We start from the raw sequence: 56,878 nt of genomic DNA on the forward strand, positions 1-56,878 counted from the left end.
GCCGAGCCAGGCGTTGATGACGACGGTCGTCCCCTCGGCGATGTCGAGGTTGACGTCGCGGACGCCGCCGTCCGCGCTGAGCCGGTTCCAGTAGAAGTAGTGACCGTCGCCGTAGATCTCGATGCCGCCGACGGCGGAGTTTCCGTCGGCGAAGATGTCGTCGATCAGGAGATGCTCGCCGTACGCCTTGAACTGGGACTTGGCGCCGCCGTTGTCGGAGTAGTCGGTGCAGTCCGTCTCGGCCTGGGCGGTCGAGGTCATGCCGACGCAGAGCGCGGCGACGATCGGGAGTACGGCGGCGGCGCGTGCGATCTTGCGCATGGGATTACCTCGTCATTCTCTGGTGGTGGATCCGTCGGTTGCCGGGTCAGTCCTGGGCGCAGGAGGCCGAGATCACCAGCCGTGGCTCCAGGTCCGCCGAGAAGGGGGTGCCGGCCGCGGGGCTCTGCCGGCAGACCTCGTACGACCAGCTGCGTGCCTCGGACACGGGTTCGCCGTCGACGTCCACGTGGATGTGCTTCGGCGGGTATCCCGTCAGTACGAGCTGGTCGGTGGCCTTGCGGAGCCGTGTGCCCACGACGTCCGGCGTTCCGTCGGCCTTGCCTTCGGTGCCGACCTTGTGCGGGCATGTCTCGGAATTCCGGACCGCGTAGAGGACCACTGCTTTGAGGTCCGGTTTCTCCTTCTCGAAACAGACCTTGAATTTCTTCGCGTGAGCCGGACTCACATGCCGGTCCAGGCCCGTCGCGTCGCGGAGCGAGAACCCCTTGCCCTCGTCCGCCATTTCCGTCATGGCGGTGTAGAGCGGGCCCTCGGCCGGGCGGGTGGGGGATTCACTGGCGTCGGATGCCGCGACAGGTTCCTTGTGCGCTTCATCGGCTGTGCCCGAGCCGCACGCGGTGATACCGGTCAGAACGGTCAGAGTGACCGCCGTGCTTGTCAGAAAGCCGGGTATTCGCCTCTCGCGGATGTTCCGGAAACCCATGAATCACTGTCCTCCCCTCATGCACATGATGATCAAAGGAACACCAGGGAAATGGGGGAGTCAAGGGTTCCGGTGCTGCCCGAATTGGGTGCTTGTTGAGTGCTTCTGCGACTTCGTGTCCGTCTCATGTGGTGACCTTCGCGGGCCCGGAGCGGTCCCGGTCCGCTGTCCGGCCCGCAGTGTCGCGGCTTTCACGATCACGGCGGCCCAGTCGGCCTCGCCCGTGCTCGCGAGCCCGTCACGCACCGCGGTGCGGTGCAGCCGGCGCCACACGCCGGCCTTGGTCCAGCCGGTGAAGCGGCGGTGCGCGGTCGCCGGTGAGATCTCGAGCCAGGGTGGCAGCGACCGCCAGGCGCATCCGCTGGTCAGCACGTAGACCACCGCGGTGAACACCATGCGCTCGTCGACGGGAGCCGTGCCCCCGCCCTGCCGGCGGGGCGCGAACGCCGGCAGCAGCGGCTCCGTCAGCGTCCACAACTCGTCGGTGACCAGCCGTCGGGAAAGATCGCCAGTCATGTCCACCATCGTCGTCGGCACCACATGAGACGGCGACGGGGCGAGGAAAGGTTGTCGCAATTACGCCAGGCGGTGTTACGCCAGCGTGGCGTCACGCCAGGGTGTGACCTCCCCCGGCCGTCCGCGGGAAGGTCACGACGACACCGGGTGCGGAACGGAAGCAGGGCCCGCCGGTTGGCCGGCGGGCCCTGCTTCCGTCGCCGTACGGGCGCGGCTCGGCCGAGTCGTTACCCGCGTCCGCCGCCGTTGTCGTTGCCCCGGAAGAAGCCCTCGGGGAACGTCGGCTCGGTGCCGCCGCCTCCGTCGTTCCCGCCGTTGTTGCCGCCGTCGGTCAGGCCGCCGAGGAGCCCTTCGCCCCCGTTGCCGTTGCCCTCGTTGTCGCCGTTGCCGCCGTCGTCATGGCCGCGGCCCGGCTTGTCGCGGTCCTCGCGCTCCTTGTCCGGGTCGGGGATGTTGACCGGCACGAAGGACTCGGCCCCCTTGCCGACCAGGGCGCCGGTCATGGCGTCCTTCCAGATCGGGCCCGGGGTGTCGGAGCCGTAGACCAGGTCGTGGTAGACACCGCCGATGGTGATGTTCCGCATCTTGACCTGCTGGGTGGCGCTGCCGACCCAGACGGCGCCCGAGAGGTTCGGCGTGTAGCCGACGAACCAGGCGTTGCGGCGCTCGTCGGTCGTACCGGTCTTGCCCGCGTTGTCCCGGTCGCCGAGGCCGGCCTGCTGGCCGGTACCGGAGTCGACCACGCCCTTGAGCAGGGCGTTGATGGTGTCGGCCGTGCCCTCCGACATCGCCCGCGAGCAGGTGGACTTCGGCACCTCGAGGCTCTTCTTCGTCTCGCCCACCCGCTGCGTGACCGCCTCGATGGCGATGGGCGTGCAGTACATGCCGCGGTTGGCGAAGGCGGCGTACGCGGACGCCATGGTCAGCGGGGAGACGGACTCGGTGCCGAGGGCGATCGAGGGGACCTGCGGGAGGTTCTTGCCGGTGCCCTGCTTGATGTGGAGCTTGTCGGTCATCTTGGTGACCGGGCAGAGGCCGATGTCCGCGACCATCTCGATGAAGTAGGTGTTGACCGAGAGGGCCATCGCCTTCTTCAGCCGGTAGGGGCCCTTCTCCGACTCGTTCTCGTTCGGGATCTTGGTGCCGTCCTCGTTGGTGTACGGCTTGTCGCACGTCTGGATCGGGCTCGGCACCGTCAGTTCGTACGGCGAGGGGTACTCCTGGGTCGCCGGGCGGCCCGCCTCGAGAGCGGCGGCGGCCACGAACGGCTTGAACGTGGAGCCCGTCGGGAAGCCGTTGCTCGTCCCCATCGCGTAGTCGACCGAGTAGTTGATCACGGTCTCGTTCTGCTTGGCGTTGGTGCCGTACGGCTTCGACTGCCCCATCGCCACGATCTTGCCGGTGCCGGGCTCGACCAGGGTGGTCGCGGCGGAGACCTCGTCGCTCGCGTCGACGTGGTCCTTCAGCGACTGCCGCACCGAGCTCTGCGCCTGCGGGTCCAGCGTCGTACGGACCGTCAGACCGCCCTGGTTCCAGATCTTGGCCCGGTCCTCCTTGGTCTTGCCGAAGACCGGGTCGTTGAGGAACACGTTGCGCACGTAGTCGCAGAAGAAGCCGGCGTCGTCGACCGCGGTGATGCAGCCGTTCTTCGGCTTGCTGATCTTCAGGCCCAGCGGGGCCTTCGCCGCCTTGTCGGCCTGCGCCTGCGAGACGTCGCCGACCTGGGCCATCCGCGCGATGACGACATTGCGCCGCTTCTTCGCCTCCGCCTCGTCGTTGACCGGGTCGTACCGGCTCGGCGACTGGACGATGCCGGCGAGGAGGGCGGACTCCTGGAGGTTGAGGTCCTTGGCGGACTTGGAGAAGTAGCGATGGGAGGCGGCCTCGACGCCGTACGCCTGCTGGCCGAAGAAGGTGATGTTCAGATAGTTCTCGAGGATCTTCTTCTTGCCCAGCTCCTCCTCGACCTGGATCGCGTACTTCAGTTCCGCGATCTTGCGGCCGATGGTCTGCTGGGTGGCCTGCGCGACCTTCGTCGGATCGTCGCCCGCCTCCTCGACGAAGACGTTCTTCACATACTGCTGGGTGAGCGTGGACGCGCCCTCGGAGACCTCACCGCTGCGCGCGTTCTTGTTGAGCGCGCGCAGGACGCCCTTCAGGTCGACCGCGCCGTGCTCGTAGAAGCGCGAGTCCTCGATCGCGACGATCGCCTTCTGCAGATACGGCGAGACGTTCTTGAGGGGGACCACCGTGCGGTCGCGCGAGTAGACGGTGGCGATCTGGCCGCCGTTCGCGTCGAGGATGGTGGTGCGCTGGCTCAGCGGCGGCGTCTTGAGGTTGGCCGGGAGCTCGTCGAAGCTCTCGACCGATCCCTTGGCCGCCAGGCCGAGCGCGCCGACGGCGGGCAGCGCGATGCCGGCCATGACGGCACCCGCGAGGACACTGACACCGAGGAACTTGGCGGCCTGCTGCGTGGAGGACAGACCACCGCCCGAGCGCTTCTTTGGCATGGGAGCAGCCTACGTTCTCATTCGCCGGACAAGCGTATATGCCTTGGCCTAAGCTGCTCTCAACTGTCACAGCAGTGAGGCCACGTATCAATACGTCCGGCGACCCCGAATCGTTCCGGATCTCCTCGACTTTTTTCGTACGGGTTTGCGTCGAGGGATGTTGAGTGCGTGTCCGGATCCGCCTTGTGTGTCATACGGTGCCCGTTGTGACGCAACTGAATTGACCAGGATTGCCGGTTTCGTCCCGCATGTCGCCCCCTCACTCCCCCGGGTGATCTGCCGCTTACCCATAGTCCGTTCGGGCCATTCAAGATTGGGCCCGCTGGGGGTGTTGCGCCGTGCCCACCTTCCGTAACGTCCTCAACTGGCGGCGGTGAATATGCCGCTGCCGCCGTGGGGGAGCCTCGATTCGGGAGAGGACGGCGCCGGTATGGGCTGGGTTACCGACTGGAGTGCGCAGGCTGCCTGCCGCACTACCGATCCGGATGAACTGTTCGTGCAGGGAGCAGCGCAGAACAGGGCCAAGGCGGTGTGCACCGGATGTCCGGTGCGCACCGAATGCCTGGCCGACGCGCTCGACAACCGCGTCGAGTTCGGCGTATGGGGAGGCATGACGGAGCGTGAGCGCCGCGCGTTGCTGCGCCGGCGGCCGACCGTGACCTCCTGGCGCAGGCTGCTGGAGACCGCGCGCTCGGAGTACGAGCGGGGGTCGGGTGTCGTGCCGCTCGACGACGAGGTGTACGAGAACCTCGCAGCGGTGGGCTGAGGGCCCTCGGAGGGTTCTCGGGCGGGGCCGGGGGTTCCTCGGCTCCGGGGCCGGACGTACGCCCGTCCGGTTCAGGGCGTTTCGGGCAGCTCCGGCCGGTCGGTCGCGAGCCGGTCGCCGATGTCCCGCAGCCCCGCGAGGTCGTGCACATCGCCGGGCAGCGCGGCCACCTCGGTCACCGCCACCTCGGGGTGGAGCGCGGTGAAGCGGTCGCGTGTGCGCTGCTCGCGTGAGAGCAGCCGCATCCGCTCGGCGTGCAGCCTCAGCAGGCCCGCGGTGAGCCGGTCGACGGACCGGTCCGCGTCCGTGCCGTCTGTGTCGTCGAGGCCGGTGTCGTCGACGTCCGTGCCGTCGGTGTCCGTGTCTGTGGCGTCGGTGTCCGTGGGGGCGGGGGAGCCTCCGTCGGGGACGTCCGATGACGCCGGGGGTCCTGAACTGCCGTACGTTTCGGGAGAGTTACGAAGTCCAGCTTTCCCGTCCTCCTGATCCACAATGCGGGAGTCCTCAAGATTTTCCGCGGCGGCCAGCGCCCGCTCGGCCGACAGCCAATCCGCGCCGCTGCCATGGACCCGGTTGAGCACGAGGCCGGCCAGTGGCATGTCCTCCGCCGCCAGCCGCTCCACGAAGTACGCGGCCTCGCGCAGCGCGTCCCGCTCCGGGGCCGCCACCACCAGGAACGCCGTCCCGGGCGCCTGCAGCAGCTTGTACGTGGCGTCCGCGCGCGTACGGAACCCGCCGAACATCGAGTCCATCGCCGCCACGAACGTCTGCACGTCCTTCAGCAGCTGCCCGCCCAGCACCTTGCCGAGGGCGCCGGTCATCATCGACATCCCGACGTTCAGGAACTTCATCCCCGCGCGGCCGCCCACCTTCGCCGGGGCCAGCAGGACACGGATCAGCTTGCCGTCGAGGAAGGACCCGAGCCGCTTGGGCGCGTCCAGGAAGTCCAGCGCGGAACGCGAGGGAGGGGTGTCGACCACGATGAGGTCCCACTCGTCCCTGGACCGCAGCTGGCCCAGCTTCTCCATCGCCATGTACTCCTGCGTGCCCGCGAAGCCCGCCGAGAGCGACTGGTAGAAGGGGTTGCCCAGGATCGCGGAGGCCCGCTCGGAGTCCGCGTGCGCCTCGACGATCTCGTCGAAGGTGCGCTTCATGTCGAGCATCATCGCGTGCAGTTCACCGCCCGCGGAGTCGTCGATGCCCTTCACCCGGCGCGGGGTGTTGTCCAGCGAGTCGATGCCCATGGACTGGGCGAGCCGGCGGGCCGGGTCGATGGTGAGGACCACCACCTTGCGTCCCCGCTCGGCCGCGCGCAGACCCAGCGCCGCCGCGGTGGTCGTCTTGCCGACCCCGCCCGAGCCGCAGCACACCACGATCCGGGTGGCGGGGTCCTCGATCAGCGGGTCGACGTCGAGCGTACGGGTGGGGGAGAGGCGGTGACGGGCCGGGTCCTGGGACCGCGCCGGCTGTGGACTCATGACATCCCCTGCTTCCGGTGCTTGCGGCTCGTGACGGGGCCGGTACGGCGATGGCCGCGGCCCGGGTGGCGGTGGTGCCGGACGACACCGCGGGCCGTGCGGGCGTGGCCGGTCATGACACGCCCTGGCCGCGCAGGTTCCTCGCCAGTTGGTACAGGCCGGCCAGGTCCATGCCCTCCGCGAACAGCGGCAGTTCGTGCAACGGCACGCCGAGGTCCGTCAGTACGGCGCGCTGCTCGGTCTCCAGCGCGTACCGCTCGGCGTACTCCCGCGCCTGCGCGAGCAACGGGTCCACCAGCCGCTCGGCGTGTCCTCCGCGCCGCGCGCCACCGAGGCCGGCGGACGACAGTGCCCGCGCGATGGAGGAACGAGGGACCGACTCCGTGAGTTCCAGGCCGTCCCCGTCCAGTATTTCGGGCCGGACCATGTTCACGACGACGCGCCCCACCGGCAGCCGCGCGGTGCGCAGTTCCGCGATGCCGTCGGCGGTCTCCTGGACCGGCATCTCCTCCAGCAGCGTCACCAGGTGCACGGCCGTCTCCGGCGATTTCAGCACCCGCATGACGGCCTGCGCCTGATTGTGTATCGGGCCGATCCTGGCGAGCCCGGCGACCTCGTCGTTGACGTTGAGGAAGCGGGTGATGCGGCCGGTCGGCGGGGCGTCCATCACGACGTAGTCGTAGACGAACCGCCCGTCGCGGTCCTTGCGCCGTACCGCCTCGCACGCCTTGCCGGTGAGCAGGACGTCCCGCACACCGGGTGCGACGGTGGTGGCGAAGTCGATCGCGCCGAGCTTTCGGAGGGCACGGCCCGCGCCGCCCAGTTTGTAGAACATCTGAAGGTAGTCCAGAAGGGCCAGCTCGGCGTCGATGGCGAGGGCATACACCTCGCCGCCGTCCGGAGCGACCGCGATCTTGCGTTCCTCGTAGGGCAGTGCCTCCGTCTCGAAGAGCTGTGCGATGCCCTGCCGGCCCTCGACCTCGACGAGAAGCGTCCGCTTCCCCTCCGTGGCCAGGGCCAGCGCGAGGGCGGCGGCCACCGTGGTCTTGCCGGTTCCGCCCTTGCCACTGACGACCTGGAGCCTGCTCACGCCTTCGAGCCTAAATGCTCCCCGCGCGCCCCGGCGGCTCCGGGTGGCGGTTCCCGCGCGGACGGCGGCTAGAGTCGGCCGCATGACCAAGTGGGAATACGCGACTGTGCCGCTGCTCGTCCACGCGACCAAGCAGATTCTGGACACCTGGGGCGAGGACGGCTGGGAGCTCGTCCAGGTCGTGCCCGGGCCGAACCCCGAGCAGCTGGTGGCCTATCTGAAGCGTGAGAAGCAGGGATGAGCGCCGTCGAGGCGAAACTGGCCGAGCTGGGCCTGAGCCTGCCGGAGGTCGTCCCGCCGCTGGCCGCGTACCAGCCGGCCGTGCGGTCGGGGCGGTACGTCTTCACCGCGGGCCAGCTGCCCATGGTGGACGGCAAGCTTCCGCTGACCGGCAAGGTCGGCGCGGAGGTCACCGCCGAGGAGGCGAAGGAGCTGGCGCGCACCTGCGCGCTGAACGCCCTCGCCGCGGTCAAGTCCGTCGCCGGGGACCTGGACCGCGTGGCACGCGTGGTGAAGGTCGTCGGCTTCGTGGCGTCCGCCGCGGACTTCACCGGCCAGCCGGGCGTCCTCAACGGCGCGAGCGAACTCCTCGGCGAGGTCCTCGGCGACAAGGGAGTCCACGCCCGCAGCGCGGTGGGCGTCGCGGTCCTCCCGCTGGACGCGCCGGTGGAGGTCGAGATCCAGGTGGAACTCACGGAGGCGTAGGCCTCGACGGGCGGGGGTCCGTCCTGCGGCAGCGGTTGTCCTGCCGACATACGCCCGCCCGGCTGCGGGCCCCGTCCTGTCGGTGGGCCCGGCCGTGCCGACGGCCCGGGGCTGCCTCAGCGGCCTGGCCGGCTGTCACGGCGCGGTGTGCCGCCGGTTCGCCACGGTGGGCGGTCCAGCCTCCGCGCGTGCGACGGGCAGGTGCGCCTCGTGCGCGGTTCCGCCTCCGCGCGTGAGACAGGCGCGGACCGCGCTGCGGAGGCCGGACCCGCCTCAGGTGGTGCGGGACGGCGACGTGTCCCCGCCTTCGAGACCGGCCGGGTCGTGGCCGCGCGGTGTGCGGTTTCCGCCGCCGGTCCACAGGTCCCCGGCGACGGCCCGGAAACGGGTGCCGGCGAGCGCGGTCGGCCGGATCGGAGAGGGTGCGCGGTCCCCCTGCCGGGACGCCGTGCCGGCGTACGCCGCGTGCGGTGGTGTCGGTGTCTCCGGGCCTGGGCGGCCGCCGCCCCGCGCGGGAGGCGCCGTCGGGGGCGGCAGTTCCTCGCGCGCGGCGCGCGCTCAACGGCCGTGAGCCGGCCCGGCGGTCCTGGCGCCCCCATGGGTACGCGAGCCCCGTGCGGGAGGGCGTTCCGTGCCGGGTGCCGAGCGCGCGGTCCGGGGCCGTGTACGGAGTGGCGGTCCGTCGTCGAGGCGGGACACTCGAACATCCGCGCGTCACGGGATAGCCTCCGGCCATGGTGAATGCGCAGGCCGGCGGGCAGTGGTACCCGCCCGAGTGGCCGGAGCGGATCCGTGCGCTGGCGGACGGCGGCCTCACGCCGGCCGTGCCGAGGCGCGCGGCCACCGTCATGCTGCTCAAGGACACCGGCGACGGACCCGCCGTACACATGCTGCGCCGGCGTACGTCCATGGCGTTCGCCGGCGGTGCGTACGCCTACCCCGGTGGCGGAGTCGACCCTCGCGACGACGACCTGCACGTCCGCTGGGCGGGCCCCACGCGCGCGTGGTGGGCCGACAGGCTCGGCGTCGACGGGACGGACGCCCAGGCGATCGTCTGCGCGGCCGTACGGGAGACGTACGAGGAAGCGGGCGTCCTGCTCGCCGGGCCCACCCCCGATTCGGTGGTCGGCGACACCACGGGCGAGGACTGGGAGGCGGACCGTGCGGCGCTCGTCGCGCGGGAGACGTCGTTCGCGGAGTTCCTCGACCGCAGGGGGCTGGTCCTGCGCTCGGACCTGCTCGGCGCGTGGACGCGCTGGATCACCCCGGAGTTCGAGCCGCGCCGCTACGACACGTGGTTCTTCGTCGCCGCGCTCCCCGAGGGACAGCGCACCCGCAACGCCTCCACGGAGGCCGACCGCACGGTGTGGATCACCCCGCGCGGGGCGGCCGCCGCGTACGACCGGGGCGAGCTGCTGATGATGCCCCCGACCATCGCCACCCTGCGCCAGCTCACGGCGTACGGGGCGGCCGCGGAGGCGCTCGACGCGGCTCCCGCGCGGGACCTCACGCCGGTACTGGCCACCGCGCGCCTGGTGGAGGGCGAGATCGTGCTCTCCTGGCCGGGGCACGACGAGTTCACCAAGCACATCCCGACCGGGGGAGCCCCCGCATGACGGACGCACGCACCCTTCCCGGCCAACCGCGGGGCGGAGTCCTCTCCGGTCCCGCCACCGCGCGTGCCGTCAACGTGCTGGCCCCCAACCCGTCGGCGATGACCCTGGACGGCACCAACACGTGGATCCTGTCGGAACCGGACTCCGACCTGGCGGTCGTGGTCGACCCGGGCCCGCTGGACGACGGGCATCTGCGGCACGTCGTAGCGACCGCGGAGCAGGCCGGAAAGCGCGTCGCCCTCACCCTGCTGACGCACGGTCACCCCGACCACGCCGAGGGCGCCGCCCGCTTCGCCGAGCTGACCGGCACGAAGGTACGGGCACTGGACCCGGCGCTGCGGCTCGGCGACGAGGGGCTGGCCGCCGGGGACGCCGTCACCGTCGGCGGCCTGGAGCTGAGGGTCGTACCGGCGCCCGGCCACACGGCCGACTCCCTGTGCTTCCATCTCCCGGCCGACCGGGCGGTCCTGACGGGCGACACCGTCCTGGGCCGCGGTACGACCGTCGTGGCCCACCCCGACGGCCGTCTCGGCGACTACCTGGACACGCTGCGCCGGCTCAGGTCGCTCACGGTCGACGACGGCGTCCACACGGTCCTGCCCGGCCACGGTCCCGTCCTGGAGGACGCGCAGGGCGCCGTCGAGTTCTACCTCGCCCACCGCGCCCACCGCCTCGCCCAGGTCGAGACGGCCGTCGAGAACGGCCACCGCACCCCGTCCGAGGTCGTCGCCCACGTCTACGCCGACGTCGACCGCTCCCTGTGGCCGGCCGCGGAACTCTCGGTCCGCGCCCAGCTGGAGTACCTGCACGAGCACGGGCTCATCTAGAGCCCGGACGCGGGCACGGCGGAGCCCCGCCTTCCGGGAAGACGGGGCTCCGAGGGGTCAGCGGGAGCGCTTGGCCAGGCGTTCGACGTCCAGGAGGATCACCGCGCGGGCCTCCAGGCGGAGCCAGCCGCGCTGGGCGAAGTCCGCCAGGGCCTTGTTGACCGTCTCGCGGGACGCGCCGACCAGCTGGGCCAGCTCCTCCTGCGTGAGGTCGTGCACGACGTGGATGCCCTCCTCGGACTGCACGCCGAAGCGGCGCGAGAGGTCGAGCAGGGCGCGCGCGACACGGCCCGGGACGTCCGAGAAGACCAGGTCCGACATGGCGTCGTTGGTCTTGCGCAGCCGGCGCGCGACGGCCCGCAGCAGCGCCGTGGCCACCTCGGGGCGGGCGCTCAGCCAGGGCGTCAGGTCGCCGTGGCCGAGGGCCAGCAGCTTGACCTCCGTGAGCGCCGTGGCGGTCGCGGTGCGCGGGCCGGGGTCGAACAGTGACAGCTCACCGATCAACTCGCCCGGGCCGACCACGGCCAGCATGTTCTCGCGGCCGTCGGGGGACGTGCGGTGCAGCTTGACCTTGCCCTCGGTGACCACGTACAGGCGGTCGCCGGGGTCGCCCTCGTGGAACAGGGAGTCGCCCCGTGCGAGGGTCACCTCACTCATGGAGGCGCGAAGCTCGGCGGCCTGCTCGTCGTCGAGCGCCGCGAAGAGCGGATTCCGCCGCAGAACGTCGTCCACGAGTTCTCTCCTTGTCGACCTGCTCAGGGGATCTTGTACCCCCACGTACCAGGGGACCGTGGTTCCCATTTTGCCGGACGGTCCAAACAGTGTGATCTGTCACAAGGATGCCGTACGGGCCGGTCGGGGTGAGCGGCAGGGGTCCAATTGGACGCCGGTCCTCCGGGTCCGGGGCGGATGTCGGTGCCGGGCCGTAGGCTGGCCGGGTGTCCAAATCGCCGGTGAGAGCACAGGCCGAGGGGGCTGCGCGGGTGGCAGTACGTCGCGATTCCGCTGTGGGCGAACAGGGCTCCGATGGTGGTAGGGAACCGGCGAAAACGGCAAAGAGGTCGCCGTTGAAGAAGGAACGACCGACGGCCCGCGCGAGCGGGACGGCCGAGGAGGCGAGCACACCGGTGGAGAAGCCGGGGAAGACACCCGCCGGGAAGAACGCGGCGCGGGCGGGGAAGAGTCCCGCGGTGGCCAAGAAGGCGACCGCGGTGGCCAAGAAGGCGACCGCGGCGGCGAAGAAGGCGGCACCCGCGGCGGTGAAGAAGACCGCCGCAGCGGCGAAGAAGACGGCCGGCGCCGGGAAGTCCGCCGCCGTCAAGAAGGCCCCGCCGCCCAAGAAGCAGCTCGTCGCCCCCAAGAAGGCCACCGCGGCCGTGCGGGCCGCCCCGGTGAAGACCGTCGTCAAGCCGGTCGAGGGCGAGTCGCGGACCGCGCTGGTCCGCCGCGCGCGCCGGATCAACCGTGAACTCGCCGAGGTGTTCCCGTACGCGCACCCGGAGCTGGACTTCGAGAACCCCTTCCAACTCGTCGTCGCCACCGTGCTGTCCGCCCAGACCACCGACCTGCGCGTCAACCAGACGACCCCCGCCCTTTTCGCGAGGTACCCCACCCCCGAGGACCTGGCCGCCGCCAACCCCGAGGAGGTGGAGGAGATCCTGCGCCCCACCGGTTTCTTCCGCGCCAAGACCAAGTCGGTCATAGGGCTGTCGAAGGCACTGACGGAGGACTTCGGCGGTGAGGTGCCGGGCCGGCTCGAGGACCTCGTCAAACTCCCCGGCGTCGGCCGCAAGACCGCGTTCGTCGTGCTCGGCAACGCGTTCGGGCGACCCGGCATCACCGTGGACACCCACTTCCAGCGCCTCGTGCGCCGCTGGCGCTGGACCGCGGAGACCGACCCCGACAAGATCGAGGCGGCCGTCGGCGCGCTCTTCCCCAAGAGCGACTGGACCGACCTCTCCCACCACGTGATCTGGCACGGCCGTCGCATCTGCCACGCCCGCAAGCCCGCCTGCGGCGCCTGCCCCATCGCCCCGCTCTGCCCGGCGTACGGCGAGGGCGAGACGGACCCGGAGAAGGCGAGGAAGCTGCTCAAGTACGAGAAGGGCGGCCTCCCCGGCCAGCGTCTGAAGCCCCCGCAGGCCTATCTGGACGCCGGCGGCAGGCCCGCCCCGCCCCTGGGCGCCGGATGACGCGGTGGTACCCGCGGCGGCCCGCGGAACGATCTCGGGGCCGCCGGGCGTTGAACCCGTGGGACGCGGCCGGACGACGGGGGTGGCGATGACGCGGACAAGCGGTGCCCAGGGCGGTCCGGTGACGGTCAGCAGGGCCGGGCTGCCCGGCTGGCTGGACCCGGTGGCCGGCGCGGTGGAGACGATACGGCCGCGACAGCTCAGCCGCTTCCTGCCCCCGGAGAACGGCTCGGGACGTCAGTCCGCCGTCCTCATCCTCTTCGGCGAAGGTGACGGCGGACGCGGCCCGGAGCTGCTGCTCATGGAGCGCGCGAGCTCCCTGCGATCGCACGCGGGGCAGCCGTCCTTCCCCGGCGGCGCCCTCGACCCCGAGGACGGCGACCCGCACGGTGACGGCCCGCTGCGGGCCGCCCTGCGCGAGGCCGAGGAGGAGACCGGACTCGACCCGACGGGCGTTCAGCTCTTCGGCGTACTGCCGAAGCTGTACATCCCCGTCAGCGGCTTCGTCGTCACGCCCGTCCTGGGCTGGTGGCGGGTCCCCAGCCCGGTCGGCGTCGTCGACCCGAACGAGACCGCGCGGGTGTTCACCGTCCCCGTGGCGGATCTCACCCACCCGGACAACCGGGCGACCACGGTTCACCCCAGCGGCTTCCAGGGCCCGGCGTTCCTGGTCGAATCGGCCCTCGTATGGGGCTTCACCGCCGGTGTCATCGACCGGTTGCTGCACTTCGCCGGGTGGGAGCGCCCCTGGGACCGCGACAAGCGGGTCCCGCTGGACTGGGGGTCATGACAGGGTGGGCGCCGTGCTGGGTAGGACGAGGCGAGGCTTGAAGCGGTGAACGTGCTGGACATCCTGTTGCTCGTCGCCGCCGTGTGGTTCGCCGTCGTCGGCTACCGCCAGGGCTTCGTCGTCGGCATCCTGTCGGTGATCGGCTTCCTCGGCGGCGGTCTCGTCGCCGTGTACACGCTGCCCGTCATCTGGGACGCCCTGACGGACAACTCGGAGGTCGGTACGACGGCCGCCGTCGTCGCGGTCGTCGTCGTCATAGTCTGCGCCTCCGTCGGGCAGGCCCTGACGACCCATCTGGGCAACAAACTGCGCCGCTACATCACCTGGTCCCCCGCCCGCGCGCTCGACGCCACCGGCGGCGCGCTGGTCAACGTCGTCGCGATGCTCCTGGTCGCCTGGCTGATCGGCTCCGCCCTCGCCGGTACGACGCTGCCGACGCTCGGCAAGGAGGTCCGCGGCTCCAAGGTGCTGCTCGGGGTGTCCCGGGCGCTGCCCGACCAGGCCGACACCTGGTTCGCCGACTTCTCCTCCGTCCTCGCACAGAACGGCTTCCCGCAGGTCTTCAGCCCGTTCTCCAGCGAGCCGATCACCGACGTCCGGCCCCCCGACCCGGCTCTGGCGGGCAGCCCCGTCGCTTTGCGCGCACAGCGCTCCATCGTCAAGGTGATGGGCACCGCCCCGAGTTGCGGCAAGGTCCTGGAGGGCACCGGCTTCGTCTTCGGCGAACGTCGCGTCATGACCAACGCGCATGTCGTGGGCGGCGTCGACGAGCCGACCGTGCAGATAGGCGGCGAGGGCAGGAAGTACGACGCCACGGTCGTCCTCTACGACTGGAAGCGCGACATCGCCGTCCTCGACGTACCCGATCTGGAGGCGCCCGCGCTGCGGTTCACGACCGAGGACGCGAGCAGCGGCGACAGCGCCATCGTCGCCGGCTTCCCGGAGAACGGGGCGTACGACGTCCGCCCGGCGCGCCTGCGCGGACGCATCACGGCCAACGGCCCCGACATCTACCACCGGGGCACCGTCCGCCGTGATGTGTACTCCCTGTACGCGACGGTCCGGCAGGGGAACTCCGGCGGCCCGCTGCTCACGCCCGACGGCGAGGTCTACGGCGTGGTCTTCGCGAAGTCGCTCGACGACGCCGAGACGGGGTACGCCCTCACCGCGGACGAGATCCAGGACGACATCACCAAGGGCCGTACCGCGAACCAGCAGGTGGACAGCGACAACTGCGCTCTCTAGAGCGCGGGGTGTGCCGGCCTGCGGTCGTACGAACCGTCAGCCGCGCGGATGGCGCAGACGGACGGAGACCCAGCGGGCCCTGCGACGGAGGATGCGCGGAATTCCCACCCTGAGATCCGTACCCGCCATCCGTGGTGCACCGCCTCGCTGGTGGGAACCCACACCGCCCGCCGAGCGGCGGTCGCGGCTTGCGTCACTGTAATCGTGCGTCCAGCCCATACCCGGACGTCTGCCCCCGCCCCAAGGTCCATAACCACCTCACGTGCCCCCAATTGGCTTATGCGCCCGGCAATTGGCCGATCGTCAGACAAGTGCTCGGCCGGCCTATCGATCGGGTTCCGGATCCTTCAGCCAATTGATCAGTTCGGTGGAGAAAGCGACCGGATCCTCTTCGTGCGGGAAGTGCCCCAGCCCGTCGAACAGCCGCCAGCGGTACGGCGCTTCGACGTACTCCCCGGACCCCGCGGCACTGCGCGTGCGTACGACCGGGTCCAGCGAGCCGTGCAGATGCAGCGTCGGCACCCGCACCGGCCGCTTCATCCTGCGGTTGAACTGGATGCCGTCCGGGCGGGCCAGGGAGCGCACCATCCAGCGGTACGGCTCGATCGAGCAGTGCGCCGTGGACGGGATGCACATGGCCCGCCGGTAGTTCTCCAGCGCCTTGTCGTCCGGCAGGCGCGGCCCGGACCAGTCCCGGATCAGCTCGGCCACCAGCGCCCCGTCGTCCGCGGTGAGCCGGCGCTCCGGGATCCAGGGCCGCTGGAACCCCCAGATGTGGGACAGGGCGGCCGACTGCCGGGCGTCGGAGACCAGCGCCGAGCGCCAGCGCCGCGGGTGCGGCATGGACGCGACCGCGAGCCGCCGTACCAGCTTGGGGCGCATCGCCGCCGCCGTCCACGCCAGATATCCGCCCAGGTCATGGCCGACCAGCGCGGCGTCCGGTTCGCCCAGGGAGCGGATCACGCCGGTGATGTCCAGCGCGAGGTTGGCCGGGTCGTAACCGCGCGGCGTGCGGTCGCTGCCGCCGACGCCCCGCAGGTCCATGGCGACGGCCCGGAAACCGGCGTCCGCGAGCGCCGTCAGCTGGTGACGCCAGGTCCACCAGAACTGCGGGAAGCCGTGCAGCAGCAGCACCAGGGGACCGTCGCCCAGCTCCGCGATGTGGAAGCGGGCGCCGTTGGCCGCGACGTCGCGGTGGATCAGCCCGGCGCCGCCGGGGATGTCGAGTCGTACGACCGAAGCGGGTTGCGCCGCAGGAGTGGCGGGATCCGTCATGAGGACGAGCGTGCCACAGCCTCGACGGCCTGGGGGACCCGGTCACCGGGCAGTTCGGGGCGTGGGTGCGGCTTGGCCTTCTGCAGTACGCCCGCCGTCTCCTTCACCGAGGCGGCCACCTTCTGCGGGCCGCGGCCCTTCTTCGCCTTCTTCGCGAAGACGATGCCGATGAGCGCGAGGACCGCCGCGATCAGCACGTTCGCGGCGAAGGACAGCAGGAAGCAGAGCGCGAGGTTCCAGTCGCTCCAGGTGCGGATGCCGTAGGCGAGGGCGAAGTTCAGCATCGGCAGGGAGAACAGCAGCAGCACTCCGGCCGCCGTGAACGCGCCACCGCTGGTCGCACCCCGCTTGACGTCCTGCTTGAGCTGCGCCTTCGCCAGCGCGATCTCGTCGTGCACCAGCGTCGACATGTCAGCCGTCGCCGAGGCGAACAACTGGCCGATGCTGCGTTCGGCGCCGACCGGGCTGCCGTCGGGTGCGCTCATCGCGGTCTCCCTCTCCTGCGTACGTTCCCCGTACGTTCCTCATGCCTGCACATACGGTTCCGTCTTTTGTACCGTCTCGTCAGATCATGCCGGACCGTGGTGCTCCTCGCCTGCCCCGCCCGTCACTTCGGCAAGCGCGTCACGCTCAGCGGCCTTCTCCCGGGCGAGTCGCCGGTGCTCCGCGGCCTTCCGCTCGTGGATCTCCGCCATACGCAGGTGGTACGCCGGGTCGTCCTGCTCGTAGACGTCCGGGACGCCGCTGAGGTCCTCGTCGCGCTCCTCCTCCTCGGTCAGCCTGCGGTACTTGGCGTTCCGTATCCGCAGCAGCACCGTCGCGACGACGGTGGCGATCAGCGAACCGCTGAGGACGGCGGCCTTCACGCTGTCCGTCATCGCCGCGTCACCCTCGAAGGCGAGTTCCCCGATGAGCAGCGAGACGGTGAAGCCGATGCCGGCGAGCGTCGCCACCGCGAACACGTCCGGCCACGCGAGGTCGTCGCTGAGCGACGCCCTGGTGAAGCGTGCCGTCAGCCAGGTACCGCCGAAGATGCCGAGCGTCTTGCCGACGACGAGTCCGAGGACGACGCCCAGCGTCTCCGGCTGCGCGAACACGTCCGCGAGCGCCCCGCCCGAGATCGCCACACCCGCGCTGAACAGTGCGAACAGCGGGACGGCGAGGCCCGCCGAGAGCGGCCGGACGAGGTGCTCGACACGCTCGCCCGGGGAGCGCTCCTCGCCCTCGTGGCGGTGGCAGCGCAGCATCAGGCCCATCGCGACACCGGCGATGGTGGCGTGGATGCCGCTGTTGTACATCAGCGCCCATACGACCAGCGCGAGCGGCACGTACACGTACCAGCCGCGTACGCCCTTGCGCAGCAGCAGCCAGAAGAGGGCCAGGCCCGCGAACGCGCCGCCGAGCGCCGCGAAGTTCAGGCCGTCGGTGAAGAAGACCGCGATGATCAGGATGGCGAACAGGTCGTCGACGACGGCGAGGGTGAGCAGGAAGGCGCGCAGCGCGCTCGGCAGGGAGGTGCCGATGACGGCCAGTACCGCGAGCGCGAAGGCGATGTCGGTGGCGGTGGGTACGGCCCACCCGGCCAGGGAACCGCCGCCCGCCCCGCTGGTCAGCGTGTAGACCAGCGCCGGTACGGCCATGCCGCACAGGGCGGCGACGACGGGCAGCATGGCCGCCTTGGGGTCGCGCAGATCACCGGCGACGAGTTCGCGCTTGAGCTCGACGCCCGCGACGAAGAAGAAGACGGCGAGCAGTCCGTCGGCGGCCCAGTGCGCCACGGAGAGATTGAGGCCGAGGGCGTCGACACCGAAGTGGAAGTGGCTGACGGTCTCGTAGCTGCCGTGCGGACCGGAGACGTTCGCCCAGATCAGCGCGGCGACGGCGGCGAGGAGCAGCAGAACGCCGCCGACCGTCTCGGTGCGCAGCGCGTCGGCGACGAACGTCCGCTCGGGCAGCGAGAGACGTCCGAGGGCCTTGCGGGGGGTGGGGGTGCGGGGCGCGGTCACTGCGGGTGAGTCCTCTGGTCGGCGGGCAGCACGAATCGTGTGCCGACCAGACTTCCCGGCGCCCCATGAGACAGCTTTTCATTCAGCTTATCCAAGGTGCTCCCGAGGCGCACCGGGGTGCGCCTCGGGAGCGGTCCGGGGCGCACCCGCGCGTGGCCGCGTGGGTGCGCCCCGGTCGGTCTCCGACCGCTCAGTCCTCGCCGGGCGCCTGGGGCAGCTTGGCCTGGATGAGGTCCATGACCGTGGAGTCCGTCAGCGTGGTGACGTCACCGAGCTGGCGGTTCTCGGCGACGTCCCGCAGCAGACGGCGCATGATCTTGCCCGAGCGGGTCTTCGGCAGCTCGGCCACCGGCAGGATCCGCTTGGGCTTGGCGATCGGGCCGAGCGTGGCGCCCACGTGATTGCGGAGTTCGCCGACGAGGTTCTCGCTCTCCGCCGCCGTGCCGCGCAGGATGACGAAGGCGACGATGGCCTGGCCGGTCGTCTCGTCCGCCGCGCCGACGACGGCCGCCTCGGCGACCGACGGGTGCGAGACCAGCGCGGACTCGACCTCCGTGGTGGAGATGTTGTGCCCGGACACCAGCATCACGTCGTCGACCCGGCCGAGCAGCCAGATGTCGCCGTCGTCGTCCCTCTTGGCGCCGTCACCGGCGAAGTACTTGCCCTCGAACCGCGACCAGTACGTGTCGATGAACCGCTGGTCGTCGCCCCAGATGGTGCGCAGCATCGACGGCCACGGCTCGGTGAGCACCAGGTAGCCGCCGCCGCCGTCCGGAACCTCGGCCGCCTCGTCGTCGACGACGGTCGCCGCGATGCCGGGCAGCGGGGTCTGGGCGGAGCCCGGCTTGGCGTCGGTCACGCCCGGCAGCGGGGAGATCATGATGCCGCCGGTCTCGGTCTGCCACCAGGTGTCCACCACGGGGGTACGGTCCCCGCCGATGTTCTTCCGGTACCAGATCCAGGCCTCCGGGTTGATCGGCTCACCGACCGAGCCGAGCACCCGCAGCGAGGACAGGTCGAACTTCGCGGGGATGTCGTCGCCCCACTTCATGAACGTACGGATCGCGGTGGGCGCCGTGTAGAGGATCGTGACGCCGTACTTCTGCACGATCTCCCAGAAACGGCCCTGGTGCGGGGTGTCCGGCGTGCCTTCGTACATGACCTGGGTGGCGCCGTTGGCGAGCGGGCCGTAGACGATGTACGAGTGCCCGGTGACCCAGCCGACGTCGGCCGTGCACCAGTACACGTCGGTCTCCGGCTTGAGGTCGAAGACCGACCAGTGCGTGTACGCCGTCTGGGTCAGATAGCCGCCGGAGGTGTGCAGGATGCCCTTGGGCTTACCCGTGGTCCCCGAGGTGTAGAGGATGAACAGCGGGTGCTCGGCCCCGAACGCCTCCGGGGTGTGCTCGGCGCTCTGGCCCGCGACCAGGTCGTGCCACCACACGTCGCGGCCCTCGGTCCAGGCGACGTCCTGGCCGGTGCGGCGGACGACGAGGACGTGCTCCACGGTGCCCGCCTTGGCGATCGCCTCGTCCACGGCCGGCTTGAGTGCGGACGGCTTGCCGCGCCGGTACCCGCCGTCGGCCGTGATGACGACCCGCGCGTCGGCGTCCTGGATCCGGGTGGCGAGCGCGTCCGCCGAGAAGCCGCCGAAGACGACGGAGTGCGCGGCGCCGATGCGGGCGCAGGCCAGCATCGCGACCGCGGTCTCCGGGATCATCGGCATGTAGACGGCGACCCGGTCACCCTTCTGGACACCCAGCTCCAGCAGGGCGTTGGCCGCCTGGGAGACCTCGTCCTTGAGCTGGGCGTAGGTGATGGCGCGGCTGTCGCCCGGCTCGCCCTCGAAGTGGATCGCGACCCGGTCGCCGTGCCCGGCCTCCACATGCCGGTCCACACAGTTGTAGGCGACGTTGAGCTCGCCGTCCTTGAACCACTTGGCGAACGGCGGGTTCGACCAGTCCAGGGTCTCCGTGGGCTCGGTGGCCCAGGTCAGCCGGCGGGCCTGCTCGGCCCAGAAGCCGAGCCTGTCAGCCTTGGCCTGTTCATACGCCTCCGCCGTGACATTGGCGTTCGCGGCCAGGTCGGCGGGGGGCGAGAAGCGACGCTCCTCCTTCAGAAGGTTGGCCAGGCTTTCATTGCTCACGGCATCTGCCTTTCCCAGGGTGTCCGTTGTGTCCCAGGCCACAGCTCATCAGACCCGGGGGTGCGCTGACAAGGGCCGACGGCAAATTGGTTTAGACCTATCGAGGGGTGCGGGTGCGGCCTGCGACACCCTTTCCCACGGGGCCCGGAGCAACCCGGTTCAAGGTGTGTAACGCCTCTCACACTCGGACGGGCCACCTCACCTCGTCGGGTCCGCCGACCGGACTCGGTCGAACACCCATTCCTCGCCCCGCTCGGTGAGGAGATACGCCTGGGCCTCACCCACGTGGAAGTACATGCCGTGGAGTTCCAGAGCACCGTCCTTCAGGGCACGGGCCACCACTTCATGGGCGCGCAGATGCTCCAGCTGTTGCACCACGTTCGTCAGACAGAGCCGCTCGGCCGCGTCGGCGGGTGCCCGCCCGGCCAGCCGCGACGGAGGGCCGCCGTCATCGTCCATGCGCTCCAGGCTCGGCCGGCCGTGCCGCAGCCACCGTCTCAGCGGCGTACGGGCGCCGTCCGGATCGGTGTCGAGCAGCGCCTGCATGGCACCGCACCCCGAGTGCCCGCATACGGTGATGGACCGGATCGCCAGCACGTCCACGGCGTACTCGATCGCGGCCGCCACCGAGTCGTCGCCGCTCTCCACGCCGGGGGGCGGTACGAGATTGCCGACGTTGCGGACCACGAACAGGTCGCCCGGGCCACTGGCCGTGATCATCGAGGTCACCACGCGCGAGTCGGCGCAGGTCAGGAACAGCTGGGCGGGCTGCTGTCCTTCGCGGGCCAGCCGGGCCAGCTCACCGCGGACCAGGGGAGCGGTGTTGCGCTGGAACGTGCTGATACCGCGCACCAGTTCGTGGCCGCCGGTGCCGACCGGCTTCGGCTCGCCGTCCTTGTCTCTCGCCGCTCCTCTCTCGGCGGCGGTCTCGCCGGGCCGCGGGTCGTCGGCCGGCAGGGGGCGCGGGCGTTCGCACTGGTGGTTGCGCCAGGCCGTCCAGGGCCGGCAGCGGCAGTCGGCGTCGGATGCGCCGGCCTCGTCGCTCCCGTCGGGCGCGTGCCCGGAGAGGAGGGCGGCGGGCTCGGCGATCCGGACTCCCGCGTGGCGACCGGTGATCTTCACGGTGCCGCCCCGCGCGGTGTGCGTGCCCTGCCAGTCCTGCAGCGTCTCGTAGGCGGCGTGGTCCATGAAGGAGCCGTCCAACGCCAGGACGACGCCGGCCCCTTGAGGGACGAGGTGCAGGGCCCGGCTGAGCCGTGGCACCGCGAGGAACGTCAACTGCCCCCGGACGTGTACGTGATGGACCCCTTCCTCCTCGTGGTGCGTGATGCGGGTGCGGGTGAGCCGGTGCAGGGCCACACCGACGGCCACGGCGATGCCCAGCGCCACGCCCTCCAGGACGCCGAGGGAGACGACGCCGAGGGTGGTCACGGCGTAGACCAGGACTTCGCGGTGGCGGGTCACCGTGCGGATGTGGTGCAGGGACACCATCTGGATGCCGACGGCCATCACCAGGGCGGCGAGCGAGGCGAGCGGGATGAACTCGAGGAGCGGGACCATCAGCAGCGCGGCGATCACTACGAGAACGCCGTGCAGCATCGTGGAGTTCCGGCTCACGGCACCCGCTTTGACGTTCGCGGAACTGCGGACCGCGACTCCGGCGACCGGCAGTCCGCCGAGTGAGCCGGAGACGATGTTGGCCGCGCCCTGTCCGAGCAGTTCCCGGTCCAGGTCGGAGCGTGAGACGGGGGCGGTGCCCGGGCGGCCGGACACCAGCTTGTCCACGGCTACGGCGCCGAGCAGCGACTGCACACTGCACACCAGTGTCGTGGTGAGCACGGCGGCCGCGAGGCCGAGCAAGGGGCCGTCGGGCAGCCCGGCCAGGGCGTGATTGCGCCACGACGGCAGATCCACCTTGGGCAGGACGAGGCCGGCCGCGGCGGCGGTCGCGGTGGCTCCGGTGACGGCGACGAGCGCCGCCGGAACCGTACGGAACACGCGCCCGGCGCGGCCGGGCAGCCGCGGCCAGAGCAGCAGCAGGACCAGGGTCAGCAGGCTCACCGCCAGGGCCTCGGGCTGCAGGTTCGCCAACTGGGCGGGAAGCGCGAGGAGGTTGTCGGGGACGGAGCTCTGCGGGGTGCCGCCCAGGACGATGTGCAGCTGGGCGACCGCGATGGTGATGCCGATGCCGGCGAGCATGCCGTGCACGATCGCGGGGCTGACGGCGAGCGCGCCGCGTGCCACGCGCAGGCAGCCGAGGCCGAGTTGGGCGAGTCCGGCGAGGACGGTGATGGCGCAGGTCGTCCGCCAGCCGTAGCGCAGGATCAGGTCGGCCGTGACGACGGTGAGTCCGGCGGCCGGGCCGCTCACCTGGAGCGGGGAGCCGCCGATCCGTCCGGCGACGACGCCGCCCACGGCGGCGGCGACCAGCCCGGCCTGGAGCGGCGCGCCGGTGGCGAGGGCGATACCGAGGGACAGCGGAAGGGCGATCAGGAAGACCGCGACGGCGGCCGACAGATCGGCCCCCGCGACGCGTAGGCGCGGAGGCCCGGCCGGCGGCGGGCTGTGGGGTGGGTGGGCGCGCTCGGTCCGATCCGAGTCGGCGGCCTTCGCGGGAACGCAGGCTGACACGGTTTCCCCTCTCTCGAGTATCAACAATCAGTAAACGGATCGTAATTGAGAGTAAAGAGCCGGCATAGGCTTTCCGAGCAAATGGTCGAATCAATCACTCCAGCGGGTGAAGTAGCCATTTCATCGGCTTGTCGTATTAATTCATTTCTTCCTTCGTGCGACTTTGACGGCGCTGTCGCCGTGCACCGGAACAGCACCAGACAAAGCCCTCATCGAGCTCGGCCCGAGACAAGGAAGAAGGTGGGCGGATGGCCGCCACCCACAGGATCGCCACGGGCACCGTGATCGCCGCGGTCTGCGTCACATCGCTCGCCGGCTGCGGCACCGGAACCGACGGGCAGGCGCCGGACAGGGAGAAGGCCAAGCCGGCCCCCGCACCGAAGAACGTCGTCCGGCTGATCGGAGACGGCTCCACCGCCTACACCGGGGCGCAGCCGCACCTTTTCCGGCCCGGACGGCTGAAGCCCGGCGAGAAGCCCCCGCAGTTCGTGGTCTTCTCCTGGGACGGCGCGGGCGAGGACAGCCAGCGACTCTTCTCCCATTTCCGCAAGGTCGCCAAGGAGAACAACGCGACCATGACGTACTTCCTCAGCGGGGTGTACATGCTGCCGGAGGAGAAGCGTGATCTGTACCGCCCGCCACAGCACTCACCGGGCCGCTCCGACATCGGCTTCAACGACGCGGAGGGCATCGCCGACACCGTGAAGCAGCTGCGCCTCGCCTGGCTCGAGGGCAATGAGATCGGCACCCATTTCAACGGGCACTTCTGCGGCAGCGACGGCGGGGTCGGCGAATGGTCGGTGGATGACTGGAAGGACGAGATCGCCCAGGCCAAAAGCTTCGTGAAGACCTGGAAGACCAACACGGGCATGAGGAACTCGGCCCCGCTGCCCTTCGACTACGACAAGGAGCTGATCGGCGCCCGCACCCCCTGCCTCGAGGGGCAGAAGAACTTCATGAAGGCCGCCCGCGACCTCGGTTTCCGCTATGACACCAGCGGCGTCAACAACCAGGTGTGGCCGAAGAAGAAGGAAGGGCTGTGGGACCTTTCGATGCAGCTCGTACCCTTCCCCGGGCACTCGTTCGAGCAGCTGACCATGGACTACAACTTCATGGTCAACCAGTCCGGCACCACCACCCAGGGCGACCCCGCCAAGCGCGAGATGTGGGGCGACCAGATGCGGGACAGCCTCATCCAGGGTTTCGAGCGGGCCTACGACGGCAACAGGGCACCCCTGATCATCGGCAACCACTTCGAGTCCTGGAACGGCGGCACCTACATGCGGGCCGTCGAGGAGGTCGTCGAGGAGGTGTGCACCAAGTCCGACGTGCGCTGTGTCTCCTTCCGTGGCCTCGCGGACTGGCTGGACGCCCAGGACCCCGAGACACTGGCGAAACTGCGCACGCTGAACGTCGGCGAGGCACCGAAGAAGGGCTGGAAGTCCTTCCTGGCCGGCGGACCCGCTCCGGCCCCCAAGGGGGTGCCCGGCGCTCCCGCGGAGAAGCGGTGAGCGTCAGGCGGACACCGTGACGTCCTCGCCGAGCACGAAGCCGGGGTCGATCTGGGCCGACAGATCGGCCCCGGTGCGCTCGTCGCCCCACGACCGGGCGTTCTTCAGATGGAAGTGCGCCATCTGGCGGGTGTACCGCTCACGGTCGCGCGACGCGTACGTCGCGTCGGCCGCCGAACGCAGCAGGCGCAGTGCGTGCCGGTTGGGCTCCTCGAGGAGGCCGAACCGGGGCGGCCGGCCCTTCTCCATGGCCCGGACCCAGTCCGAGTGACCCACCGTCACCAGCAGGTCCTCCCCGACCTCCGTACGCAGGAAGTCGAGGTCGTCGGGCCCCTGCACCTTGTTGCCGACGACTTTCAGGGTGACGCCGAAGTCGCGGGCGTACTCCTTGTACTGGCGATAGACGGAGACCCCCTTCCGGGTCGGCTCGGCCACGAGGAACGTGATGTCGAAGCGGGTGAACATGCCGGAGGCGAACGAGTCCGATCCGGCCGTCATGTCGACCACGACGTACTCACCGGGGCCGTCCACCAGGTGGTTCAGACACAGCTCCACCGCTCCGGTCTTGGAGTGGTAGCAGGCGACCCCCAGGTCGGCGTCGGTGAAGGGGCCGGTGACCATCAGACGGACGGTCCCGCCGTCGAGTTCCACCGGCCGGGCGCAGGCGTCGTAGACCGGATTGTCCTCGCGCACCCGCAGCAGCCGGGAGCCCTCTCCGGGCGGCGTGGTCTTGATCATGGTCTCGGCGGACGCGATGCGCGCATTGGTGCCGCGCAGATAGTCCTTGATCAGCGGCAGGTGCTCGCCCATCGCGGGCAGCGCTGCCGCTTCCGCGTCGTCCAGGCCCAGCGCGGCCCCGAGATGCTGATTGATGTCGGCGTCGACCGCGACGACCGGGGCGCCGGTCGCCGCCAGGTGACGGATGAACAGGGAGGACAGGGTCGTCTTGCCGCTGCCGCCCTTCCCCACGAAAGCAATTTTCATGTTCACCAAGCGTAATGGAACCGTAGCTGTATGTGGCAGTCGGGCGTGAAGAAGACCACTCCATAGTGGGGCGGGCGGCGGGGGTGCGTAGGGTCGTACTCATGAGTACGACAGGCGCGTCCGCCGACCCCCTCGCGGCCCTGGGCTCCCTGCCCGCCGTGGCCGGCTCCGTGGAGTCCGTGCGCAAGGCCGTGGACCGCGTCTACGGACACCGGGTCATGCGGCGGCGCAGCAACGAGATCACCTCCGAGGCGGCGCTGCGCGGCGCCCGTGGCTCGGCGGCCCTGTCGGGGGCCGACTGGGCCCTGGAGGAGGTGCGCCGGCGCAGTGACTTCAGCGGCGACGACGAGGCACGCGCGGTGGGTGCGGCGCTGCGGCTGACCGCCGAGGCGGGCCAGTTGCTCTCCATCTGGCGGCAGTCGCCGCTGCGGGTGCTGGCGAGGCTGCACCTGGTCGCGGCGGCCGGCAAGGCCGAGCAGGTCGGGCGTCCCCGGCAGGAGGGCGAGCCGGTCGACGAGCCCCTGATCGGGCTCGGTCTGCCAAGTGCGGCGGAAGCGCACGGCCGACTGGAAGGGCTGTCCGGGCTGATCATCGCGGGCGGTTCCGCCCCGGCCCTGGTGACGGCCGCCGTCGTGCACGGCGAACTGCTCGTGCTCCGTCCCTTCACCTCGCACAACGGCCTGGTGGCGCGGACGGCCGAACGTATCGTCCTGATCGGCAGCGGCCTCGACCCCAAGTCGGTCTGCCCCGCCGAGGTCGGACACGCCGAACTGGGCCGGGAGGCGTACGCGGAGGCGCTGGAGGGCTATGTCTCCGGCACCCCCGAGGGCGTGGCCGCCTGGATCACCCACTGCGGGCGCGCGATCGAACTCGGCGCGCGTGAGTCGACGGCGGTGTGCGAGGCGCTTCAGCGCGGAGCGGCATAGAGAAGCGCGGCAAGGGCCGCGCAGAAATGCGGCGGTACGAATGCTCGTACCGCCGCTGGCATGTCCACCGCGTTACCAAGCGTCCTCGAGATATACCCATCAGGCCGGGAACTTCGCCCGTGGCCTGGTGCGGCTGGCCCGTAATCGACGGGTCGACGTCGCGTGGGTGCCCGGTGTGCATGCTCGGTCCGTGGGGCCAAATGCGTTGCGAAGGTGATCCTCTCGGATGTCCCTTGGTCTCGCGGGCCGTCAAGTCCTTTGTACTCCGGGTTTTGGGGAAGCGGAAGTCCCGGCCCCCGTTCTTTACTTTTGCCTTCAAACACGCCCCAAACGGGCGTCGATGCGGCGTGCGCGCCCCGCGATCGCCGGTGCGCCCGCGCGGGAGGCGGTCAGGCGGCCGTCGCGCGGCGCCGGCTCGCGTACCAGACGAGTCCCGCGGTGGCCGCCGCGGCGCCCAGGGCGGCCGCCGCGACCAGGGCGGGACGCGGCGGTACGGAGAACGCGGGGAAGCGCTGCTTGAGCCGCACCGGCCGGTGGAAGTCGAGGATCGGCCACTCCCGCGCGACGGCCTCCCGGCGCAGCGCGCGATCGGGGTTCACGGCATGCGGGTGACCCACGGACTCCAGCATCGGGACGTCGGTCACCGAGTCGCTGTAGGCGTAGCAGCGGGCCAGGTCGTAGCCCTCCGACTCGGCGAGCTCCCGGACCGCCTCGGCCTTGGTCGGGCCGTACGCGTAGTACTCCACCTCGCCGGTGAAGCACCCGTCGTCGCCCACGACCATACGGGTGGCCACGACCCGGTCCGCGCCGAGCAGTTCGCCGATCGGCTCGACCACCTCGGCGCCCGAGGTGGACACGATCACGACATCGCGTCCCGCGGTGTGGTGCTGCTCGATGAGGGTGGCGGCCTCGTCGTAGATGATCGGGTCGATCAGGTCGTGCAGGGTCTCCGCGACGATCTCCTTGACCTGCTGGACGTTCCAGCCGCGGCACAGTGCGGACAGGTACTTGCGCATCCGCTCCATCTGGTCGTGATCGGCGCCGCCGGCCAGGAACACGAACTGGGAGTACGCCGTCCGCAGGACCGCCCTGCGGTTGATCAGGCCGCCTTGATAGAACGACTTGGAGAACGTGAGCGTGCTCGACTTCGCAATGACCGTCTTGTCCAGGTCAAAGAAGGCGGCTGTGCGGGGCATCGAGTGGTTTTCCACGTCCCTGAGCATAGGCGCAGCCCATTCGGCGTAAGGTGGGGCGTGTGGGTTTGCCTGAGAGGGCTCTCGGGTACACCATGGAAGTCACGGATCGTTCGCGACCGTGTCTAACCCGGTCCGGCTCCTCCCCCCCCCCCCGAGTCGGCCGTGGAGACGACCCCCGCTCTCCCCCCCGGCGGGGGTCGTCGCATGTCCGGACGCGTTTTGGTCGTCCTTCCCGCTCCTCGCACCTTCCGCCGGTGCCTTGTGAAGAACTGTTTGTCATGGGCATGACTAATTACCGTCGGTAGCTGTCGGACTGCTCTGCGGGAGTCGTACAGGAGGTGCGCGGGACTCACCGGTTTGGGTGACCGCGATATTCACAGCCGTCGAGGCGTCCACAGATATCGACCAAGATCCACATGTTTTTCCGGATCCCTGCACCGTGATTCCCGCGCACCCGCTCGCCGCGAGTTCACACCCGGTTCTGTTTGCGGGGCGCGTATGGCCGGTTTTCGTCGGCCGTTCTCAAAGCAGGGTCGCTTGTCGGCCCTCCGTACGACTGGGAATCGCGGGGCTGCAGAAGCCGCGCGAAAGACGCAGCAAAGGGGGACGAACGTGTCCGGAACCATCGCCCACGATCCACCGCCGCCGGCCACCGGAGGAGGCAGGCCGGGCGCACCGCTGATCGTCACCGAGGACGCCGGCCTCCTCGACGACCTGCTGCGCCTGTGCGCCGCGGCCGGCGCCACACCGGAGGTCCATCACACGGTGCCGGAACCGAGAGGCAGCTGGGAGGCCGCACCGCTCGTGCTGGTCGGGGACGACGCCGCGCGACGGGTGCGCGGTGCGGCGCGCCGGCCGGGAGTGGTGCTGGTCGGCCGGGACCAGGACGATTCCGGAGTCTGGCGGCGGGCCGTCGAGATCGGCGCCGACCATGTACTGATGCTGCCCGACGGCGAGCAGTGGCTGGTCGACCGTATCGCCGACGTCGCCGAAGGCGTCGGACGGCCGGCCCTGACCGTCGGCGTCATCGGCGGCCGGGGCGGCGCCGGGGCGTCCACCCTCGCGTGCGCCCTCGCCGTCACCTCCGCGCGTGAAGGGCTGCGCACCCTCCTGGTGGACGCCGACCCCCTGGGAGGCGGACTCGACGTGGCCCTCGGAGGGGAGACAGCCAAGGGCCTGCGCTGGCCGGCGTTCGCCGCGTCACACGGCAGGGTCGGCGGCGGAGCCCTGGAGGAGTCCCTGCCGGAACTGCACTCGCTCCGGGTGCTCAGCTGGGACCGTGGCGACTGTCTCGCCGTACCGCCCCGTGCCGTACGCGCGGTGCTCGCCGCCGCTCGGCGCGGGGGCGGCATCGTCGTGGTGGACCTGCCGCGCCGCGTCGACGACGGGGTCGCCGAAGTCCTGGCCCAGCTCGACCTCGGGCTCCTCGTGGTCCCCGCCGAACTGCGCGCCGTCGCGGCGGCGGGCCGCGTCGCCTCCGCCGTCGGCATGGTCCTGCGTGATCTGCGGGTGGCGGTACGCGGGCCGTACACGCCGGGACTGGACGACCGGGAGGTGGCCCGGCTGCTCGGGCTGCCCCTCGCGGGAGACGTGCCCGTCGAGCCCGCGCTGCAACGCCCGCACCAGGCGGGGCGGCCGCCCGGAGTATCGGGACGGGGCCCGCTGGCTCGTTTCTGCAAGGAGTTCTGGGAGCGGGCGCTGGTGGAGGCGAGGGCGGCATGAGGAGCACGGTGACCGGAGCGGCGATGCCTTCCGGACTGCTCGACGGGGTACGGCGGTGGCTGGCCGACAGCGGCGCCGAACCGACGCCCGCGCGGGTGGCGCAGGCACTGCGGGACCAGGGACGGGTGCTCGGAGACGCCGAAGTGCTCGGAGCGGCCGAGCAGTTGCGCTCCGAACTGGTCGGCAGCGGCCCGCTGGAACGGCTCCTGTCCGACCCCTCGGTGACCGACGTGCTGGTCTCGGCACCGGACCGGGTCTGGGTGGACCGGGGCAAAGGACTGGAGCTGACCGACGTGTCCTTTCCCGACGAGCCGGCCGTCCGGCGTCTCGCGCAACGGCTCGCCGCCGTGGCCGGCCGGCGCCTGGACGACGCCCGGCCCTGGGTCGACGCACGGCTGCCCGACGGGACCCGGCTCCACGCCGTACTGCAACCGGTGGCGGTCGGTTCCTCCTGCCTGTCGCTGCGGGTGGTACGGCCACGCGCCTTCACGCTGGACGAACTGGTGGCGGCCGGGACCATCCCGCCCGGCGGAGACCTCGTACTGCGGGCACTGCTGGACGCAAGACTGTCGTTCCTTGTCAGCGGGGGAACCGGCAGCGGGAAGACGACCCTGCTGAGCGCACTCCTGGGACTGGTCCGGCCGGACGAGCGCATCGTCCTGGCCGAGGACTCGGCGGAGCTGCGGCCCGATCACCCGCACGTCGTACGCCTGGAGACCCGGCCCGCCAACCAGGAGGGCGCGGGCCTCGTCACCCTCGAGGACCTGGTGCGCCAGGCGCTGAGGATGCGACCCGACCGGCTGGTCGTGGGTGAGGTGCGCGGCCCCGAAGTGGTCCATCTGCTGGCCGCCCTCAACACGGGCCACGACGGCTCGGGCACGGTCCACGCCAACGCCGCCACCGACGTACCGGCCCGGCTGGAGGCGCTCGGTACGGCGGCCGGACTCGACCGGTACGCGCTGCACAGTCAGCTGGCCGCCGCCGTCTCGGTGGTCCTCCATCTCGTACGCGACCGGGGCGGGCAGCGGCGGATCGCGGAGGTGCATGTGCTGGAACGGGACCCGTCGGGGCTGGTGCGGACGGTACCGGCGCTGCGGTGGGGCCCGGGGGCCTTCGCCAAGGAGCGGGGCTGGCAGCGGCTGTGGGAGCTGCTGCGGAACGCGAACGCCGACGGACCGGGCGAGGGGGCCGGGCGGTGACCGGGGCGGTCGAGGTGTCGACGGGTGCTGCCGTGGCCTGCCTGGGGACCGCGGCCTGGCTGCTCGGCGGTGGGCACACCGGAGCCCGGCGGGCGCGGCTGCTGCTGGCCGGCGGCGACGTGGCGGGTGGCGGACCCCCGGGATGGACCGGGGTGACCCGCGCGTGGGAAGGAATCCGCGGACGGCTGCGGGCCGAGTGGTGGTCGTTGGCCGTAGGAGTGCTGCTGGCGGTGCTGGGCGCGTCGGTGCTGCCGGTCGCCGCCGGGGCCGCCGGGGTGCCCCTGCTGCGGCGGGTGCGGCGGGCCGCCGCCGAGCGCCGGGCCCGGGAAGGACGCGGCGACGCGGTGATCGCGCTGTGCGGTGCCCTCGCCGGGGAAGTACGTGCCGGGCGGCAGCCGGGCGAGGCGCTGCTGTCGGCCGCGCGGGACTCCGGCGGGCTCGGCGAACTGCAGGCGGCGGTACTGGCGGCGGCGCGATTCGGCGGGGACGTGCCCGACGCGCTCGCGCGGGCGGCACGGCCGCCGGGCGCCGAAGGGCTGCGGGGACTCGCAGCCTGCTGGCGGGTGGCGGTGGACCAGGGAGCCGGGCTCGCGGCCGGGCTCGACCGGCTGGAAGCGGCACTGCGGGCCGAACGCGACCAGCGGGCCGACCTGCGCGCCCAGCTGGCCGGGGCCCGTGCGACGGCCGTACTGCTGGCGGGGCTGCCCGTCGTGGGCCTCGCACTCGGGGCGGCGCTCGGCGCCGACCCGCTGCACATCCTGCTGCACACACCGTCGGGACTGGTCTGTCTGGCGGCCGGCGTGGTGCTGGAGGGCCTGGGGCTGTGGTGGGCGCTGTGGATCATGCGGGGCGCGGAGAAGGGGACGACGGTATGAACGGGGACGTTGTCCACAGGCTGGGGACGGTGGTGGGGGCGGTGTCCGCGCTCGCCCTGGCGGTGGGATGGTGGAGCCGCACGCGGCGCGAGCGCAGAGCACGGCGGCGAGTGGCCGAGGTGCTGGCCCTGGAACGCCCGGCGGCCGCTGCACGCCTGCCGCTGCTGCGCGGCGCGCGGCGCTGGCTGCCGTACGCGGCCGTGGCGGCCACCGGGTGGGTGCTGGTCGGCGGACTCGCCGGGACGGTGGCGGGCCCGGCCGTCGCCGCCGGACTGTGGTGGTGGCGACAGCGGCAGACGGCCGCCGCTCCCCGCCCGCAAGGGACCGACACCGCCGCAGCGGAACGGCAACTGCCGCTCGCCGCCGACCTGCTCTCCGCCTGCATCGCGGCCGGGGCAGGACCCGTACCCGCCGCGCAGGCCGTCGGGGAGACCTTGGGCGGACCCGTGGGGGAGGCGTTGGCGCGGGGCGCGGCGGAGGTACGGCTCGGCGGTGAACCGGCCGCGGCATGGCGCCGTCTGGCGTCGGTGCCGGGCGCCGGACCCCTGGCCCGGCTGCTGGAACGCGCCGATGTCTCCGGGCTCCCGCTGGCCGTTCCCGTGGCCCGGCTCGCCGCCGACGCCCGCGCGGAGTGGGCCCGGGCGGCGACGGCACGCGCCCGGCGGGCGGCCGTCATGGTCAGCGCGCCGGTAGGGCTGTGCTTCCTGCCCGCCTTCATCGCGGTCGGCGTGCTGCCCGTGGTGATCGGGCTGGCCGGCGGGGTCCTGGGAGGAGGTGGTCCCTGACCGGAGACGGCCCGCGGCAGCGGCGGCACCCACAAGATCAAGACAATTACTCCATACGGGGGTTGAGATGTATCAGGCGGTACGGACACGGCTGCGTGCCCTGGTGTGCGGGACACGTACGGCTCGGAGGGACGCCGGAATGGTGACCTCGGAGTACGCGATGGGCATCGTGGCGGCGGTGGCGTTCTCCGTCGTGCTCTACAAGGTGGTCACCAGCGGACCGGTCAGCACGGCGCTGCGGAACATCGTGCAGCAGGCACTCGATGGCCGGATGTGAGCGGCGTGCGGATCGCGGGTTCGTGACGGCGGAGTCGGCCATGGTGCTGCCCGTGCTGGTGATGTTCGCGATGGCGCTGGTATGGGGTCTGCTGGTGGTGGCCGCGCAGATCCGGTGCGTGGACGCGGCCCGTGCGGGCGCCCGCGCGGCGGCCCGGCAGGATCCCGCCGACGCCGTCGTCCAGGTGGCCCGCGAGGCGGCACCGCCCGGCGCGGAGATCACGGTGGGCCGGGAGGACGGGCAGGTCCGGGTGGTCGTGGAGGCCAGGCCCCCGGTCCTGCGCGGACTGCCCTTCGAGCTGCGGGAGGAGGCCGTGGCCGCGGCCGAGGAGAGGGTGGAGGTGACGACGTGAGGTCCCGGTGCCGGCAGCGGTGGACGGCACTCTGCCGGTGGCGGGTCCGGTCCTCCGACCGAGGGTCGGTGACTGTCTGGAGCGTCGGGGCGATCGCCGTGCTGTGTGTGGTGTTCGCTGTCGTCCTCGCCCTCGGGCAGGCTGTCGTGATCCGGCACCGGGCGGCAGGGGGCGCGGATCTGGCCGCGCTCGCGGCGGCGGACCACTGGGCGGAGGGCGGTTCGGCGGCCTGCGCACAGGCGGACCGGGTGGCGCGGGCGCAGGACACGCGGCTCATACGGTGTGAGGTCACCGGGGAGGTGTCGGACGTGTCGGTGGCGTCGGGCCGGGGACCGTTCGCGGCGGAGATCAGGGCCAGGGCGGGACCCGCGGGACCTCCGCCCGCGGCTTCGGCTCCGCCGACGGCCGGGGACCACCCGCCGGCCCCCGATCCGGCTGAGGTGCACCGGCTCGGCCCCGGCACGGCTACCCCTCGGTGCCCCCCGCTGCCCCGGCCTCCGTGCCCTCCTCGCCCCCCGGCTTCTCCACCGGTGCCCCCTCCAGCAGCACCGTGAGGAGGCGTACGGCGCCCCGCTTGTGCAGAGGGTCGTTGCCGTTGCCGCATTTGGGGGACTGGATGCACGAAGGGCAGCCGGCGTCGCACTCGCAGGAGGCGATGGCCTGGCGGGTGGCGGTGAGCCAGGCCCGGGCGGTGTGGAAGGCCCGTTCCGCGAAGCCCGCGCCGCCCGGATGGCCGTCGTAGACGAAGACCGTGGGCAGCAGCGTGTCGGGATGCAGCGGGACGGAGACACCGCCGATGTCCCAGCGGTCGCAGGTCGCGAAGAGCGGCAGCATGCCGATCGAGGCGTGCTCGGCGGCGTGCAGGGCGCCGCCGAGGATCTCCGGGTTGATCCGGGCCCGGTCCAGCTGGTCCTCGGTGACCGTCCACCACACCGCGCGGGTGCGCAGCGTACGAGGAGGGAGGTCGAGTTTCGTCTCGCCGAGCACTTCGCCGGTGATGAGCCGTCGGCGCAGGAAGGAGACCACTTGGTTGGTGACCTCGACGGAGCCGTAGCACAGGCGTCCGTCGCCCCATGGGATCTCGGTGTCCGTCTCCAGCACGGAGATCGACGTCGTGTCCCTGGCCACGGTCGTGTACGTCGGCGTCGCCCGTTCGACCAGGGCGACGGAGTCCTCCAGGTCGAGGGAGCGGACGAGATACGTCTGGCCCTGGTGCAGATGGACGGCGCCTTCATGGACGCTCGTGTGCGCGGCGCCCACGTCCACCGTGCCGAGCAGCCTGCCGGTACCGGCCTCGACGACCTGGACCGGCCGGCCGCCCTGTCCCCGGATGTCGGTCAGGTCGGCGGCCCGCTCCCGGCGGGTCCAGTGCCAGGCCCTCGTCCGCCGGCGCAGCAGCTTCGCGGCCTCCAGCTGCGGAAGCAGTTCTTCGGTGGCCGGGCCGAACAGGGTCAGGTCCTCCTCGGTCAGCGGCAGTTCCTCGGCCGCCGCGCACAGGTGCGGGGCGAGTACGTAGGGGTTGTCGGGGTCGAGGACGGTGGACTCCACGGGCCGGTCGAAGAGGGCCTCGGGGTGGTGGACGAGGAAGGTGTCCAGGGGGTCGTCGCGGGCGACCAGGACGGCGAGGGCGCCCTGCCCCGACCGACCCGCGCGCCCGGCCTGCTGCCACAGCGACGCGCGGGTGCCCGGATAGCCGGCGATCACCACGGCGTCCAGACCGGAGATGTCCACGCCCAGTTCGAGCGCGTTCGTCGCGGCGAGGCCGAGGAGTTCGCCGGAGTGCAGGGCGCGTTCCAGGGCGCGGCGCTCCTCGGGGAGATAGCCGCCCCGGTACGCCGCGACACGCCGGGCCAGTGAGCGGTCGACCTCGCCGAGGCGCTCCTGGGCGATCACGGAGATCAGCTCCGCGCCACGCCTGGAGCGTACGAAGGTGACCGAGCGCACGCCCTGCACGGTGAGATCGGTCAGCAGGTCGGCGGCCTCGGCGGTGGCCGTACGGCGGACCGGCGCGCCCTTCTCGCCGTGCAGTTCCGTCAGGGGCGGTTCCCAGAGGGCGAACACCAGTTCACCGCGCGGGGAGGCGTCGTCCGCCACCTCCACCACCGGCAGGCCGGTGAGGCGGCGGGCGGCGACCGCGGGGTCGGCGGCGGTTGCGGAGGCCAGCAGGAACACGGGCGAGGCGCCGTAGCGGGCACACAGCCGCCGCAGCCGTCGCAGCACCTGGGCGACGTGGGAGCCGAAGACGCCTCGGTAGGTGTGGCATTCGTCGACGACGACGTACTTCAGCGATTTGAGGAAGGAGGACCAGCGGGAGTGGGCCGGCAGAACGCTCCGGTGCAGCATGTCCGGATTGGTCAGCACGTAGTTGGCGTACTGCCGGATCCACTCGCGTTCCTCGAACGGAGTGTCGCCGTCGTGGACGGCCGCGCGCACCGAATGGCCCAGTGGTTGTGAAAGTTCCTTCACGGACCGGCACTGGTCCGCCGCCAGGGCCTTCGTGGGGGCGAGGTAGAGGGCGGTCGCACCGCGGCCGTTCGGGGCCTCGGAGCCGTCCAGGAGTGCGGACAGGACCGGCATGAGATACGCCAGGGACTTGCCGGACGCGGTGCCGGTGGCGACGACCACGGATTCGCCGTCCAGCGCGTGCTCGGCGGCGCGTGCCTGGTGGGCCCAGGGGTGTTCGATCCCCGCCGCCCGCACGGCGGCGAGGACCTCCGGGCGGATCCGGTCCGGCCAGAGCGCATGGCGGCCCTCGCGCGGGGGCAAGTGCTCCGTATGAGTGATGCGCGAAGCCCGGCTCGGTCCGGACGCGAGCCGGTCCAGGACCGCGCCCGGGGCGGGTCCCGAAGGGCGGTCCACCGGGGGTCGATCGGATCGGTGATTCTTGGCCATTGGCACCGAGTGTGTCACCGGCGTGACGGACAATGGAGCCAAGGCGTCGTGCACGCCTGCCGGTAAGTGATTGAATGCCATCGCGGCTGGCGAACCGTCCAGGGGGCTGAGCCGAGATGCCCCAAGGGCGACCGCTCGATAGCTAGGTGCTGGAGGATCCGTGGACCTGTCCCTGTCGACCGAGACCATGGGCGATCGCACGATCGTCAGGGTCGGTGGCGAAATCGACGTATATACCGCGCCCAAGCTGCGCGAGCAGTTGGTCGAGCTGGTGAACGACGGCAGTTTCCACCTTGTCGTCGACATGGAGGGCGTGGACTTCCTCGACTCCACCGGACTCGGCGTGCTGGTCGGCGGCCTGAAGCGCGTCCGTGCCCATGAGGGCTCACTGCGACTGGTCTGCAACCAGGAGCGTATTCTCAAGATCTTCCGCATTACCGGCCTCACCAAGGTGTTCCCGATCCACACCTCGGTCGAGGAAGCGGTGGCGGCGACCGACTGACCACCCCGCCGCCCGGGCCCACCGCGCCCGGGCGACGGAAGTGAACCAGGAGGGCCGGGCCTTCGGCGGCCCGGCCCTTCCACCGCACGCCCGTAGTCGCGAGGGGGATGCATGGCCACCGTCGAACTTCGCTTCAGCGCGCTGCCCGAGCACGTCAGGACCGCCCGGCTCGTGGCGGCGGCGGTGGCACGCAGGGCCGGAGTGGACGAGGCCGTCCTCGACGAGGTCCGCCTCGCCGTCGGCGAGGCGTGCTCCCGCGCCGTGGGACTGCACCAGAACGGCGGAATCTCGGCACCCGTGAAGGTGCTGCTGATCGAGGAGGAGAAGCAGTTCTCCATCGAGGTCGGCGACGAGGCGCCGCACGCCGCTTCCGGCGGCCGGGCACCCGGTGACCCGCCGGGCGACACCGACGCGGAGACCGAGGAGGACGAGATGGGCCTCGCGGTCATCAGCGGACTCGTCGACGACGTCGAGGTCAGCGCGGGCGAGAGCGGTGGATCGATCCGTATGCGGTGGCCCATCGTGCCGCCGGCAGGTCTCCTCGACTGACCCGTTCACCCGGACGGCGACGTTTTTTCGAAGGGCCCCCTCGTGGGGCCCTTCGTCATGTGCGGGTGTCGGTGCCCGCGCTTACAGTGGTCTCGTGCGGTTGATCGCGTGAATTCGTTCACGACCGGAGCCGCGCCATGGAAATGCGATCACGTGAATGCTCCAGAGGCATTACCGATTCCGGCCGCAGGACGACTGGCGATCATTAGGGATGAGTGCGTCCACGACATTTACATTTCGCGCACTCTGTTTTGATCAGGTTCCGGTACCTACAATCCCGTGCACATCTTGAGCTCAGCCCAAGCGTCAAGGAGGACGAATGGCGGGGCTTTCCATCGCACAAGAGTCGGGACAACCCACATCCCTCGCAGCCGCCGTGCTGACCGATGACAACCGTGTGCTCGTGGTGGTCATCGGCGTCGTCGCGCTGGCGGCGCTGGCGGTCGCGGGAGTCCTGGTGCGCCAGGTTCTCGCGGCCGGCGAGGGCACCGACGGCATGAAGAAGATCGCGGCAGCGGTCCAGGAGGGCGCGAACGCCTATCTGGCCCGCCAGTTGCGCACCCTCGGCGTATTCGCCGTTCTCGTGTTCTTCCTGCTCATGCTGCTGCCCGCGGACGACTGGAATCAGCGTGCCGGGCGGTCGGTGTTCTTCTTGATCGGAGCGGCGTTCTCGGCGGCCACCGGTTATATCGGTATGTGGCTCGCCGTACGCAGTAATGTGCGGGTCGCGGCGGCGGCGCGTGAAGCGACTCCGGCCGAGGGAGAGCCGGAAAAGGATCTCACCGCCGTCTCGCACAAAGCGATGAAGATCGCTTTCCGTACGGGCGGTGTCGTCGGCATGTTCACCGTCGGCCTCGGCCTGCTGGGCGCCTCCTGCGTGGTGCTGGTGTACGCGGCCGACGCCCCGAAGGTGCTCGAGGGGTTCGGCCTCGGAGCCGCCCTGATCGCGATGTTCATGCGGGTCGGCGGCGGCATCTTCACCAAGGCCGCCGACGTCGGCGCCGACCTGGTCGGCAAGGTCGAACAGGGCATTCCGGAGGACGATCCGCGCAATGCCGCGACCATCGCCGACAACGTGGGCGACAACGTCGGCGACTGCGCGGGCATGGCGGCCGACCTGTTCGAGTCGTACGCCGTGACCCTGGTGGCCGCGCTGATCCTCGGCTCGGCGGCGTTCGGCGACGCCGGGCTCGCCTTCCCGCTGCTGGTGCCCGCCATCGGTGTCCTCACCGCGATGGCCGGCATCTTCGCGGTGGCCCCGCGGCGCACGGACCGCAGCGGCATGAGCGCGATCAACCGGGGATTCTTCATCTCCGCGCTGATCTCGCTCGTCCTGGTCGCGATCGCCGTCTACGTCTATCTGCCGTCGTCGTACGCCGATCTCGACGGCGTCACCGACGAGGCGATCCTCGGCAGGGACGGCGACCCGCGGATCCTCGCGCTCGTCGCGGTGGCCATCGGCATCGTGCTCGCCGCCCTCATCCAGCAGCTCACCGGTTACTTCACCGAGACCACCCGGCGTCCCGTGCGGGACATCGGCAAGACCTCGCTCACCGGCCCGGCCACCGTCGTCCTGTCCGGTGTCTCCCTCGGTCTGGAGTCGGCCGTCTACACCGCCCTGTTGATCGGTCTCGGCGTGTACGGGGCGTTCCTGCTGGGCGGTACGTCGATCATGCTGGCGCTGTTCGCGGTGGCGCTGGCCGGCACCGGACTGCTCACCACGGTCGGTGTGATCGTCGCGATGGACACCTTCGGGCCGGTCTCCGACAACGCGCAGGGCATCGCCGAGATGTCCGGCGACGTCGAGGGCGCGGGCGCCCAGGTGCTCACCGACCTGGACGCGGTCGGCAACACGACCAAGGCCATCACCAAGGGCATCGCGATCGCCACGGCCGTTCTGGCGGCGGCCGCGCTGTTCGGCTCGTACCGCGACGCCATCACCACCGGCGCCAGGGACGTGGGCGAGAAGCTCAGCGGCGAGGGCGCGCCGATGAGCCTGATGATGGACATCTCCCAGCCCAACAACCTCGTCGGCCTGATCGCGGGCGCGGCGGTCGTCTTCCTCTTCTCGGGGCTGGCGATCAACGCGGTGTCGCGGTCGGCGGGTTCGGTCGTCTTCGAGGTGCGGCGCCAGTTCCGCGAGAAGCCCGGGATCATGGACTACAGCGAGGAGCCGGAGTACGGCAAGGTCGTCGACATCTGTACCAAGGACGCCCTGCGCGAGCTCGCCACGCCCGGTCTGCTCGCCGTGATGGCGCCCGTCTTCATCGGGTTCACGCTCGGCGTGGGCGCCCTGGGCGCGTTCCTCGCGGGCGCGATCGGCGCGGGCACGCTGATGGCGGTGTTCCTCGCCAACTCCGGTGGCGCGTGGGACAACGCGAAGAAGCTCGTGGAGGACGGCCATCACGGCGGCAAGGGCAGCGAGGCCCACGCGGCCACCGTCATCGGCGACACCGTCGGCGACCCCTTCAAGGACACCGCCGGACCCGCCATCAACCCCCTGCTGAAGGTGATGAACCTGGTGGCGCTGCTCATCGCGCCCGCGGTCATCAAGTTCTCCTACGGCGCGGACAGGAGCGTCGGGATGCGGGTGCTCATCGCGGTCCTGGCGCTGCTCGTCATCGTCGTCGCGGTGTACGTGTCCAAGCGGCGCGGCATCGCGGTGGAGGACGAGGACAACTCCGAACCGGAACCCAAGTCGGCCGGTGCGGCGGTGGTTTCCTAGCGGCTGCGAGCGGACACCGGATCAAGGTGCGGGCGGGCAGCGCGTATTGACGCGCCGCCCGCCCTCTCCCTGCGCCCGGTGCCGCGCCGTGAGCCTTCTCTCGCCTGGTGCAAATGGCTTCAAAAAGTGTCTTACCGGACGTTCGACGAGTGGGTGTAGGCCATCTGGCGTGTATGTTCCGGGGCCGAAGGCCATGGAAGGGACCAATCCGGTGAACAAGAAGCTCGCGGTCGCACTGTCCGGCGGTGCGGTACTGGTACTGGCGCTGACGGGATGCGGCGGCGACGACAACAACGAGAAGCTGGACGCCTGGGCGAAGCAGGTCTGCGACGCCGTGCAGCCACAGGCCGCGAAGATCAAATCGGCCAACGCCGCGATCCAGAAGGAGACCTCGGACAACAGCACCCCGGAAGAGGTCCAGAAGGCCGACTCGAAGGCCTTCCAGGACATGTCCGACGCCTACAAGGCGATCGGCGCCGCGGTGAGCAAGGCCGGGGCGCCGGACGTCGACAACGGGGAGAAGAAGCAGACCGACGCGGTCAAGGAGCTCAACGGCATCTCCGCGTCGTACGCCTCCCTGAAGAAGCAGGTGGACGGCCTCGACACGGACGACCAGGCGGAGTTCGCCGACGGTCTGAAGGACATCGCCGCCGAGCTGGACAAGCTCGGCAAGAGCGGCAGCGACGCCCTCAGCACGCTGGAGGAGGGCGAGGTCGGCGAGGCCATGTCCCGTCAGGAGAGCTGCCTGACGGCCACCGCGACGGCCGGTACGGCCAAGAGCTGACGCGGCGGCAGCGGTCGCGGGGACGCGCCGGGTGAGGGCGGCGGCCACAATGGAGGGCGTGAGTGACGCCAGCCTGCCGCCCCTGCCCTCGTCCGACCGCCCCGACGCCGCCGCCCGGCTGAGGGACGCGCTGCTCGGAGCCTCCTTCACCGCCGACGGACTGCTCGAACTGCTCGGCGCCCCCGCCTACGCGGCACTGGCCCGCAGTGAGACGGTGCCCGCCCTGCGGGCCACCCGCGGAGACACTCCGCTGGAGGCGCTCGTACGGCTGTTCCTGCTGCAGCAGCCCGTGTCGCACGCGCGTGCGGCCGCCGTACTGCCCGTGGACGTCTGTCTGGAGAGCGGGTGGCTGACGCGCGCCGGCGCGGACGCGCTCACCGCGACCGTGGACGTACGGCCGTACGGCGGGCCGGGCGGGGAGGACTGGTTCATCGTGTCCGACCTCGGCTGCGCGGTCGGTGGCGCCGGGGGTATCGGCAGCCGCGACGAGGGCGTCGTGCTCGGCGTCGGCGGTGCGTCCACCACCCTGGCCGGCATCACCGTCCGTACGCCCGTGGCCTCCGCCCTCGATCTCGGGACCGGCTCCGGCATCCAGGCGCTGCACGCCGCCCGGCACGCCACGCGCGTGACGGCCACCGACGTGAACCCGCGCGCACTGCACATCACCGCGCTGACCCTGGCCCTCTCCGGCGCCCCTGCCGCCGAGCTGCGCGAGGGGTCGCTGTTCACTCCGGTCCGGGACGACGAGACGTACGACCTGATCGTGTCCAACCCGCCGTTCGTGATCTCACCGGGTGCCCGCCTCACCTACCGCGACGGCGGGATGGGCGGGGACGATCTGTGCCGCACGATCGTTCAGGAGGCGGGGGAACGTCTGAACACGGGCGGGTTCGCACAGTTCCTCGCCAACTGGCAGCACGTCGAAGGGGAGGACTGGCAGGACAGACTCAGGTCGTGGGTGCCCCGCGGGTGCGACGCGTGGATCGTGCAGCGCGAGGTGCAGGACATCACCCAGTACGCCGAGCTGTGGCTCAGGGACGCGGGCGACCACCGCGGCGACGAGGCCGGGTACCGGGCGCGCTACGACGCGTGGCTGGACGAGTTCGAGGCGCGCAAGGTGAAGGCGGTCGGCTTCGGCTGGATCACCCTGCGCAAGTCGGGTTCGGCCGCGGAGTCGATCACGGTGGAGGAATGGCCGCACCCGGTCGAGCAGCCGCTCGGCGAGACGGTCCGGGCGCACTTCGACCGGCTCGACTATCTGCGGACGCACGACGACGCGGCACTCCTCGAGGCGCGCTTCGCGCTGGCTGCCGAGGTCGTGCAGGAACAGGTCGGGCTGCCCGGCGCCGAGGACCCGGAGCACGTCGTGCTGCGGCAGAACCGCGGGATGCGCCGCGCCACCAGGGTGGACACGATCGGCGCGGGCTTCGCGGGCGTCTGCGACGGCACGATGGGCGCGGGCCGGATCCTGGACGCCATCGCCCAGCTCCTCGGCGAGGACCCCGTGCTGCTGCGCGACCGCACGCCGGCCCAGATCCGGCTGCTCGTGGAACAGGGGTTCCTGGAGCCCGTCGGCTGACGCGGGCGGCGGGTTCGGGGCCGGCCCCGGCCGGTACGGGCGACAGTGGTCCCACGGGCGTCACGGCGGACCGGCCTCGCGCGGCGCCTCACCACCATCGGTCTCGCGCGGTGCCTCACCACCATCGGTCTCGCGCGGTGCCTCACCACCACCGGTCTCGTACGTCACATCACGCACCTCCGCCACAGACGCCTCCCGGCCCTTTCCCACCGATCCGGAATGTCCGTGGAACGGCCCGCCGACCGTTTCACGGACGCCCGCTCCGCCCCCGTGGCCCTCGCGTTCACCTCCGCTTCGCCTGCCCGCCGCCCGGGCGTGGCAGCGTCACCCGGAGGCTGGCCACAGCGGACGGGAAAGAGGGCGACGGGCGACCATGGAGAGCGGACCGGCGATCTTCGCGGGGATGGTGTTCTGCCTGTTCGGAGGCGGGTTGCTGGCCTGGACCGTGACCCGCGCGCGACAGCACCGCCCCGTCGCCCAGGGTGTGAGCCCCGTCGCATCGGCCACGGTCGCCGGACTCGCCGCGATGATCTTCCTGGCCCTCGGCGGGTGGTGTCTCACCCGCCTCTGAGGGGCGCGTGATCCTGGCCGCTCCCGGTAACCGGTAGGTCGCGCTCCGCATGTGTGCGGGCGCAGTCTGGACACTCCGGGCGGCAGGAACGGTGGTAGTCGGGTTACCGTTCGAGTGGCCGTTGCGGGCTTTTCCCGTTTGACACGAGGGCGGGATGTACCGTCACACTCCGCAGCGTCACCATGACCCGATCCCGGGGAGACCCGCCCGGGGAACCCCGAGCGCCGACCGGAGAGAAGAGCGAAGTTGTCCCCGACCAGCGAGACCGCGAAGGGCGGCCGCCGACTCGTCATCGTCGAGTCGCCTGCCAAGGCGAAGACGATCAAGGGCTACCTGGGCCCCGGCTACATCGTCGAGGCGAGCGTCGGGCACATTCGCGATCTTCCCAACGGTGCCGCCGAGGTGCCGGAGAAGTACACCGGCGAGGTGCGCCGCCTTGGTGTGGACGTCGACCACGACTTCCAGCCGATCTATGTGGTCAACGCGGACAAGCGGGCCCAGGTCAAGAAGCTCAAGGACCTGCTGAAGGAGTCCGACGAACTCTTCCTCGCGACCGATGAGGACCGCGAGGGCGAGGCCATCGCCTGGCATCTGCAGGAAGTGCTCAAGCCGAAGATCCCGGTCAAGCGGATGGTCTTCCACGAGATCACCAAGGACGCGATCCGCGCGGCCGTGGCCAACCCGCGCGAGCTCAACCAGAAGCTGGTCGACGCGCAGGAGACCCGCCGCATCCTCGACCGTCTCTACGGCTACGAGGTCTCGCCGGTCCTGTGGAAGAAGGTCATGCCCCGGCTGTCCGCCGGCCGCGTGCAGTCCGTCGCCACACGGCTCGTGGTGGAGCGGGAACGCGAGCGCATCGCGTTTCGCTCGGCCGAGTACTGGGACCTGACGGGCACCTTCGCGACGGGCCGCGCGGGGGACGCGTCGGACCCGTCGTCGCTGGTCGCCCGCCTTCAGACCGTCGACGGCAGGCGGGTCGCGCAGGGGCGCGACTTCGACTCCCTGGGACAGCCGAAGAGCGCGAACACGCTCCACCTCGACGAGGCGAACGCCCGCGCGCTCGCCGCCGCCCTGGAGAACACGCGGTTCGCCGTGCGTTCCGTCGAGTCCAAGCCGTACCGCCGCTCGCCGTACGCCCCGTTCCGTACGACGACGATGCAGCAGGAAGCCTCGAGAAAGCTCGGCTTCGGCGCCAAGGCGACCATGCAGGTCGCCCAGAAGCTGTACGAGAACGGCTACATCACCTACATGCGTACGGACTCGACGACGCTGAGCGAGACGGCGGTCGTCGCCGCCCGCGCCCAGGTCACGCAGCTGTACGGCGCCGACTACCTGCCCCCGCAGCCGCGTACGTACGCGGGCAAGGTGAAGAACGCGCAGGAGGCGCACGAGGCGATCCGTCCCTCGGGCGACCGTTTCCGTACGCCCGCCGAGACCGGGCTGACCGGCGACCAGTTCAGGCTGTACGAGCTGATCTGGAAGCGGACCGTGGCCTCGCAGATGAAGGACGCCACCGGTAACTCCGTCACCGTGAAGATCGGCGGCACGGCGGCCGACGGCCGGGACGTCGAGTTCAGCGCGTCCGGCAAGACGATCACCTTCCACGGCTTCCTGAAGGCGTACGTGGAAGGCGCCGACGACCCGAACGCGGAGCTGGACGACCGCGAGCGCCGGCTGCCGCAGGTCGCCGAGGGCGACGCCCTGACCGTCGACGAGATCACGGTCGACGGGCACGCCACCAAGCCCCCGGCCCGCTACACCGAGGCGTCGCTGGTCAAGGAGCTGGAGGAGCGGGAGATCGGCCGCCCGTCGACGTACGCGTCGATCATCGGCACGATCCTCGACCGCGGCTATGTGTTCAAGAAGGGCACGGCCCTGGTGCCGTCGTTCCTCTCCTTCGCCGTGGTCAACCTGCTGGAGAAGCACTTCGGCCGGCTCGTCGACTACGACTTCACCGCGCGGATGGAGGACGACCTCGACCGCATCGCGCGGGGCGAGGCGCGTGCCGTGCCGTGGCTGAAGCGGTTCTACTTCGGCGAGGGAACGAGCAACGGCGACGCGGCCGAGGCGGGCAACGGCGACGGGGACCACCTCGGCGGTCTCAAGGAGCTGGTGACCGACCTGGGCGCCATCGACGCGCGCGAGGTGTCGTCGTTCCCCGTGGGCAACGGCATCGTGCTGCGGGTCGGGCGCTACGGCCCGTACATCGAGCGCGGCGAGAAGGACACCGAGGAGCACCAGCGCGCCGACATTCCCGACGACCTGGCGCCGGACGAGCTGTCCGTGGAGTTCGCCGAGGAACTGCTCGCCAAGCCGAGCGGTGACTTCGAGCTGGGCGCCGACCCGGTGACGGGACACGCGATCGTCGCCAAGGCCGGCCGCTACGGCCCGTACGTCACGGAGGTGCTCCCCGAGGGCACCCCGAAGACGGGCAAGAACGCGGTCAAGCCGCGTACGGCCTCCCTCTTCAAGTCGATGTCCCTGGACACGGTGACGCTCGACGACGCGCTGCGGCTGATGTCGTTGCCGCGCGTGGTCGGCGCGGACGCCGAGGGCCAGGAGATCACCGCGCAGAACGGGCGCTACGGGCCGTATCTGAAGAAGGGCACCGACTCGCGGTCCCTGCAGGCCGAAGAGCAGCTCTTCACGATCACGCTGGAGGAGGCGCTGGCGATCTACGCCCAGCCCAAGCAGCGTGGCCGGGCCGCGGCCAAGCCGCCGCTGAAGGAGCTGGGCACCGACCCGGTGAGCGAGAAGCCGGTCGTGGTGAAGGACGGCCGCTTCGGGCCGTACGTCACCGACGGGGAGACCAACGCGACGCTGCGCTCCGGCGACAGCGTCGAGGACATCACCCCGGAGCGCGGTTTCGAGCTGCTCGCCGAGAAGCGGGCGAAGGGCCCCGCCAAGAAGACGGCGAAGAAGACCGCCAAGAAGACGGCGGCCAAGAAGGCCCCGGCCAAGAAGACTGCGGCCGCGAAGAAGACCGCGGCGAAGAAGACCACGACCGCGAAGAAGACGGCGGCCAAGAAGGCGGCCGCCTCCAACGGCGCGGACGACTGAGCCTGCCCGTCAGCCCTCGGAGCAAGGTCCGTACGGATCTTCACCGGGGGTTCGGAATGCGAACGCCCCGGCAACACTTCGGTGTCGGGGCGTGTGCATGCCAGGCGCGTCGTGCCGGGCTGTCGGCGCGGGCCGATAGGCTGAACGCATGACGCGAGCCGAGCAGCCAACGGCCCCACCACCGGCCCCCGACGACGCACTTGTCGCGGACTCACGCGAGCGTGCCGTCCGCGCCCTGCTGCGCCGACCGCAGCTGAAACGGCTGTGGAGTGCGCAGCTCGTGGGCGGGGTCGGCGATGTCCTCGCCCTTCTGGTGCTGGTCCTCCTCACCCTCCAGACGGCGGTCGCCGAGCAGTCCTTCGGCGGCGGCTACCGGGGCGCGGCGTTCGCAGTGGCGATCGTTTTCGGGGTGCGCATCCTGGCGACCCTGCTGTTCGGTGCCGTGCTCCTCGGCCCGCTCACGTCGCTCACCTCGCAGGACGGCCCGCTGGACCGCCGCTGGACCATGGTCGGCGCGGACGGACTGCGGGCCGCGCTGCTCATCGTGGCGCCGCTGTGGATCGACTGGACGCCGGGCAACGCGCTGGCCGTGCTCCTCGTCACCGCCTTCGTGACCGGTGTCGCCGAGCGGTTCTGGACGGTGTGCCGCGAGAGCGCCGCCCCCGCGCTGCTGCCCGGCCCGCCCCCGGAGGGCGCGACGGTCCGGCCGCTGCCCGACCACATGGACGCGATGCGCCGGCTGACCCTGCGTACGAGCTTCGTCGCGATACCGCTCGCGGCCGTCGTGCTCGTCGTCGCGGCCCTCTTCAACAACCTGCTCGCCACCGGCATCGACTGGTTCGGTGAGCACCGGGCGGCCCTCGCCTCGTACGTCGCGGCCGGACTGTTCGCCGCGTCGCTGTCCGTGCTGACCTTCCTGGAGCTCCCCGGAACCCGCACCCCGCGCGCCCGGTCGCCGCTGGAGGGACTGCGCCGCCCGAAGAGCGCCGCCGGCCCCGACCGGGGCCGCACCGGCGCGCTGCCGCTGCTGGTGCTCGCCTCCGCGTCCGTCGCCGCCGCCGTGGCGGCCGCGGTCGCCGTGTCGGTGCTGCACGCCAAGGACCTGGGCGGCGGCCCCGTGCTCTACGGCCTGCTGGTGGGCGCGCTGACCGGTGGTGTCGTCGTCGGCATCCGTACGGCGCCGGCCCTGCTGCCGACCCTGTCCCGGCGCCGGCTGCTCGCGCTCGCCCTCGCCTTCACGGGCGTGGCGCTGCTGGCCGCCGGACTTGTGCCGGACGTCACCAGCGTGGTGCTGCTCATGACGCTGGCCGGTGTCGGCGCCGGACTCGCCGCCAACACCGGGCACACCCTGCTCGACCAGGAGACCGAGGACCAGCGGCGGGCCCGTACGACCGAGCACCTGCACGCCGTGGTCCGGGTGTTCGTGGCGCTCGGCGCGGTGATCGCCCCGCTGGTCGCGGCGGGCATCGGACCGCACCGGCTCGAGAACGGCCGGTTCGTGTTCGCGCACGGCGGAGCCGCCTTCACCCTGATGCTGGTCGGCGCGCTGTTGCTGCCGGTGGCCGCGCTGGTGCTGGCCAAGGTCGACGACCGTTCCGGCGTGCCGCTGCGGCAGGACCTGCGCGACGCGCTCCTCCGCGGCGACGACCCCGCCCCGGCGCTCGCCGGGGCCGGCTTCTTCATCGCCCTGGAGGGCGGCGACGGCGCGGGCAAGTCCACCCAGGCCGAAGCCCTCGCCGAGTGGATCCGGGCCAAGGGCCACGAAGTCGTCCTCACCCGTGAGCCCGGCGCGACCCCGGTCGGCAAGCGGCTGCGGTCCATCCTGCTGGACGTCTCCAGCGCCGGACTCTCGCACCGCGCGGAGGCACTGCTGTACGCCGCCGACCGCGCGGAGCACATCGACACCGTCGTGCGGCCCGCCCTGGAGCGTGGCGCCGTCGTCATCACCGACCGGTACATCGACTCCTCCGTCGCCTACCAGGGCGCCGGACGCGATCTGTCGCCGACCGAGATCGCCCGCATCAACCGCTGGGCGACCGACGGGCTGGTCCCGCATCTGACGGTGCTGCTCGACGTCGCCCCGGAGACCGCGCGGGAGCGCTTCACCGAGGCACCGGACCGGCTGGAGTCCGAGCCGGCCGAGTTCCACGCGCGCGTGCGGACCGGTTTCCTCACCCTGGCCGCCGCCGACCCCGGCCGCTACCTGGTGGTCGACGCCGGCCAGGAACCGGAGGCCGTGACCACGGTGATCCGGCACCGGCTCGACCAGGTGCTGCCGCTGTCCGAGGCGGAGATCCAGGCCCGCGAGGAAGCCCGCCGCAAGGCCGAGGAGGAGGCCCGCCGCAAGGCGGAGGAGGAGGCGGCCCGCAAGGCCGAGGAGGAGCGACTCGAGCGCGAGCGCCAGGAGCAGCTCGCCCGGCTGCGCGCCGAGGAGGAGGAGCGCAAGCGCCGCGAGCTGGAGGAGGCGCAGCGGCGCGAGGCCGAACGGCAGGCGGAGGAGGCCCGGCAGCGGGCCGAGGAAGCACACCGCCGCGCGGAGGAGGAGCGGCAGCGGCTGCTCGCCGAGGAGAAGGCGCGCGCCGAGGAGGAGGCCCGCCGCAAGGCGGAGGAGGAGCGCCGCCGCAAGCAGGCCGAGGAGGAGGCGCGGCTGCGCGCCGAGGCCGAGGCGCTGCGCCTGGAGAAGCAGCGCAAGGCCGAGGAGGCGTTGCTGCGCGCGGAGCAGGCCCGGCGGCTGGCCGAACAGGCGGCGGCCGCCGCCGAGGCGGGACCGACGGCGTCGGGCCCGACGGCGACCGGCCCGACGGCGACGACCGGCTCGGCGACGACCGGCGGCTCCGGGGCGGCACGCCGGCGCCCCGCCGACGAGGCGGCGACCGTGCCGACGCCCGTGGTGAAGCCGGCCGACGCGCCGGGCGGCCCGGTCGACGAGACGGCCGTGCTGCCCCGGGTGCCGGACGAGGCCGCCGGGCGGCGGTCCGGCCGGACCCCGGTGTCCGAGGCCGAGGTGACGACCGAGCTGCCGAAGCCCCCGGTTCCGCCGGGCGCGGCCGACGAGACGGCGGTGCTGCCTCCCGTGCCGCCGGGCGCCGCCGACGACACCGCCGTACTGCCTCCCGTACGGGGCGACGCTCAGGGCCCGGCCGACCGGCGGGTGCCGTCCGGCTACTTCCGGGACGAACGCCCGGAGGCGCCCGACGACCGCACGCGTGAGCTGCCGCAGATCGACCCCGAGGACGCGGCGCGGCACCGCCCGCGCCCCGACTGGGCCGAGGAGACCCCGCTGGACGATCTGCCGACCCTGGCCGACGAACTGCTGGGCTCGCGCGACGGCGAGGACGAGGACGACGAGGGGCACGGCCGCCGGGGCCGCCGGCGCTGACCGGTGGGGTCCACGGGTGCGGGTGATGTCAGTGGTCACCCGCACAATGGATCCGGTGAGGCAGACGTGACGGAAGGGCGGGCTGACCCATGACCGTGTGGGACGACCTGGTCGGGCAGGAGCGGGTGAGCGAACGGCTCGCCGGCGCGGCCCGGGACGCGGACGCGTTCGTCACCGCCGTCGGGGCCGCGGGGCCGCCTCCCGGAGCGTCGAGCATGACGCACGCCTGGCTGTTCACCGGCCCGCCCGGGGCGGGAGTGACACAGACGGCGCGTGCCTTCGCCGCGGCACTGCAGTGCGTGAGCCCGGACCGGGCCCTGGGCGGGGCCCCCGGGTGCGGCTTCTGCGACGGCTGCCACACGGCGCTCGTCGGCACCCACGCGGACGTCAGCACGGTGGTCGCGATGGGCGCGGAGATCCTCTTCAAGGACATGAAGGAGACCGTCCGCAAGTCGTTCACCTCACCGGCGAACGGCCGCTGGCAGATCATCCTCGTCGAGGAGGCCGAGCGGCTGAACGAGAAGTCCGGCAACGCCGTCCTCAAGGCCGTCGAGGAGCCGGCGCCCCGCACCGTCTGGCTGCTCTGCGCTCCCTCCGTCGAGGACGTCCTGCCGACGATCCGCTCCCGCTGCCGCCACCTCAACCTGAGCACGCCCTCGGTGGCCGCCGTCGCCGACATGCTCGTCCGGCGCGAGGGCATCGAGCCGGACGTCGCCGCCTCGGTGGCCCGCGCGACCCAGGGCCATGTCGACCGGGCCCGCCGCCTCGCCACCGACCCGGCCGCCCGCGCCCGCCGGGCCGCCGTGCTCAAGCTGCCGCTGCGGGTCGACGACGTCGGCAGCGCGCTCAAGGCGGCCCAGGAACTGGTCGACACGGCGGCCGAGGACGCCAAGCAGCTCGCCGAGGAGACGGACACCAAGGAGACCGAGGAGCTGAAGGCGGCACTGGGTGCGGCCCAGGGCGGCCGGCTGCCACGCGGCACGGCGGGCGTGATGAAGGACCTGGAGGACGACCAGAAACGCCGCAGACGCCGTACGCAGCGCAACACCCTCGACATCGCGCTCAGCGACCTGACCGGCTTCTATCGCGACGTCCTCGCCCTCCAGCTCGGCTCCCGCGTCGCCATCGCCAACGCGGACTCGGAGGACGTACTGCAGCGCCTGGCCCGCGCCGGCTCCCCCGAGTCCACGCTTCGCCGTATCGAGGCGATCGCGGCGTGCGGCGAGGCCCTCGACCGCAATGTGGCCCCGCTGCTGGCGGTCGAGGCGATGACGATGGCCCTCAGAGCTGGCTGACCGCGGCGCCCGTCCGGCGGCTCGACGCGGTAACTCGTACGAGGCACGGCGTGCGCGCAGAGCACTCATGTCATTGCGCACAGTTACGCTCGCCGTATGCACACATGGCGCACCCACCGTGGGACCCGCACCGCAGTCACCCTGCTCGCCGCCGCCGCACTGCTGATCTCGGGCTGCTCCTCCGGAAGCTCGACGAGTACGGCCAGCTCGGCGGCGGAGGCGGCGGCAGCCCTCGCCCCCCTGCCCCGCTCCACACCCGCCGCTCTCACTCCGTACTACGAGCAGGAACCGGCCTGGCGCGACTGCGGCGTCCCCGGCTTCCAGTGCGCCACGCTGAAGGCCCCGCTCGACTACACCGAACCGTCCGCCGGTGACGTCCGCCTCGCCGTCACCCGCAAGAAGGCCACGGGCCCGGGCAAGCGGCTGGGCTCCCTCCTGGTGAACCCTGGCGGCCCCGGCGGCTCGGCGATCGGCTACGTCCAGGCGTACGCCGGCATCGGCTACCCCGCCGAGGTGCGCGCCCGCTACGACATCGTGGGCGTCGACCCGCGCGGCGTGGCCCGCAGCGAACCCGTCGAGTGCCTGGACGGGCCCGCGATGGACGCGTACACGCGGACCGACATCACCCCGGACGACACGAAGGAGACCGGCACACTGGTCGCGGCGTACAAGACGTTCGCCGAGGGCTGCGGGGCGGACGCGCCGAAGCTGCTGCGCCATGTGTCCACCGTCGAGGCGGCCCGTGACATGGACATCGTGCGGGCCGCGCTGGGCGACGCGAAGCTGCACTACGTCGGCGCCTCGTACGGCACCTTCCTCGGCGCCACCTACGCCGGGCTGTTCCCGGACCGGGTGGGACGGCTGGTGCTGGACGGGGCGATGGACCCCTCGCTGTCCGCGCGGCGGCTCAACCTCGAACAGACGGAGGGCTTCGACACGGCGTTCACCGCCTTCGCGAAGGACTGCGTGCGGCACGACGACTGCCCGCTCGGCGGCCGGGACACCGGTCCCGGACAGGTCGGCAGGAACCTCAAGGCGTTCTTCGACCGTCTCGACGCCCGCCCGATCCCCACCGGCGACGCCGACGGCCGCCGACTCACCGAGTCGCAGGCGACGATCGGCGTGATCGCCGCGATGTACGACGAGGGCGCGTGGCAGCGGCTGCGCGAGGCACTGACGGCCGCGATGAAGGAGAGCGACGGCGCGGGACTCCTCGTCCTCTCCGACAGCTACTACGAGCGGGACGCGAACGGCGAGTACAGCAATCTGATGTTCGCCAACGCGGCCGTGAACTGCCTTGACCTCCCGCCCGCCTTCGACACCCCGGACGAGGTCACACGGGCGCTCCCCGCTTTCGAGAAGGCGTCCCCCGTCTTCGGCGAGGGCCTCGCGTGGGCCTCCCTGAACTGCGCGTACTGGCCGGCGAAGGCCACCGGTGAGGCCCAGCGCATCGAGGCGAAGGGCGCCGCGCCGATCGTCGTCGTCGGCACCACCCGGGACCCGGCCACCCCGTACCGCTGGGCCGAGGCCCTGTCCGGCCAGCTCTCCTCGGGCCGCCTCCTCACCTACGAGGGCGACGGCCACACCGCCTACGGCCGCGGCAGCGCCTGCATCGACTCCGCGATCAACACCTACCTGCTCGACGGCACCCCGCCGACGGACGGAAAGCGCTGCTCCTAGCCGGTACCCCGGCCCCGGAGGCGGCCCCTCCGCCCCGCCTCCGGGGCCGGTACGAAGCACCCCCCGAAACTGTGTAGACTTACCGACGTTGCTGATCGCACCATAGGTGCGCGGCGCGCCGCCTTAGCTCAGATGGCCAGAGCAACGCACTCGTAATGCGTAGGTCTCGGGTTCGAATCCCGAAGGCGGCTCATTGATGAACCCCGGGTCGGAAGTCGGTCCGGGGTTCTTTCGTGTCCGGTTCGGGACGTGGGTGGCTGCTCCGAGGTGATCGGTGTCGGGCGGTTCCGCGGATCGGCCCCGGTGGCCCGTCAGGCGGCGTTCGTCGTGGTCAGGCGGGCGGTGATCTCCTCGGCGGGCAGGACGAGTGCGAAGCCCTTGCGCAGGACGGCGAGTTCGGGTTCCTGGCGTGACTCGTCGTCGGTGGCCGTGACGTCGGAGCCGAAGACGACCTTGTAGCCGCGTTCGTATGCCTGGCGGGCCGTGGTGCCGCAGCAGTAGTTGGTGAGTGTGCCCGTGACGATGACGGTGTCGCGGTCGAGGTTGCGCAGGACGGTGTCGAGCGGGGTGTCGTAGAACGCCCCGTAGGAGGGCTTGCGGATCAGGGCCTCGTCGGGGCGGCGGCCCATCGCGTCCCACACCCCGGCGGGACCCGGCCGGTGCCAGTCGCTGTGGGCGTGCGGGAAGGAGCGCAGGGTGCGCGGCCGGTCCAGACCGAGATGGGTGTCGTCGAAGATGGTCCAGATCACCGGTACCGAGGCGTCCCGGCAGTTCTCGGCCAGTCGTCGCAGCCGGGGCGCCATCCGGGTGGCCGCGGGCACCCAGTGGGGACTCCAGCCGGGGCGGACGAACTCGTCCTGCATGTCGACGACCAGCAGTGCCGTCCGTTCGGGCCGTATGCCGAACGACGCCCGGCCCTGCTCGTAGGCGTCGCGCGCCCGCTCGGTCACCCATTCCTCGGTGTACATGCCCTACTCCTGTCTCGTTTCGAGGTACCTCGATTCGATGTGCGACAGTAGCAGCATGCTCGAACTCGCGATCCTGGGATTCCTGGCCGAGGGGCCCCTGCACGGCTATCAACTGCGGCACCGGATAGCCCACTTGTCCGGTCATGCCCGACCGGTCAGCGACGGCAGCCTCTATCCGGCGATCAGCCGGCTGGTCAAGGCCGGACTGCTCGGCCGGAAGGCCGAACCGGGCGCCTCGGCCGCCCGGCGGCACACCCTGAGTCTGACCGACGCCGGCCGCCGTGAGCTGCTGCGCAGGCTGCGGGATGCCGACGGTCTGGACATCAGTGACAGCACCCGTTACTTCACGGTGCTCGCCTTCCTCTCCCGGCTGCCGGACATCGCCGACCAGCACGCGGTGCTGCGCCGGCGTCTGGATTTCCTGGGACAGCCGGCGAGCTTCTTCCATGACGGCGACCGCCCGCTCGGTGCCGAGGAGACCGGCGACCCCTATCGGCGCGGCATGCTCACGATCGCCCGCGCCACCAGCCGCGCGGAACGGGCCTGGCTCCGGGAGGTGCTGGGCTGACACGGCGCCCGCCGGGGCGTGATGCCATCCACCGGGGCGAGGTGTTCGCGCTGCTCGGGCCCAACGGGGCCGGGAAGACCACCACCGTGGAGATCCTGGAGGGCTTCCGGCGGCGGTCCGCCGGCGAGGTGCGCGTCCTCGGCGTGGACCCCGAGCGGGGCGACGACGCCTGGCGGGGCCGGATCGGACTGGTGCTGCAGTCCTGGCGCGACCACCGCCGCTGGCGGGTCGCCGAACTGCTGACCCACTTCGCCATGTACTACCCCGACCCGCGCGACCCGGCCGAACTGCTGGCCCTGGTCGGCCTCACCGAGCAGGCCGGCCGGCAGGTGGACCGGCTGTCCGGCGGACAGCGACGGCGGCTGGACGTCGCACTCGGCATCGTCGGCCGCCCCGAACTCCTCTTCCTGGACGAGCCGACCACCGGCTTCGACCCGGAGGCACGGCGCGAGTTCCACGTCCTCGTCGAACGGCTGGCCCGGGACGAGGGCGTCACCGTCCTGCTCACCACGCACGACCTGGCGGAGGCCGAGCGGCTTGCCGACCGGATCGCCATGCTGGTCGCCGGCCGGATCCGGGCCTGCGGCACCCCTGCCGAGCTGGCCCGGCGGGCGGCGGCACAGGCCGAGGTCCGCTGGACGGACGGCGACGGGACGCGGCGCCGCGAACGCACCGAGGACCCCTCCCGGCTGGTCTGGGAGCTCCACCAGGACGCGGACGGCCCGATCGCCGGTCTGGAGGTCCGCCGACCGACGCTGGAGGACACCTATCTGCACATGGTGAACCAGGTGGACGGGGAGGAGCGGGCGGCATGAAGGGGGTCCATGTGATGAATCGGGGGGCGCGTCACTGGCGTGCCGGCTTCCTTCGCGGCGGCATCGAACTGCGGCATCTCCTGCGCAACCCCAAGGAGATGTTCGGCCACCTCGGCAATGTGGTCGTCGCCCTGCTGGTCACCTACTACATCAGCGACAAAGTGCCCGGCACGCAGACCCCGATGTCCCATCTGGCGCTCGCGGGTTTCGCCGCCTATCTGCTGTTCCAGATCGGGCTGCTCAGCCTCCCGCAGATCCTGGTGACCGAACGGGAGGAGGGCGCGCTGCTGCGACTGCGCGCCACACCCGGCGGGATACCGGCCTACCTCGTCGCCAAGTGCCTGCTGGTGGTCGTCACGGCGGTCACCACCCTGGCGCTGCTCCTCGCGGCCGCCGCGCTGCTGACCGACGGGCCGCTGCCGCAAGGGCCGGCCGGCTGGCTGACACTGGTGTGGGTCACCACGCTGGGGCTGCTGGCCGTCGTCCCGCTGGGAGCTGCCATCGGGGCCGTACTGCCCAACCCACGTGAGGCGCTGGCCCTGATCATGCTGCCGCTGCTGGGCCTGCTGATCACCTCCGGAACGATGTTCCCCATCGCCAAGCTGCCGGAGCCGGTGCAGCAGGTGTCCGCCGTCTTCCCGCTCAAGTGGATGGCGCAGGGCCTGCGTTCGGCGCTGCTGCCGGACGCGGCGCAGGCCGCCGAGCCGGCCGGTTCCTGGGAACTGCCCATGGTCGCCCTCGTCCTGACCGCCTGGACGGTCCTCGGATTCCTGCTGGCCGTCCCGCTGCTGCGTCGCGCTGCCCGTCGTGAGTCCGGGTCCCGGCTGACCGCCCGTCATGAGAAGGCGGCACGGAGCGGGGCGATGCCCGCGTAGGGCTCGGCCGCCCGGGCGCGAGCTGTGTCGCTCTCCGTTCACTTGACCGAGGTGTGGACGCAACCAGGCGTGATCCAGAGTGGGTTGGGTCGAATGACTTACGTGCCCCTGGATTGAGGAGCAGCGTTTCATGCCACGTCAGCACGAACCTCCCACCGGCGGGACGCCACCTTCCGTGGCCGTCCGGCGTGCGGTATCCGTGCCCGCGCCTGGCGGGGATCCCGGTGCGGACCTGAGACCGCGGAGCCCCGATCCCGCCCGCGCATCCGAACCGGCCCGCGCCGCCGAGCCCGCCCGCGCATCCGAGCCCGTGGTCGAGCCGGAGGCTCCGGAAGCGATACCGGCGCCGTCCGATACCGGTGCCGCCGCCGGGAAGAGGCAAGAACAGGAACAGGAGTCGCGGCCGGCCGCCGAGCCCGCCGCCGAAGGCGAGGCGACGGCCGCTGTCGGCTCGGCCGCCAGCGGTGACGCAACGGGCGACACGAAGGCGAACGCGGACACGGCCGCCGACGAGACGGCGCCAGGACGTCTGCGCGGCCCCATGGTCGCCGCCGCCGCCCTCGTCGGCGCGGTGCTGATCTGCGTGCCCCTCCTGGTACTCGCCCTGAGCGGTGAGGAGGAGCGCACGGTCGAGACGGCTCCCGTCGGGGGGACGACGCTCGACCCCGGTGCGTCCGACGACCTGCCGGCCGCCGCCTATCAGGCCGCGTCCCCGTCCCCCTCGGAGTCGCCGAGCGCGGCGAAGTTGTCGACCGCCTCCCCGGCCGAGCCCAAGTCCGAGCCGGCGGTCGCCGGTCCGGTCACGACCGAGGCCGGGGTGAAGTCCGAACCCCGGCCGCAGACCGAGAAGAAGGCCGAGAGCAAGGCCGAGGACAAGGCCGAGCCGAAGACGAGGAAGACCCCCGAGATCACCGCCCGCCAGCTGGCCAACGCCCTCTCCACCCGGGTCAACGCGCAACTGAGGAACGTCGCCACCGGCAAGTGCGCCGACCTGCCCTACTACGACAAGGGTTCGGTCGACGGCCCGGTCAGCCAGTACAACTGCCGGCCCACGGGGGACAACCAGCTCTGGGACCTGGTGGTGGCCGACGCGGACGGCGGGCCCCGGGGGGCGAGCCTTTTCGTCGTCAGGAACCGCAAGGACGGGCTGTGCATGGACCTGCCCGACTACGGCGGTGTCGCGCCCGGGACCAAGGTCACCGAGTACCACTGCAGGCCGGCGGCCGACAACCAGCTCTGGTGGCTGGACCCGGCGTCGGGCGGCTACCGGATCCGCAACGCCGCGAGCGACCTGTGCATGAGCGTGGCCGGCGGCGGTTCCGCCGGGAACGATGCGAGGCTCCAGGTGGTGCCGTGCGGCTCGGGGTCGAGCGCCCTGCGCTGGTCCGTCGTATCAGTCGTCTGACCCTCCTGAACGGAAGTCACCGCTGACGTCCTCCCTCACCAGCCCGGTGAAGACCGTCCCGTCCCCCTGCCCGGAAGACGTGCGCCGCCGCGCGGGCGTCGACGCGGCCCACCCGGGATTTGCGGGCCTGACATCGCGGGCGCGGTCGTCGGCCGGGATGGGGAGGTGAGGACATGGAGACGCCGGGGATCGCCGTCGCGGTGGTGACCATGGGGAACCGGTCCGCCGAGGCGGACGACGGACGGAAACGGGCCGGTCACTTGGCGTCCGCGTAGCACTCCACCACCGCCGTCGTGAACGGGAACCGCACCGGTGTCTCGCCGAAGGTGAGCCGGCCCGCCAGGTCGGCGGCCCGCCGGATCGCCTCCGCCACCGTCGCCGCCTCCTCCTCGGGGCAGTGCACGATCACCTCGTCGTGCTGGAAGAAGACCAGCTCGGCCGCCATGCCGCTGAGGGCCTGCCGCAACGCGGCGAGCAGCAGCAGGGCCCAGTCGGCGGCGCTGCCCTGGACGACGAAGTTGCGGGCGAAGCGGCCCCGGGCGCGGGCGTTGGTCGATGCGTAGCCCGGGGTCCACGGGCCGGACTCGTCGTCGGTGAGCGGGATGCCCGCCTCCTCCGCCGTGTCG

The 56,878-nt window shown here is 71.6% G+C and carries 49 protein-coding genes and 1 tRNA gene (2 of these 50 running past the window's edge); 32 read left to right on the forward strand and 18 right to left on the reverse strand.

Annotated elements, in window-relative coordinates; genetic code table 11:
* From ACGFR9_RS21475 to ACGFR9_RS21490, 4 genes are all read right to left on the reverse strand, one after another.
* On the reverse strand, nt 1-321 hold the 5' portion of the coding sequence (locus ACGFR9_RS21475; RefSeq protein WP_393210932.1) for a hypothetical protein. The gene continues 75 nt to the left of window position 1, outside the view; the window shows 321 of its 396 coding nt (coding positions 1-321); the start codon lies at nt 319-321; its stop codon lies off the left edge, out of view.
* Nucleotides 322-367: 46 nt separating this feature from the next.
* The gene (locus tag ACGFR9_RS21480) at nt 368-793 is read right to left on the reverse strand and encodes a PASTA domain-containing protein (protein ID WP_393210935.1); all 426 of its coding nucleotides are present in this window, start codon (nt 791-793) and stop codon (nt 368-370) included.
* A gap of 252 nt (nt 794-1,045) precedes the next feature.
* Complete coding sequence (locus ACGFR9_RS21485) at nt 1,046-1,501, reverse strand: transposase (RefSeq protein ID WP_393210938.1); 456 nt, start codon at nt 1,499-1,501, stop codon at nt 1,046-1,048.
* 227 nt (nt 1,502-1,728) lie between these two features.
* On the reverse strand, nt 1,729-4,011 hold the full coding sequence (locus ACGFR9_RS21490; RefSeq protein WP_393210941.1) for a transglycosylase domain-containing protein: 2,283 nt from the start codon (nt 4,009-4,011) through the stop codon (nt 1,729-1,731).
* A 430-nt stretch (nt 4,012-4,441) separates the two neighbouring features.
* Here ACGFR9_RS21490 and wblA point away from each other — a divergent pair, with 430 nt between their 5' ends.
* Complete coding sequence (wblA, locus tag ACGFR9_RS21495; protein ID WP_311643194.1) at nt 4,442-4,777, forward strand: transcriptional regulator WblA; 336 nt, start codon at nt 4,442-4,444, stop codon at nt 4,775-4,777.
* 71 nt (nt 4,778-4,848) lie between these two features.
* On the opposite strand, the gene ACGFR9_RS21500 is transcribed toward wblA, so the two are convergent.
* Together ACGFR9_RS21500 and ACGFR9_RS21505 are read right to left on the reverse strand one after the other, a co-directional pair.
* A complete protein-coding gene (locus tag ACGFR9_RS21500) occupies nt 4,849-6,255 on the reverse strand; it encodes an ArsA family ATPase (RefSeq protein WP_393210944.1) in 1,407 nt (468 codons plus the stop codon).
* Between the two features lie 112 nt (nt 6,256-6,367).
* A complete protein-coding gene (locus ACGFR9_RS21505) occupies nt 6,368-7,345 on the reverse strand; it encodes an ArsA family ATPase (protein WP_393210947.1) in 978 nt (325 codons plus the stop codon).
* A gap of 82 nt (nt 7,346-7,427) precedes the next feature.
* Between ACGFR9_RS21505 and ACGFR9_RS21510 the strand changes: the two genes are divergently transcribed.
* The 4 genes from ACGFR9_RS21510 to ACGFR9_RS21525 all read left to right on the forward strand — a co-directional run bounded on the left by ACGFR9_RS21510 (nt 7,428) and on the right by ACGFR9_RS21525 (nt 10,493).
* On the forward strand, nt 7,428-7,586 hold the full coding sequence (locus ACGFR9_RS21510) for a DUF4177 domain-containing protein (RefSeq protein ID WP_073947089.1): 159 nt from the start codon (nt 7,428-7,430) through the stop codon (nt 7,584-7,586).
* On the forward strand, nt 7,583-8,050 hold the full coding sequence (locus ACGFR9_RS21515) for a RidA family protein (protein WP_030225095.1): 468 nt from the start codon (nt 7,583-7,585) through the stop codon (nt 8,048-8,050). The genes ACGFR9_RS21510 and ACGFR9_RS21515 overlap by 4 nt, the downstream gene beginning before the upstream one ends.
* 734 nt (nt 8,051-8,784) lie before the next feature.
* Nucleotides 8,785-9,666: an NUDIX hydrolase gene (locus ACGFR9_RS21520; protein WP_393210951.1), complete on the forward strand. Its 882-nt coding sequence runs from the start codon at nt 8,785-8,787 to the stop codon at nt 9,664-9,666.
* On the forward strand, nt 9,663-10,493 hold the full coding sequence (locus tag ACGFR9_RS21525; protein WP_393210954.1) for an MBL fold metallo-hydrolase: 831 nt from the start codon (nt 9,663-9,665) through the stop codon (nt 10,491-10,493). Before ACGFR9_RS21520 ends, ACGFR9_RS21525 begins: the two co-directional genes overlap by 4 nt.
* A 57-nt stretch (nt 10,494-10,550) precedes the next feature.
* Here ACGFR9_RS21525 and ACGFR9_RS21530 read toward each other — a convergent pair whose 3' ends face one another.
* On the reverse strand, nt 10,551-11,225 hold the full coding sequence (locus ACGFR9_RS21530; RefSeq protein WP_004928297.1) for a Crp/Fnr family transcriptional regulator: 675 nt from the start codon (nt 11,223-11,225) through the stop codon (nt 10,551-10,553).
* 458 nt (nt 11,226-11,683) lie between these two features.
* Here ACGFR9_RS21530 and nth point away from each other — a divergent pair, with 458 nt between their 5' ends.
* The 3 genes from nth (at nt 11,684) to ACGFR9_RS21545 (ending at nt 14,720) form a co-directional block, all read left to right on the forward strand.
* Nucleotides 11,684-12,685: an endonuclease III gene (nth, locus tag ACGFR9_RS21535; protein WP_393211261.1), complete on the forward strand. Its 1,002-nt coding sequence runs from the start codon at nt 11,684-11,686 to the stop codon at nt 12,683-12,685.
* Between the two features lie 88 nt (nt 12,686-12,773).
* On the forward strand, nt 12,774-13,475 hold the full coding sequence (locus ACGFR9_RS21540; RefSeq protein ID WP_393210958.1) for an NUDIX hydrolase: 702 nt from the start codon (nt 12,774-12,776) through the stop codon (nt 13,473-13,475).
* 45 nt (nt 13,476-13,520) lie between these two features.
* Nucleotides 13,521-14,720: a MarP family serine protease gene (locus ACGFR9_RS21545; protein WP_393210961.1), complete on the forward strand. Its 1,200-nt coding sequence runs from the start codon at nt 13,521-13,523 to the stop codon at nt 14,718-14,720.
* 36 nt (nt 14,721-14,756) lie between these two features.
* Here ACGFR9_RS21545 and ACGFR9_RS21550 read toward each other — a convergent pair whose 3' ends face one another.
* The 6 genes from ACGFR9_RS21550 to ACGFR9_RS21575 all read right to left on the reverse strand — a co-directional run bounded on the left by ACGFR9_RS21550 (nt 14,757) and on the right by ACGFR9_RS21575 (nt 22,778).
* Nucleotides 14,757-14,939 carry a hypothetical protein gene (locus tag ACGFR9_RS21550; protein WP_311643076.1) on the reverse strand — a complete coding sequence of 61 codons (183 nt, stop codon included), beginning with the start codon at nt 14,937-14,939 and terminating at the stop codon, nt 14,757-14,759.
* Between the two features lie 105 nt (nt 14,940-15,044).
* Nucleotides 15,045-15,995 carry an alpha/beta fold hydrolase gene (locus ACGFR9_RS21555; RefSeq protein WP_030225082.1) on the reverse strand — a complete coding sequence of 317 codons (951 nt, stop codon included), beginning with the start codon at nt 15,993-15,995 and terminating at the stop codon, nt 15,045-15,047.
* Complete coding sequence (locus ACGFR9_RS21560) at nt 15,992-16,480, reverse strand: phage holin family protein (RefSeq protein ID WP_393210965.1); 489 nt, start codon at nt 16,478-16,480, stop codon at nt 15,992-15,994. The genes ACGFR9_RS21555 and ACGFR9_RS21560 overlap by 4 nt, the downstream gene beginning before the upstream one ends.
* 84 nt (nt 16,481-16,564) lie before the next feature.
* The gene (gene nhaA / locus ACGFR9_RS21565; protein ID WP_393210968.1) at nt 16,565-18,001 is read right to left on the reverse strand and encodes a Na+/H+ antiporter NhaA; all 1,437 of its coding nucleotides are present in this window, start codon (nt 17,999-18,001) and stop codon (nt 16,565-16,567) included.
* 190 nt (nt 18,002-18,191) lie between these two features.
* Nucleotides 18,192-20,147 (reverse strand): acetate--CoA ligase, encoded by a 1,956-nt coding sequence (acs, locus tag ACGFR9_RS21570; RefSeq protein WP_393210971.1) that lies wholly within the window; start codon nt 20,145-20,147, stop codon nt 18,192-18,194.
* 198 nt (nt 20,148-20,345) lie between these two features.
* The gene (locus ACGFR9_RS21575; protein ID WP_393210974.1) at nt 20,346-22,778 is read right to left on the reverse strand and encodes a SulP family inorganic anion transporter; all 2,433 of its coding nucleotides are present in this window, start codon (nt 22,776-22,778) and stop codon (nt 20,346-20,348) included.
* Nucleotides 22,779-23,026: 248 nt separating this feature from the next.
* Here ACGFR9_RS21575 and ACGFR9_RS21580 point away from each other — a divergent pair, with 248 nt between their 5' ends.
* Nucleotides 23,027-24,289 carry a hypothetical protein gene (locus tag ACGFR9_RS21580; protein ID WP_393210977.1) on the forward strand — a complete coding sequence of 421 codons (1,263 nt, stop codon included), beginning with the start codon at nt 23,027-23,029 and terminating at the stop codon, nt 24,287-24,289.
* Nucleotides 24,290-24,292: 3 nt separating this feature from the next.
* On the opposite strand, the gene ACGFR9_RS21585 is transcribed toward ACGFR9_RS21580, so the two are convergent.
* Entirely contained in the window at nt 24,293-25,273 is a 981-nt protein-coding gene (locus tag ACGFR9_RS21585; RefSeq protein ID WP_393210980.1) for an ATP-binding protein, read from the reverse strand.
* A gap of 101 nt (nt 25,274-25,374) precedes the next feature.
* On the opposite strand from ACGFR9_RS21585, the gene ACGFR9_RS21590 reads away from it, so the two are divergent.
* Nucleotides 25,375-26,199 carry an oxidoreductase gene (locus ACGFR9_RS21590; protein WP_393210983.1) on the forward strand — a complete coding sequence of 275 codons (825 nt, stop codon included), beginning with the start codon at nt 25,375-25,377 and terminating at the stop codon, nt 26,197-26,199.
* A gap of 389 nt (nt 26,200-26,588) precedes the next feature.
* Here ACGFR9_RS21590 and ACGFR9_RS21595 read toward each other — a convergent pair whose 3' ends face one another.
* A complete protein-coding gene (locus ACGFR9_RS21595) occupies nt 26,589-27,422 on the reverse strand; it encodes an HAD family hydrolase (protein ID WP_393210986.1) in 834 nt (277 codons plus the stop codon).
* Between the two features lie 585 nt (nt 27,423-28,007).
* Between ACGFR9_RS21595 and ssd the strand changes: the two genes are divergently transcribed.
* The 7 genes from ssd (at nt 28,008) to ACGFR9_RS21630 (ending at nt 33,159) form a co-directional block, all read left to right on the forward strand.
* Entirely contained in the window at nt 28,008-29,117 is a 1,110-nt protein-coding gene (ssd, locus tag ACGFR9_RS21600; RefSeq protein ID WP_393210989.1) for a septum site-determining protein Ssd, read from the forward strand.
* Nucleotides 29,114-30,316, forward strand: a complete 1,203-nt coding sequence (locus ACGFR9_RS21605) for a TadA family conjugal transfer-associated ATPase (RefSeq protein WP_393210992.1) — start codon at nt 29,114-29,116, stop codon at nt 30,314-30,316. Before ssd ends, ACGFR9_RS21605 begins: the two co-directional genes overlap by 4 nt.
* Entirely contained in the window at nt 30,313-31,191 is an 879-nt protein-coding gene (locus ACGFR9_RS21610; RefSeq protein ID WP_393210995.1) for a type II secretion system F family protein, read from the forward strand. Before ACGFR9_RS21605 ends, ACGFR9_RS21610 begins: the two co-directional genes overlap by 4 nt.
* A complete protein-coding gene (locus ACGFR9_RS21615) occupies nt 31,188-31,976 on the forward strand; it encodes a type II secretion system F family protein (RefSeq protein ID WP_393210998.1) in 789 nt (262 codons plus the stop codon). Before ACGFR9_RS21610 ends, ACGFR9_RS21615 begins: the two co-directional genes overlap by 4 nt.
* 67 nt (nt 31,977-32,043) lie before the next feature.
* Nucleotides 32,044-32,253 carry a DUF4244 domain-containing protein gene (locus ACGFR9_RS21620; RefSeq protein WP_393211001.1) on the forward strand — a complete coding sequence of 70 codons (210 nt, stop codon included), beginning with the start codon at nt 32,044-32,046 and terminating at the stop codon, nt 32,251-32,253.
* The gene (locus ACGFR9_RS21625) at nt 32,240-32,605 is read left to right on the forward strand and encodes a TadE family type IV pilus minor pilin (protein ID WP_393211004.1); all 366 of its coding nucleotides are present in this window, start codon (nt 32,240-32,242) and stop codon (nt 32,603-32,605) included. Before ACGFR9_RS21620 ends, ACGFR9_RS21625 begins: the two co-directional genes overlap by 14 nt.
* A gap of 68 nt (nt 32,606-32,673) precedes the next feature.
* Complete coding sequence (locus tag ACGFR9_RS21630) at nt 32,674-33,159, forward strand: Rv3654c family TadE-like protein (protein ID WP_393211007.1); 486 nt, start codon at nt 32,674-32,676, stop codon at nt 33,157-33,159.
* Here the strand turns inward: ACGFR9_RS21630 and ACGFR9_RS21635 are convergent.
* Nucleotides 33,071-35,578: a DEAD/DEAH box helicase gene (locus tag ACGFR9_RS21635; protein WP_393211010.1), complete on the reverse strand. Its 2,508-nt coding sequence runs from the start codon at nt 35,576-35,578 to the stop codon at nt 33,071-33,073. The two genes, ACGFR9_RS21630 and ACGFR9_RS21635, sit on opposite strands and share 89 nt — an antisense overlap.
* Nucleotides 35,579-35,657: 79 nt before the next feature.
* Between ACGFR9_RS21635 and bldG the strand changes: the two genes are divergently transcribed.
* The 11 genes from bldG to ACGFR9_RS21690 all read left to right on the forward strand — a co-directional run bounded on the left by bldG (nt 35,658) and on the right by ACGFR9_RS21690 (nt 51,812).
* Nucleotides 35,658-35,999 carry an anti-sigma factor antagonist BldG gene (bldG, locus tag ACGFR9_RS21640; protein ID WP_003991900.1) on the forward strand — a complete coding sequence of 114 codons (342 nt, stop codon included), beginning with the start codon at nt 35,658-35,660 and terminating at the stop codon, nt 35,997-35,999.
* A gap of 111 nt (nt 36,000-36,110) precedes the next feature.
* A complete protein-coding gene (locus ACGFR9_RS21645) occupies nt 36,111-36,548 on the forward strand; it encodes an ATP-binding protein (protein ID WP_393211013.1) in 438 nt (145 codons plus the stop codon).
* 319 nt (nt 36,549-36,867) lie between these two features.
* Nucleotides 36,868-39,273 (forward strand): sodium-translocating pyrophosphatase, encoded by a 2,406-nt coding sequence (locus ACGFR9_RS21650; RefSeq protein ID WP_393211016.1) that lies wholly within the window; start codon nt 36,868-36,870, stop codon nt 39,271-39,273.
* 193 nt (nt 39,274-39,466) lie between these two features.
* Nucleotides 39,467-40,057, forward strand: coding sequence for a small secreted protein (locus ACGFR9_RS21655; RefSeq protein WP_393211019.1), 591 nt, complete (start codon nt 39,467-39,469; stop codon nt 40,055-40,057).
* 49 nt (nt 40,058-40,106) lie between these two features.
* Nucleotides 40,107-41,636: a methyltransferase gene (locus ACGFR9_RS21660; protein WP_393211026.1), complete on the forward strand. Its 1,530-nt coding sequence runs from the start codon at nt 40,107-40,109 to the stop codon at nt 41,634-41,636.
* A gap of 373 nt (nt 41,637-42,009) precedes the next feature.
* Nucleotides 42,010-42,207: a hypothetical protein gene (locus ACGFR9_RS21665; RefSeq protein ID WP_393211029.1), complete on the forward strand. Its 198-nt coding sequence runs from the start codon at nt 42,010-42,012 to the stop codon at nt 42,205-42,207.
* Between the two features lie 246 nt (nt 42,208-42,453).
* On the forward strand, nt 42,454-45,267 hold the full coding sequence (gene topA, locus ACGFR9_RS21670; RefSeq protein ID WP_393211032.1) for a type I DNA topoisomerase: 2,814 nt from the start codon (nt 42,454-42,456) through the stop codon (nt 45,265-45,267).
* Between the two features lie 148 nt (nt 45,268-45,415).
* On the forward strand, nt 45,416-48,646 hold the full coding sequence (gene tmk / locus ACGFR9_RS21675; protein ID WP_393211035.1) for a dTMP kinase: 3,231 nt from the start codon (nt 45,416-45,418) through the stop codon (nt 48,644-48,646).
* 89 nt (nt 48,647-48,735) lie between these two features.
* Nucleotides 48,736-49,941, forward strand: coding sequence for a DNA polymerase III subunit delta' (locus ACGFR9_RS21680; RefSeq protein WP_393211037.1), 1,206 nt, complete (start codon nt 48,736-48,738; stop codon nt 49,939-49,941).
* A gap of 96 nt (nt 49,942-50,037) precedes the next feature.
* Complete coding sequence (locus tag ACGFR9_RS21685) at nt 50,038-51,621, forward strand: alpha/beta hydrolase (protein WP_393211040.1); 1,584 nt, start codon at nt 50,038-50,040, stop codon at nt 51,619-51,621.
* Between the two features lie 117 nt (nt 51,622-51,738).
* Nucleotides 51,739-51,812: transfer RNA gene (locus ACGFR9_RS21690), tRNA-Thr, on the forward strand.
* Between the two features lie 120 nt (nt 51,813-51,932).
* On the opposite strand, the gene ACGFR9_RS21695 is transcribed toward ACGFR9_RS21690, so the two are convergent.
* The gene (locus ACGFR9_RS21695) at nt 51,933-52,589 is read right to left on the reverse strand and encodes a cysteine hydrolase family protein (protein WP_393211043.1); all 657 of its coding nucleotides are present in this window, start codon (nt 52,587-52,589) and stop codon (nt 51,933-51,935) included.
* A 55-nt stretch (nt 52,590-52,644) separates the two neighbouring features.
* On the opposite strand from ACGFR9_RS21695, the gene ACGFR9_RS21700 reads away from it, so the two are divergent.
* From ACGFR9_RS21700 to ACGFR9_RS21715, 4 genes are all read left to right on the forward strand, one after another.
* Nucleotides 52,645-53,157: a PadR family transcriptional regulator gene (locus tag ACGFR9_RS21700; protein WP_393211046.1), complete on the forward strand. Its 513-nt coding sequence runs from the start codon at nt 52,645-52,647 to the stop codon at nt 53,155-53,157.
* Nucleotides 53,133-53,972, forward strand: a complete 840-nt coding sequence (locus ACGFR9_RS21705) for an ABC transporter ATP-binding protein (RefSeq protein ID WP_393211264.1) — start codon at nt 53,133-53,135, stop codon at nt 53,970-53,972. The genes ACGFR9_RS21700 and ACGFR9_RS21705 overlap by 25 nt, the downstream gene beginning before the upstream one ends.
* Nucleotides 53,969-54,847: an ABC transporter permease gene (locus ACGFR9_RS21710; RefSeq protein WP_393211049.1), complete on the forward strand. Its 879-nt coding sequence runs from the start codon at nt 53,969-53,971 to the stop codon at nt 54,845-54,847. The genes ACGFR9_RS21705 and ACGFR9_RS21710 overlap by 4 nt, the downstream gene beginning before the upstream one ends.
* Before the next feature lie 310 nt (nt 54,848-55,157).
* A complete protein-coding gene (locus ACGFR9_RS21715) occupies nt 55,158-56,252 on the forward strand; it encodes an RICIN domain-containing protein (RefSeq protein ID WP_393211052.1) in 1,095 nt (364 codons plus the stop codon).
* 256 nt (nt 56,253-56,508) lie between these two features.
* Here ACGFR9_RS21715 and ACGFR9_RS21720 read toward each other — a convergent pair whose 3' ends face one another.
* On the reverse strand, nt 56,509-56,878 hold the 3' end of the coding sequence (locus ACGFR9_RS21720; RefSeq protein ID WP_393211055.1) for a bifunctional 3'-5' exonuclease/DNA polymerase. Its footprint extends 1,310 nt past the window's final position; only the last 370 of its 1,680 coding nucleotides appear in the window; its start codon lies beyond the right edge, outside the window — the gene reads right to left on this strand; it ends in the stop codon at nt 56,509-56,511.

The sequence above is a fragment of the Streptomyces sp. NPDC048584 genome (assembly GCF_043199595.1).
GTDB classification, from domain to species: domain Bacteria; phylum Actinomycetota; class Actinomycetes; order Streptomycetales; family Streptomycetaceae; genus Streptomyces; species Streptomyces edwardsiae.

Excerpts from the sequence above, each read along its gene's own strand:
- ACGFR9_RS21480 (WP_393210935.1), bottom strand. The coding sequence starts at position 793 with ATGACGGAAATGGCGGACGAGGGCAAGGGGTTCTCGCTCCGCGACGCG.
- ACGFR9_RS21490 (WP_393210941.1), bottom strand. The coding sequence starts at position 4,011 with ATGCCAAAGAAGCGCTCGGGCGGTGGTCTGTCCTCCACGCAGCAGGCC.
- ACGFR9_RS21585 (WP_393210980.1), bottom strand. The coding sequence starts at position 25,273 with ATGAAAATTGCTTTCGTGGGGAAGGGCGGCAGCGGCAAGACGACCCTG.
- tmk (WP_393211035.1), top strand. The coding sequence starts at position 45,416 with ATGACGCGAGCCGAGCAGCCAACGGCCCCACCACCGGCCCCCGACGAC.
- ACGFR9_RS21515 (WP_030225095.1), top strand. The coding sequence starts at position 7,583 with ATGAGCGCCGTCGAGGCGAAACTGGCCGAGCTGGGCCTGAGCCTGCCG.
- ACGFR9_RS21655 (WP_393211019.1), top strand. The coding sequence starts at position 39,467 with ATGGAAGGGACCAATCCGGTGAACAAGAAGCTCGCGGTCGCACTGTCC.
- ACGFR9_RS21695 (WP_393211043.1), bottom strand. The coding sequence starts at position 52,589 with ATGTACACCGAGGAATGGGTGACCGAGCGGGCGCGCGACGCCTACGAG.
- ACGFR9_RS21680 (WP_393211037.1), top strand. The coding sequence starts at position 48,736 with ATGACCGTGTGGGACGACCTGGTCGGGCAGGAGCGGGTGAGCGAACGG.
- ACGFR9_RS21700 (WP_393211046.1), top strand. The coding sequence starts at position 52,645 with ATGCTCGAACTCGCGATCCTGGGATTCCTGGCCGAGGGGCCCCTGCAC.
- ACGFR9_RS21650 (WP_393211016.1), top strand. The coding sequence starts at position 36,868 with ATGGCGGGGCTTTCCATCGCACAAGAGTCGGGACAACCCACATCCCTC.
- ACGFR9_RS21525 (WP_393210954.1), top strand. The coding sequence starts at position 9,663 with ATGACGGACGCACGCACCCTTCCCGGCCAACCGCGGGGCGGAGTCCTC.
- ACGFR9_RS21635 (WP_393211010.1), bottom strand. The coding sequence starts at position 35,578 with ATGGCATTCAATCACTTACCGGCAGGCGTGCACGACGCCTTGGCTCCA.
- ACGFR9_RS21615 (WP_393210998.1), top strand. The coding sequence starts at position 31,188 with ATGAACGGGGACGTTGTCCACAGGCTGGGGACGGTGGTGGGGGCGGTG.
- ACGFR9_RS21625 (WP_393211004.1), top strand. The coding sequence starts at position 32,240 with ATGGCCGGATGTGAGCGGCGTGCGGATCGCGGGTTCGTGACGGCGGAG.
- ACGFR9_RS21665 (WP_393211029.1), top strand. The coding sequence starts at position 42,010 with ATGGAGAGCGGACCGGCGATCTTCGCGGGGATGGTGTTCTGCCTGTTC.
- ACGFR9_RS21685 (WP_393211040.1), top strand. The coding sequence starts at position 50,038 with ATGCACACATGGCGCACCCACCGTGGGACCCGCACCGCAGTCACCCTG.
- ACGFR9_RS21540 (WP_393210958.1), top strand. The coding sequence starts at position 12,774 with ATGACGCGGACAAGCGGTGCCCAGGGCGGTCCGGTGACGGTCAGCAGG.
- ACGFR9_RS21710 (WP_393211049.1), top strand. The coding sequence starts at position 53,969 with ATGAAGGGGGTCCATGTGATGAATCGGGGGGCGCGTCACTGGCGTGCC.
- ACGFR9_RS21645 (WP_393211013.1), top strand. The coding sequence starts at position 36,111 with ATGGCCACCGTCGAACTTCGCTTCAGCGCGCTGCCCGAGCACGTCAGG.
- ACGFR9_RS21620 (WP_393211001.1), top strand. The coding sequence starts at position 32,044 with ATGTATCAGGCGGTACGGACACGGCTGCGTGCCCTGGTGTGCGGGACA.
- ACGFR9_RS21595 (WP_393210986.1), bottom strand. The coding sequence starts at position 27,422 with ATGCTCAGGGACGTGGAAAACCACTCGATGCCCCGCACAGCCGCCTTC.
- wblA (WP_311643194.1), top strand. The coding sequence starts at position 4,442 with ATGGGCTGGGTTACCGACTGGAGTGCGCAGGCTGCCTGCCGCACTACC.
- ACGFR9_RS21605 (WP_393210992.1), top strand. The coding sequence starts at position 29,114 with ATGAGGAGCACGGTGACCGGAGCGGCGATGCCTTCCGGACTGCTCGAC.
- ACGFR9_RS21580 (WP_393210977.1), top strand. The coding sequence starts at position 23,027 with ATGGCCGCCACCCACAGGATCGCCACGGGCACCGTGATCGCCGCGGTC.
- ACGFR9_RS21660 (WP_393211026.1), top strand. The coding sequence starts at position 40,107 with ATGGAGGGCGTGAGTGACGCCAGCCTGCCGCCCCTGCCCTCGTCCGAC.
- ACGFR9_RS21560 (WP_393210965.1), bottom strand. The coding sequence starts at position 16,480 with ATGAGCGCACCCGACGGCAGCCCGGTCGGCGCCGAACGCAGCATCGGC.
- ACGFR9_RS21550 (WP_311643076.1), bottom strand. The coding sequence starts at position 14,939 with ATGGGCTGGACGCACGATTACAGTGACGCAAGCCGCGACCGCCGCTCG.
- ACGFR9_RS21485 (WP_393210938.1), bottom strand. The coding sequence starts at position 1,501 with ATGACTGGCGATCTTTCCCGACGGCTGGTCACCGACGAGTTGTGGACG.
- ACGFR9_RS21510 (WP_073947089.1), top strand. The coding sequence starts at position 7,428 with ATGACCAAGTGGGAATACGCGACTGTGCCGCTGCTCGTCCACGCGACC.
- ACGFR9_RS21500 (WP_393210944.1), bottom strand. The coding sequence starts at position 6,255 with ATGAGTCCACAGCCGGCGCGGTCCCAGGACCCGGCCCGTCACCGCCTC.
- ACGFR9_RS21520 (WP_393210951.1), top strand. The coding sequence starts at position 8,785 with ATGGTGAATGCGCAGGCCGGCGGGCAGTGGTACCCGCCCGAGTGGCCG.
- ACGFR9_RS21590 (WP_393210983.1), top strand. The coding sequence starts at position 25,375 with ATGAGTACGACAGGCGCGTCCGCCGACCCCCTCGCGGCCCTGGGCTCC.
- ACGFR9_RS21555 (WP_030225082.1), bottom strand. The coding sequence starts at position 15,995 with ATGACGGATCCCGCCACTCCTGCGGCGCAACCCGCTTCGGTCGTACGA.